Annotated in this window: 53 protein-coding genes and 5 pseudogenes (1 of these 58 running past the window's edge); 17 read left to right on the top strand and 41 right to left on the bottom strand. The window is 63.8% G+C overall.

All coding sequences use genetic code 11. The features are described from left to right. Positions 1-534 precede the first annotated feature (534 nt). Both ACSFB7_RS33195 and ACSFB7_RS33200 read left to right on the top strand, forming a co-directional pair. Positions 535-782: pseudogene (locus tag ACSFB7_RS33195) on the top strand (IS21 family transposase); the annotation flags it as partial. 264 nt (positions 783-1,046) lie between these two features. After that, positions 1,047-1,970: an IclR family transcriptional regulator gene (locus ACSFB7_RS33200; protein ID WP_435476591.1), complete on the top strand. Its 924-nt coding sequence runs from the start codon at positions 1,047-1,049 to the stop codon at positions 1,968-1,970. 8 nt (positions 1,971-1,978) lie between these two features. On the opposite strand, the gene ACSFB7_RS33205 is transcribed toward ACSFB7_RS33200, so the two are convergent. From ACSFB7_RS33205 to ACSFB7_RS33230, 6 genes are read right to left on the bottom strand one after another with little or no spacing between them, the layout of a single operon-like run. After that, positions 1,979-2,968: a Bug family tripartite tricarboxylate transporter substrate binding protein gene (locus ACSFB7_RS33205; RefSeq protein WP_435476592.1), complete on the bottom strand. Its 990-nt coding sequence runs from the start codon at positions 2,966-2,968 to the stop codon at positions 1,979-1,981. A 56-nt stretch (positions 2,969-3,024) separates the two neighbouring features. Continuing rightward, positions 3,025-3,993 carry a Bug family tripartite tricarboxylate transporter substrate binding protein gene (locus tag ACSFB7_RS33210; protein ID WP_435476593.1) on the bottom strand — a complete coding sequence of 323 codons (969 nt, stop codon included), beginning with the start codon at positions 3,991-3,993 and terminating at the stop codon, positions 3,025-3,027. A gap of 44 nt (positions 3,994-4,037) precedes the next feature. Then, entirely contained in the window at positions 4,038-4,691 is a 654-nt protein-coding gene (gene gstA, locus ACSFB7_RS33215) for a glutathione transferase GstA (protein WP_435476594.1), read from the bottom strand. A 53-nt stretch (positions 4,692-4,744) separates the two neighbouring features. Further along, positions 4,745-5,815, bottom strand: a complete 1,071-nt coding sequence (locus ACSFB7_RS33220) for a cyclase family protein (RefSeq protein WP_435476595.1) — start codon at positions 5,813-5,815, stop codon at positions 4,745-4,747. A gap of 12 nt (positions 5,816-5,827) precedes the next feature. After that, entirely contained in the window at positions 5,828-6,454 is a 627-nt protein-coding gene (gstA, locus tag ACSFB7_RS33225) for a glutathione transferase GstA (protein WP_435476596.1), read from the bottom strand. Positions 6,455-6,502: 48 nt separating this feature from the next. Further along, on the bottom strand, positions 6,503-7,549 hold the full coding sequence (locus tag ACSFB7_RS33230; RefSeq protein WP_435476597.1) for a WD40/YVTN/BNR-like repeat-containing protein: 1,047 nt from the start codon (positions 7,547-7,549) through the stop codon (positions 6,503-6,505). A gap of 297 nt (positions 7,550-7,846) precedes the next feature. Between ACSFB7_RS33230 and ACSFB7_RS33235 the strand changes: the two genes are divergently transcribed. From ACSFB7_RS33235 to ACSFB7_RS33245, 3 genes are read left to right on the top strand one after another with little or no spacing between them, the layout of a single operon-like run. Beyond that, positions 7,847-8,449, top strand: coding sequence for an amino acid synthesis family protein (locus ACSFB7_RS33235; RefSeq protein WP_435476598.1), 603 nt, complete (start codon positions 7,847-7,849; stop codon positions 8,447-8,449). Between the two features lie 41 nt (positions 8,450-8,490). Further along, positions 8,491-9,468 carry a Bug family tripartite tricarboxylate transporter substrate binding protein gene (locus tag ACSFB7_RS33240; RefSeq protein ID WP_435476599.1) on the top strand — a complete coding sequence of 326 codons (978 nt, stop codon included), beginning with the start codon at positions 8,491-8,493 and terminating at the stop codon, positions 9,466-9,468. 11 nt (positions 9,469-9,479) lie between these two features. Beyond that, positions 9,480-10,346: an alpha/beta fold hydrolase gene (locus ACSFB7_RS33245; RefSeq protein ID WP_435476718.1), complete on the top strand. Its 867-nt coding sequence runs from the start codon at positions 9,480-9,482 to the stop codon at positions 10,344-10,346. 98 nt (positions 10,347-10,444) lie between these two features. Here the strand turns inward: ACSFB7_RS33245 and ACSFB7_RS33250 are convergent, their stop codons facing one another. Together ACSFB7_RS33250 and ACSFB7_RS33255 are read right to left on the bottom strand one after the other, a co-directional pair. Beyond that, entirely contained in the window at positions 10,445-10,666 is a 222-nt protein-coding gene (locus ACSFB7_RS33250) for a hypothetical protein (protein WP_435476600.1), read from the bottom strand. A 51-nt stretch (positions 10,667-10,717) separates the two neighbouring features. Next, the gene (locus ACSFB7_RS33255; protein WP_435476719.1) at positions 10,718-11,323 is read right to left on the bottom strand and encodes a transposase; all 606 of its coding nucleotides are present in this window, start codon (positions 11,321-11,323) and stop codon (positions 10,718-10,720) included. Between the two features lie 500 nt (positions 11,324-11,823). Here ACSFB7_RS33255 and ACSFB7_RS33260 point away from each other — a divergent pair, with 500 nt between their 5' ends. The 3 genes from ACSFB7_RS33260 to ACSFB7_RS33270 are packed head-to-tail and all read left to right on the top strand — an operon-like array spanning position 11,824 to position 16,022. Then, on the top strand, positions 11,824-13,272 hold the full coding sequence (locus ACSFB7_RS33260) for an APC family permease (protein WP_435476601.1): 1,449 nt from the start codon (positions 11,824-11,826) through the stop codon (positions 13,270-13,272). A 35-nt stretch (positions 13,273-13,307) separates the two neighbouring features. Then, the gene (locus ACSFB7_RS33265) at positions 13,308-14,666 is read left to right on the top strand and encodes an aminotransferase class III-fold pyridoxal phosphate-dependent enzyme (protein WP_435476602.1); all 1,359 of its coding nucleotides are present in this window, start codon (positions 13,308-13,310) and stop codon (positions 14,664-14,666) included. A 42-nt stretch (positions 14,667-14,708) separates the two neighbouring features. Beyond that, complete coding sequence (locus ACSFB7_RS33270) at positions 14,709-16,022, top strand: hypothetical protein (protein ID WP_435476603.1); 1,314 nt, start codon at positions 14,709-14,711, stop codon at positions 16,020-16,022. 18 nt (positions 16,023-16,040) lie between these two features. Here the strand turns inward: ACSFB7_RS33270 and ACSFB7_RS33275 are convergent, their stop codons facing one another. Beyond that, positions 16,041-17,015 (bottom strand): helix-turn-helix domain-containing protein, encoded by a 975-nt coding sequence (locus ACSFB7_RS33275; RefSeq protein WP_435476604.1) that lies wholly within the window; start codon positions 17,013-17,015, stop codon positions 16,041-16,043. Positions 17,016-17,213: 198 nt separating this feature from the next. On the opposite strand from ACSFB7_RS33275, the gene ACSFB7_RS33280 reads away from it, so the two are divergent. Further along, complete coding sequence (locus ACSFB7_RS33280) at positions 17,214-18,674, top strand: aldehyde dehydrogenase family protein (protein WP_435476605.1); 1,461 nt, start codon at positions 17,214-17,216, stop codon at positions 18,672-18,674. Between the two features lie 70 nt (positions 18,675-18,744). Here the strand turns inward: ACSFB7_RS33280 and ACSFB7_RS33285 are convergent, their stop codons facing one another. The 13 genes from ACSFB7_RS33285 to ACSFB7_RS33345 all read right to left on the bottom strand — a co-directional run bounded on the left by ACSFB7_RS33285 (position 18,745) and on the right by ACSFB7_RS33345 (position 33,065). Then, positions 18,745-19,704, bottom strand: coding sequence for a Bug family tripartite tricarboxylate transporter substrate binding protein (locus tag ACSFB7_RS33285; RefSeq protein WP_435476720.1), 960 nt, complete (start codon positions 19,702-19,704; stop codon positions 18,745-18,747). Between the two features lie 79 nt (positions 19,705-19,783). After that, the gene (locus tag ACSFB7_RS33290) at positions 19,784-21,448 is read right to left on the bottom strand and encodes an FAD-dependent oxidoreductase (RefSeq protein WP_435476606.1); all 1,665 of its coding nucleotides are present in this window, start codon (positions 21,446-21,448) and stop codon (positions 19,784-19,786) included. A 156-nt stretch (positions 21,449-21,604) separates the two neighbouring features. Next, positions 21,605-22,582: a Bug family tripartite tricarboxylate transporter substrate binding protein gene (locus ACSFB7_RS33295; protein WP_435476607.1), complete on the bottom strand. Its 978-nt coding sequence runs from the start codon at positions 22,580-22,582 to the stop codon at positions 21,605-21,607. A gap of 109 nt (positions 22,583-22,691) precedes the next feature. Continuing rightward, complete coding sequence (locus ACSFB7_RS33300; protein ID WP_435476608.1) at positions 22,692-24,149, bottom strand: NAD-dependent succinate-semialdehyde dehydrogenase; 1,458 nt, start codon at positions 24,147-24,149, stop codon at positions 22,692-22,694. Positions 24,150-24,175: 26 nt separating this feature from the next. Beyond that, entirely contained in the window at positions 24,176-25,624 is a 1,449-nt protein-coding gene (locus ACSFB7_RS33305) for an NAD-dependent succinate-semialdehyde dehydrogenase (protein WP_435476609.1), read from the bottom strand. A gap of 53 nt (positions 25,625-25,677) precedes the next feature. Next, complete coding sequence (locus ACSFB7_RS33310) at positions 25,678-25,977, bottom strand: NIPSNAP family protein (protein ID WP_435476610.1); 300 nt, start codon at positions 25,975-25,977, stop codon at positions 25,678-25,680. A gap of 16 nt (positions 25,978-25,993) precedes the next feature. Beyond that, positions 25,994-27,634, bottom strand: coding sequence for a bifunctional 3-(3-hydroxy-phenyl)propionate/3-hydroxycinnamic acid hydroxylase (locus ACSFB7_RS33315; protein ID WP_435476611.1), 1,641 nt, complete (start codon positions 27,632-27,634; stop codon positions 25,994-25,996). Then, complete coding sequence (locus ACSFB7_RS33320) at positions 27,631-28,497, bottom strand: alpha/beta fold hydrolase (RefSeq protein WP_435476612.1); 867 nt, start codon at positions 28,495-28,497, stop codon at positions 27,631-27,633. Before ACSFB7_RS33320 ends, ACSFB7_RS33315 begins: the two co-directional genes overlap by 4 nt. Before the next feature lie 22 nt (positions 28,498-28,519). Further along, a complete protein-coding gene (locus ACSFB7_RS33325) occupies positions 28,520-29,125 on the bottom strand; it encodes an amino acid synthesis family protein (protein WP_435476613.1) in 606 nt (201 codons plus the stop codon). Between the two features lie 16 nt (positions 29,126-29,141). Next, positions 29,142-29,612 carry a VOC family protein gene (locus ACSFB7_RS33330; protein WP_435476614.1) on the bottom strand — a complete coding sequence of 157 codons (471 nt, stop codon included), beginning with the start codon at positions 29,610-29,612 and terminating at the stop codon, positions 29,142-29,144. Continuing rightward, entirely contained in the window at positions 29,605-30,654 is a 1,050-nt protein-coding gene (locus tag ACSFB7_RS33335) for a WD40/YVTN/BNR-like repeat-containing protein (RefSeq protein ID WP_435476615.1), read from the bottom strand. Before ACSFB7_RS33335 ends, ACSFB7_RS33330 begins: the two co-directional genes overlap by 8 nt. A gap of 15 nt (positions 30,655-30,669) precedes the next feature. Then, entirely contained in the window at positions 30,670-31,464 is a 795-nt protein-coding gene (locus tag ACSFB7_RS33340; protein WP_435476616.1) for an SDR family NAD(P)-dependent oxidoreductase, read from the bottom strand. Positions 31,465-31,502: 38 nt separating this feature from the next. Further along, complete coding sequence (locus tag ACSFB7_RS33345) at positions 31,503-33,065, bottom strand: acetolactate synthase large subunit (protein WP_435476617.1); 1,563 nt, start codon at positions 33,063-33,065, stop codon at positions 31,503-31,505. A 328-nt stretch (positions 33,066-33,393) separates the two neighbouring features. Here ACSFB7_RS33345 and ACSFB7_RS33350 point away from each other — a divergent pair, with 328 nt between their 5' ends. After that, positions 33,394-34,137 (top strand): IclR family transcriptional regulator, encoded by a 744-nt coding sequence (locus ACSFB7_RS33350; RefSeq protein ID WP_435476618.1) that lies wholly within the window; start codon positions 33,394-33,396, stop codon positions 34,135-34,137. 173 nt (positions 34,138-34,310) lie between these two features. Here ACSFB7_RS33350 and ACSFB7_RS33355 read toward each other — a convergent pair. The 5 genes and pseudogenes from ACSFB7_RS33355 to ACSFB7_RS33375 form a co-directional block, all read right to left on the bottom strand. After that, positions 34,311-35,629: pseudogene (locus ACSFB7_RS33355) on the bottom strand (IS1182 family transposase). 62 nt (positions 35,630-35,691) lie between these two features. Continuing rightward, entirely contained in the window at positions 35,692-36,201 is a 510-nt protein-coding gene (locus ACSFB7_RS33360; RefSeq protein WP_435476619.1) for an H-NS family nucleoid-associated regulatory protein, read from the bottom strand. Positions 36,202-36,617: 416 nt separating this feature from the next. Beyond that, a complete protein-coding gene (locus ACSFB7_RS33365) occupies positions 36,618-38,012 on the bottom strand; it encodes a M20/M25/M40 family metallo-hydrolase (protein WP_435476620.1) in 1,395 nt (464 codons plus the stop codon). Next, the gene (gene ggt / locus ACSFB7_RS33370; protein WP_435476621.1) at positions 38,009-39,670 is read right to left on the bottom strand and encodes a gamma-glutamyltransferase; all 1,662 of its coding nucleotides are present in this window, start codon (positions 39,668-39,670) and stop codon (positions 38,009-38,011) included. The genes ACSFB7_RS33365 and ggt overlap by 4 nt, the downstream gene beginning before the upstream one ends. A gap of 15 nt (positions 39,671-39,685) precedes the next feature. Then, positions 39,686-40,675, bottom strand: coding sequence for a Bug family tripartite tricarboxylate transporter substrate binding protein (locus ACSFB7_RS33375; protein WP_435476622.1), 990 nt, complete (start codon positions 40,673-40,675; stop codon positions 39,686-39,688). A 102-nt stretch (positions 40,676-40,777) separates the two neighbouring features. Between ACSFB7_RS33375 and ACSFB7_RS33380 the strand changes: the two genes are divergently transcribed. After that, complete coding sequence (locus ACSFB7_RS33380; RefSeq protein ID WP_435476623.1) at positions 40,778-41,692, top strand: LysR substrate-binding domain-containing protein; 915 nt, start codon at positions 40,778-40,780, stop codon at positions 41,690-41,692. Positions 41,693-41,828: 136 nt separating this feature from the next. Here the strand turns inward: ACSFB7_RS33380 and ACSFB7_RS33385 are convergent. Both ACSFB7_RS33385 and ACSFB7_RS33390 read right to left on the bottom strand, forming a co-directional pair. Beyond that, positions 41,829-41,930, bottom strand: a pseudogene (locus ACSFB7_RS33385) (alpha-hydroxy-acid oxidizing protein); the annotation flags it as partial. Positions 41,931-42,081: 151 nt separating this feature from the next. Next, a pseudogene (locus ACSFB7_RS33390) lies at positions 42,082-42,478 on the bottom strand (IS21 family transposase); the annotation flags it as partial. A 34-nt stretch (positions 42,479-42,512) separates the two neighbouring features. Between ACSFB7_RS33390 and ACSFB7_RS33395 the strand changes: the two are divergent. After that, a protein-coding gene (locus ACSFB7_RS33395) for an IS3 family transposase (protein WP_435476624.1) occupies positions 42,513-43,711 on the top strand; the annotation gives its coding sequence in 2 pieces (ribosomal slippage) (positions 42,513-42,819 and positions 42,819-43,711; 1,200 coding nt in all). Between the two features lie 205 nt (positions 43,712-43,916). Here ACSFB7_RS33395 and ACSFB7_RS33400 read toward each other — a convergent pair. Beyond that, positions 43,917-44,417 (bottom strand): winged helix-turn-helix transcriptional regulator, encoded by a 501-nt coding sequence (locus ACSFB7_RS33400; RefSeq protein ID WP_435476625.1) that lies wholly within the window; start codon positions 44,415-44,417, stop codon positions 43,917-43,919. Between ACSFB7_RS33400 and ACSFB7_RS33405 the strand changes: the two genes are divergently transcribed. Continuing rightward, positions 44,390-44,779, top strand: coding sequence for a YybH family protein (locus ACSFB7_RS33405; RefSeq protein ID WP_435476626.1), 390 nt, complete (start codon positions 44,390-44,392; stop codon positions 44,777-44,779). The genes ACSFB7_RS33400 and ACSFB7_RS33405 overlap by 28 nt on opposite strands. A gap of 233 nt (positions 44,780-45,012) precedes the next feature. Here ACSFB7_RS33405 and ACSFB7_RS33410 read toward each other — a convergent pair whose 3' ends face one another. After that, positions 45,013-45,339: a hypothetical protein gene (locus tag ACSFB7_RS33410; protein WP_435476627.1), complete on the bottom strand. Its 327-nt coding sequence runs from the start codon at positions 45,337-45,339 to the stop codon at positions 45,013-45,015. Positions 45,340-45,821: 482 nt separating this feature from the next. Here ACSFB7_RS33410 and ACSFB7_RS33415 point away from each other — a divergent pair, with 482 nt between their 5' ends. Further along, a complete protein-coding gene (locus ACSFB7_RS33415; RefSeq protein WP_435476628.1) occupies positions 45,822-46,334 on the top strand; it encodes a TetR/AcrR family transcriptional regulator in 513 nt (170 codons plus the stop codon). Between the two features lie 96 nt (positions 46,335-46,430). Beyond that, positions 46,431-47,642, top strand: coding sequence for a multidrug effflux MFS transporter (locus tag ACSFB7_RS33420; RefSeq protein WP_435476629.1), 1,212 nt, complete (start codon positions 46,431-46,433; stop codon positions 47,640-47,642). A 270-nt stretch (positions 47,643-47,912) separates the two neighbouring features. On the opposite strand, the gene ykgO is transcribed toward ACSFB7_RS33420, so the two are convergent. Further along, complete coding sequence (gene ykgO / locus ACSFB7_RS33425) at positions 47,913-48,062, bottom strand: type B 50S ribosomal protein L36 (protein ID WP_435476630.1); 150 nt, start codon at positions 48,060-48,062, stop codon at positions 47,913-47,915. A 284-nt stretch (positions 48,063-48,346) separates the two neighbouring features. Here ykgO and ACSFB7_RS33430 point away from each other — a divergent pair, with 284 nt between their 5' ends. Further along, complete coding sequence (locus tag ACSFB7_RS33430; RefSeq protein WP_435476632.1) at positions 48,347-48,640, top strand: ArsR/SmtB family transcription factor; 294 nt, start codon at positions 48,347-48,349, stop codon at positions 48,638-48,640. Positions 48,641-48,787: 147 nt separating this feature from the next. Further along, complete coding sequence (locus ACSFB7_RS33435; protein ID WP_435476633.1) at positions 48,788-49,243, top strand: Fur family transcriptional regulator; 456 nt, start codon at positions 48,788-48,790, stop codon at positions 49,241-49,243. Positions 49,244-49,534: 291 nt separating this feature from the next. Here the strand turns inward: ACSFB7_RS33435 and ACSFB7_RS33440 are convergent, their stop codons facing one another. The 9 genes and pseudogenes from ACSFB7_RS33440 to ACSFB7_RS33480 all read right to left on the bottom strand — a co-directional run. Beyond that, on the bottom strand, positions 49,535-50,707 hold the full coding sequence (locus ACSFB7_RS33440) for a hypothetical protein (RefSeq protein WP_435476634.1): 1,173 nt from the start codon (positions 50,705-50,707) through the stop codon (positions 49,535-49,537). Further along, positions 50,704-51,699 (bottom strand): CobW family GTP-binding protein, encoded by a 996-nt coding sequence (locus tag ACSFB7_RS33445; protein ID WP_435476635.1) that lies wholly within the window; start codon positions 51,697-51,699, stop codon positions 50,704-50,706. The genes ACSFB7_RS33440 and ACSFB7_RS33445 overlap by 4 nt, the downstream gene beginning before the upstream one ends. Positions 51,700-52,133: 434 nt before the next feature. Next, the gene (hisI, locus tag ACSFB7_RS33450; RefSeq protein ID WP_435476636.1) at positions 52,134-52,613 is read right to left on the bottom strand and encodes a phosphoribosyl-AMP cyclohydrolase; all 480 of its coding nucleotides are present in this window, start codon (positions 52,611-52,613) and stop codon (positions 52,134-52,136) included. Between the two features lie 29 nt (positions 52,614-52,642). Then, positions 52,643-53,107 carry a ferric iron uptake transcriptional regulator gene (gene fur / locus ACSFB7_RS33455; RefSeq protein ID WP_435476637.1) on the bottom strand — a complete coding sequence of 155 codons (465 nt, stop codon included), beginning with the start codon at positions 53,105-53,107 and terminating at the stop codon, positions 52,643-52,645. Beyond that, a pseudogene (locus ACSFB7_RS33460) lies at positions 53,104-54,511 on the bottom strand (dihydroorotase). The gene fur and the pseudogene ACSFB7_RS33460 overlap by 4 nt, the downstream one beginning before the upstream one ends. Beyond that, positions 54,508-54,888 carry a His/Gly/Thr/Pro-type tRNA ligase C-terminal domain-containing protein gene (locus ACSFB7_RS33465; RefSeq protein ID WP_435476638.1) on the bottom strand — a complete coding sequence of 127 codons (381 nt, stop codon included), beginning with the start codon at positions 54,886-54,888 and terminating at the stop codon, positions 54,508-54,510. Before ACSFB7_RS33465 ends, ACSFB7_RS33460 begins: the two are co-directional and overlap by 4 nt. 28 nt (positions 54,889-54,916) lie before the next feature. Beyond that, positions 54,917-55,477: a gamma carbonic anhydrase family protein gene (locus tag ACSFB7_RS33470; protein ID WP_435476639.1), complete on the bottom strand. Its 561-nt coding sequence runs from the start codon at positions 55,475-55,477 to the stop codon at positions 54,917-54,919. Continuing rightward, positions 55,474-55,788: a membrane protein insertion efficiency factor YidD gene (gene yidD / locus ACSFB7_RS33475; protein ID WP_435476640.1), complete on the bottom strand. Its 315-nt coding sequence runs from the start codon at positions 55,786-55,788 to the stop codon at positions 55,474-55,476. Before yidD ends, ACSFB7_RS33470 begins: the two co-directional genes overlap by 4 nt. Further along, a protein-coding gene (locus ACSFB7_RS33480; protein WP_435476641.1) for a CysS/YqeB C-terminal domain-containing protein crosses the window boundary here: on the bottom strand, positions 55,758-55,859 show its end. It continues 114 nt past the right edge of the window; only the last 102 of its 216 coding nucleotides appear in the window; its start codon lies beyond the right edge, outside the window — the gene reads right to left on this strand; its stop codon occupies positions 55,758-55,760. The genes yidD and ACSFB7_RS33480 overlap by 31 nt, the downstream gene beginning before the upstream one ends.

Here is a 55,859-nt window from a genome sequence, read left to right on the forward strand (position 1 = left end):
TGACGCACGCGCCGTTGGCGGCCATGACCTCGGCATAGCCCAGGCCAATCCCGCTCGCGGCTCCGGTGATCGCGACGACGCTGCCGCTCACATCGAAAAGTCTCTCTGTTTTCATGCTGTGACAAAGCCTTTGTTTCTTGACACTTTATTTGATTTCATATTTATTGTGATGTCTATATATGATTAACCCTAACTTCCTTTCACTGGCTTCGCTCGGCCTCGTGGCGCACACAGATGAGGCAGGTGAATGACCGCGGAGCAACTGGAGCAGTAGTCCGACGGCCAACGTTCCAACACCGATGTTGATCAAGGTGTCTAAGCATCCAGGCATCTAGATACTTGTGCTCACCCTATGATTGCCGATGTGGAGGCAGTAGCGCGTTGACATGGCCTGCTTCGCAGGCGTCGCGAAGGCAGATGACCTCGCGCCCCGAGTCCTTCACTCGCTGTGACTCGCTGGTCGTCACGCCTTCGCGCACGCCCGTATCACCTCCACGTGTTTGACCCACTCATGCACGTCTGCGGCACGCATCCAACCGCGACAGCGTGCCCGCGTCCTATGCGGACCGATCGGTGAGTTTGCGGATCTACGCTAATCGCCTGGTCGTTGCGGCTGAGGGGCAGCCCCCGTGCGAAGACATACGGATCATCGACCGCCGTCACGACACGGCCGGCCAGACCGTCTACGACTGGCGTCACTATCTGGCGGTGCTGAAACGCAAGCCGGGGCTTTGAGAAATGGAGCACTCTTCAGTGAACTGCCGCAGGGATTCCGACGGTTGAATCGCCCCGGGCGGTTCACCCGGTAGCTCTGTTCACCGCCGACGCGCGGGGTGACCCGCCGCTCGCGGCACCCTGCAATAACTCACGGGTATCGTAAGCCTTGTCCGCTGCGATCGTTCTTGGGTGCCCGCTAAGCAAGGTCTCCAGCTTCGCCAACGCCGCAGCCCGCACGCGATAGCCATCGGCGTGTGTGACACCGTTCCCACGACCCGAGCTGAGCGTGTTCCATCAACATATGCCCTTGGTAGGCCAGGATGCCCGCTGTGCTCTTGCTCCCTGTTTCGGAAGACAATAAGGAAATGAAAAATTCTGAAGCGCCGGCCGGCCTGTTGTCAAGTGGGCGCCAGGGCATCTCTAAAGCAGCTAAGGCGACGGGCCCCCAGTCCCCACAAACGGCGCTTCACGGCAATACGCAGGACTCCGACCTGATCTCCCAGACTGTGTCGGAATCCAGCCTTTCACGCATGCTTGGCGTCCTGTCCTTGTTCTCCACGGATGTCCCCTCACTGACAGTCGAACAGATAGCATTGCAGCTGAATGTTCCCAAGAGCACGGCCTACCGCTACATACAGGAACTGTGCAAGGTCGGCTTGCTGGTTCGGCTGGACCGCAGCATCACCTTAGGGCCCCGTATCATCGAACTCGACCGCTGCATTCGCGAGTCCGACCCGGTGATCCGCGCCGCAGCGCCGCCCATGCGCGCCCTGGCCGAGCAGACCGGTCTAGACGTGTTCATATCCAAACTCTATGGACACTCCATCATCACAGTGCATACGGAGTTCAACGATCCGCAGCAACCTTTGCGGTACGGGCGAGGGAGACCCGTGCCAATCCCCCGTGGCGCAAGCTCTAAGGCACTGGTAGCCTTCCTGCCCGCCGCGCGCCTGCGACGGCTGCATCAGGAGTTAGCCGAGGAATCTCACCACACACCACCTTGGGAGGCGTTCTACGATGAAGCGCAGCGCATCCGCAAGCAGGGCTACTGCCGCACTTCCGGCGAACTGAACGACAGCAAGACGGGTATCTCGGCACCAATTCTCGGCCGCGGGCGAATCGTAGTGGCCAGCGTGACGGCCCTGGGCAACGACGCGCGCCTGGCGCTGTTCAACGAAGAGGCGCTCGCAGAGCTAGTGATTCGGACCGCACAGTCCATCGGCGCGCGACTGTCCGCCGATGGCCACTTGTGAGCCTCCCTTCAGTCCACACGGATCTGGCGCTCCTTGACGATGCCGGCGTACCTAGCCTTGCCTTGTGCGATGCGCTGCGCCATCTGCTCTGGGGTGCTGTAGGCGATCCCGAATCCGAGGTTCGAGAAAACCGCCTTCACTGACGGCGCCTCAAGCGACGCGCGCATAGCCTCATTCAGGTGCGCCACGATTTGCGGCGGCGTGCCCGACGGGGCTAGCAGGCCAAAGAAGCCCTGAATGGCGAGGTCGGGAAGACCCACCTCGGCCGCAGTGGGAATCTCGGGGAACATCGCATCGCGGGCCGTCCCTGTCATAAACAGCGGCACCAACTGGCCCGCGCGCAACGCGCCGATCAGCGGTGAGGTGACCTCGTCCATCAACTGCGCCTCACCCTTGATGACAGCGTCCTTTGCCATGGCGGCCCCTTTATAGGCCACGTGCATTAGCTGTGTCCCGGTGATGGCCATGAAGATCTCGCCCATCAGGTGGTTGCTGGACCCGGCGCCCGCCGAGGCGAAATTCAGGGTGCCCGGGTTGCGCTTCGCCAATGCGATGAATTCGGCCGTCGTTTTCACGCCCGCCGAAGGGCTCGTCGCGAACACGAATGGCTGCGTCGCTCCGAGGCTCACCGGCACCAGCGTCGCGACATGCTCCTGGTCCGCGTACAGCACGGGCGCCGCTGTCAGGCTGCTGCCGCTACCCCACAGCAAGGTGTAGCCGTCGGGCTTGGCAAACGCGGCCAGCTTGGTACCGATGCGCCCGCCGGCCCCGCCTTTGTTTTCCACGACCACGGCCTGCTTGAGCTTGAGGCTCAGCTGCTGGGCGACGGCTCGCGCCGAGATGTCGGTGGAACCTCCAGGCTCGAACGAAACGATAAGCGTGATTGGGCGCGAGGGGTAGGGCTCGGCCATTGCCATGGGGGCAGCAATGGCCGCGACACTGGCGATCAGCGCCGTCATGGCGGCATGGCATGTGAATGCGAAAGTGAGGTTATTCATCGAAAGCTCCACGGTAGGTCAACCGGTTCGACAGGGATTCCGCATGCGGCAGTCTCTCAATCGAGCGACAGGCTGGCCTCCTTCGCAACGCGCCTCCACTTTTCGCTCTCTCGCGCGAGCTTGCGGCGAAACAGTTCCGCGCCGCCGGCAGTGACGAGCACGCCGCGCGTGCTCAGGCGGTTCTCGACGTCGGGCGTGCGGATCACCTTGCCCAGAGCCGCCTCCAGCTTCTTCACCACCTCTGCCGGCGTGCCCGCCGGCGCGAACACGCCCATCCAACCCTCTGCCTCCAGGCCCCTGTAGCCGGCTTCCTGCAGCGTTGGCACGTCGAGCAGATCCTTGAGACGGTGTGGCGACGGTGTGGCGAGCGCCTTGAGCTTGCCGGCCCTGATCTGCGGCAGCACGACGGCCGTGGTCTCAAACGCGAAGTCGACCTCGCCCGCCAATAGCGCGGTCATGGCCTGCTGGCTGCCCTGGTAGGGTACGTGGGCCGCTCGGGCGCCCGTGGCTGACAGGAAAAGCTCGCCCATCAGGTGATTGGTGGACCCCATACCGAAAGACGAGAAGTTCAGCTTGCCGGGTTGCGCCTTCGCCCGCGCCACCAGTTCCTGCACCGTGCTCTCTTCGGCTTTTGCGGGCGCCACCAGCACAAAGGTTACGCCGCCGACCTCAGCGATCGGCTCGAAGTCTTTCAACAACTCGTAGGGCGCCGTCTTGCGGGTGATGGGGTTGATCAGCAACTCCGCTCCCGTGCCGAAGAACAGGGTGTAACCATCGGGCTTGGCACGCGCTACCGACAGCGCGCCGATTGTCCCGCCTGCGCCTGCACGGTTGTCCACCACGATAGGCTGGGCCAATTCAAGCGCCAGCCTTTCGGCCACTATGCGTGCTGCCCCATCAGTGCCGCCTCCGGGCGGAAAGCCCACCACCAATCGCACGGCGGTGGCTGGGTAGCCATCGGCCGCGGCCAGCGCCGGCAGGCAGCCGGCTGCGCAAAGCAGGATGAGATATTTCAGGAGCTGCATGGACATTCCTCTGTCGGACATGGGTGGGACGAACGGAAGCGAAATCAGTGCGAGGCGGCCGGGGCTAGCCCGCGTCTTGCGCGCTCTAACTCTCCCTGTGCGGCGGCGGCTTCCTCGGCCGCGCGAACACTGGAGCGCCCACCGACGCGGGCGAGGTAGGCCTCCAAGTGCCGCCAGCCCGAGGTGTCGATGGCATGGGCGCGCGTCCACATCGCGATCGTGTAGCAGTGGGCATCCGCGATAGTGAACGTCGCCCCGGTCAGGAAATCGTGCCCAGCCAGTTGCGCGTCCAGCCATTGCAGGCGCAGCTGCAAGTACTGGCGCGCCAGCAGCCGGTACTCGGGGGGCGTGGTAGCCTTGAACAAGGGCATGAAGCCGCCCTTGTGCAGGTCCGCCGCGACGAAACTCATCCACTCCAGCACGCGGTAGCGTGCCAGCCCCTGGGACGGGAGCAGCGTAGTGCCGGGGCACTGGTCGGCCAGGTACTGCATGATGATGCAGCCTTCGCTCAGGTGTTGTCCGTCGGCCATCTCCAGCGTCGGCACCGTTCCCTTGGTGTTAACGAGGTGGTAGTCGGTGCCGTCCTCCAGCAGCTTGGTCTTCATGTCGACCCACGCCAGGGTCAATGGCAGCTGCAGTTCACGTGCAACGATATCAACCGCGAGCGAGCAGCCGCGAACTTCATGGTAAAGCTTCATGGGGGTGTTCCTTCGGGACGTCATTCAAAGAGGCAAAGGGATTGGCAGGAATCTCAAACGGTAGCGATCGGCGACACAGGCGAACCCGCCGCACCGGGCAGGTTCAAGGGCGGCGCTGTCAGCAGGAAGCGGCTGCGTCCGTGCGCGCCAAGCCAGCGGGCGAGGTCGCCCAAGCGCCAAAGCTCGCCCAGATGAATGCCGTTTTTGAATAGGCAGTGCTCGTGAAGCGGCAGCATCGCGTGGCGACCCTCCAGGCGCATGCCTGCGGGCATGAGCTCCACCGCAAAGTTGTCCGAGATCAGCGCAGGAACGCCGATATCGGTGATCCAGTTCAGCAGCCGCTGGTCGCCGCCGTTCAGGCCGGGGCAAGCGCAGAGCAGTTGCCGTGCATCGGGCTGCTTGCCCATTGCGAGGATCATGTCGCCCAGGCCGCTGTGTAGGCACAGAAAGTCGCCCCGCTCCACTGTCACCCGGTCGCGATCACAAATGCGCATCAGATCGTCGTAGCCGACTGCGTGGTGCTGCGTCCCGTAGTGCCGATGCAGGTCGACCATGACAGCGCGTCCCTGCACGCCATGTTCGGCCAAGTGCTCAATGCCCAGTGCTTCGGCGCGGGGGCCTTCCCAGGTGTCCCAGCGAGCAGGGCCGTCGGCGCGCGCTCGAGTGCCGGGCCGCACGTCGGTGCCCGCGCGGTAACCGTTGTAGAACACCATTTCCTCGACACCGTCGCCGTCCGCATCGAACTCTGCGCCAGCATGCGCCAGCCCGTCCCACTGCGTGGAATACTGCGTGTGCAGCACCACCACGTCATCGTTGAAGACGTCGGTGTAGAACGGGTTGACGCGCGACATGGCAAAGCAGAAGCACTGCTCGCCCTCGTGCGGCGCGCCGCGCAAAGTCGCGAAGTGTTGTGGTGGATGCCGACGCGGGTGCAGTGCGTTGCCGCCCGGATAGTCGAGAGGCAGCGAGAGGTTGAAGGTGCGGCCTTCATTGACCTCCGCCAGGCCCCTGCGAACTTGTGCAGGGCCGACCAGGTTCATAGAGCCGCACTGGTCATTGGGGCCAAAGTCGCCCCAGTTCGAACCATCAGGCCGGCGGGTCCATCGTTGCTGGGTCATGCGCATTACCCCGTTCGCTCAGGCCGAGGCCGCGCTATCGATCTCGATCTTCTCGGCCGCGAGTGCGGCTCGAACGCTCGGACGTTCGGCGATGCGCTGCAGGTACGCCGTCAGATGCGTCCACTGCGACAAGTCGATTTGGTGCAGGGCGCTCCACATCACGATCGTGTAGAGATAGGCATCAGCCGCAGTGAAGCGTTCGGCATGGAGGAACTGGCGGTCGCTCAAGAGCGTGTCGAGCCAGGCCAGGCGCTTGTTCAAGTTCTCGATCGCGATTGCGCGGTAGGCGGCCGGCGTGGTGGGACGAAACAGCGGCGTGAAACCCTTGTGCAGCTCCGAACTGGTAAAGCTCAGCCACTCAAGCACCCGATAGCGCGCCATGCCGAGTTTGGTCGGCAAAAGGTCCTCGGCTGCGTGGCCGTCGCACAGGTACTGGATGATCACGCTGCCCTCAGTCAGGAACTGGCCATCGTCGGTCTGCAGTGCAGGCACTTGGCCCTTGGGGTTGATCAGGAAGTAGTCGCCGCCGTCCTTGAGCTTCTTGGTGCGAACGTCGACCCAGACGCGTTCAAGCGGGATGGCGGCTTCGCGCGCGACGATGTCGACGGCCAGGGAACAGGCATGCGGCGTTAGATAAAGCTTCATGGAGAACTCCGGTTTGCGGAAATGTCAGAGGTGCAACGCAAGCAGCCGCTACTGCACTGACTGGGGGTGGGCCACCAGTGCGGCCTTCACCGGGGTCCACGCGATTGCCGTGATCTCACTGAACACGCGCCACTCCTTGTGCCAGCGTCGGCCACCGTCGTCGGAACGGTAGAGGTCGCCGTATTTGGTGCCGGCGAACACCAGTTCCGGCCTGGCGGCATGCACGCCGAAGGCCCAGACTGTGGAGTTTGGCGCCACGTCGATGCGTGATTCGGTCCAGCTCTGCGCGCGGTCCGTAGAACGGTAAATGCGGGTGCGGCGCCCCGGAGTGCCGTCGCCCATGGCGAGCAATAGCGTTTCCGATCCCGGCAGTACCTGCACAGTACGGGTGTAGTAGAGGCCGTCAAAACAGTCGCGGGAAAGCTCGCCCCGCCAACTCTTGCCGTCGTCGATGCTGCGGTGTACGCAATTCACCGTCAGCACCAGTGCCGTCTTGGGCGCGTCGGCCGTGGCCGGCAGCACGGTGATTGCATGGATGTCCTGGTTGCGAATGCTGCCGGGCACGCCTTCGGCCAGCCGCTCCCAGCTTTCGCCGCCATCGCGGCTACGCCAGGTGCCGCCCTCCTCCACTCCGAACCAAACGGTGGCGCTGTCTTCGGGATCGATACAGATGGTCAGCAACCGCGGCCGGTGCACGCCCGCACAGAACTCGGGGATCTCCGGTGCGAGCCGGGTCCAGGTCTCGCCGGCATCGAGCGAGCGATGGATGGCGGCGCGCGAAGGTGAGCCGGTACCCGCGAACAGCACACGCGGGTCGCGGGAGTCGACTGCGATTGACCAGACGGTCTGGCCGGTCAGCAAGCCTTCGGCGCGGCGCCAGTGCACGCCACCATCGGTGCTAATGCTCAGCCCGCTGTCGGCGCCTGCATAAATTCGCTGTGGCTGCGTTGGGTCCACGGCCAGAGCGCGCACTGTGCCGTCGAACTCGATGGACTCCTTCAAGCCCAGCCTGTGCCAAGTAGCTCCCTCGTCGTTACTGCGCAGGATGCCCTGGCCGGCCGTGGCCACCAAGACGGTGCATGTGAATGGCGTCATTTCTTTCTTTCGAATGGTTCGTGGTGCAGGTCGCCGCGCGTCACGCCTCGTTTCGAGGCATTTCCTCTTGGCACACATTCCGTTTTTACCTAAATGCGAGAAATATGCCATCTATCGAAACTACCTATGCGGCTGTTTTCGATGCAGGACAGTGAGTCGGCAGTCAGTGACAGTGAAACCTCTCCTATGGACAGGATGATAAAAATGCAAGTACGATTAGAACTTCTTTCCTGTATTTTGATAATTTCTTCAATCACACACAGGAAAAGCGTTGCATTTTTTCCCTGATAGGACCCCATGAAGACCCCTAACCTGAACGTGTTCCACATCCGCAAGTGGTATCTGCAGGTCGACGACACCCTGGCCGGCGAGAGCGGTATGCCGGCCGACGGCGAGCCTCTGCGCAAGATCGTGATTGCCGCTTGTATCCACAATCCTTTTGCGGGCCGCTACGAAGCCGATCTTTCCTCTTGGATCGAGCCTTCCCCGGTGCTGGGGCGCGAGTTCGGCCGGCGCATCTGCGAAGCCGCCCAGGGCCGCTCCATCCAGAGCTATGGCAAGGCCTGCCTGGTCGGCATCGACGGTGAATACGAGCACGGCAATGCACTGCTAACCAACCCTGCGGCCAATCCGGTTCGCGATGGCGTGGGCGGCGGCAAGTCTTGGGTGCCATCAACGGGCAAGCGCGGCGGCCCGGGAACGACGATCGACATCCCACTGGCCCACAAGGACGCGCTCTATGTGCGCTCGCACTACGACACCATCAGCGCCATGTTTGGCGACGGGCCCAACGCCGACGAGGTGCTGGTGATCTGGGCCTTTGCCACGCGCGGGCGACTCAACGCACGCCTGGGCGGCTTGCAGGCCTCCGAGATCCAAGGCCAGGACGGCCTGGTGTGAACGTGCCTCCCCTCCCACACATCGGCAGAAAGCAACTCCCCATGAAGCGATCACTCGTCACATGCATCGCCACCCTGGCCACTTGGTGCGTGGCCAACGTGGCGCAGGCGCAGACAACCTGGCCTAGTGAACGGCCCATCGGGCTCGTAGTGCCCTTTGCCCCTGGCGGCGGCACCGACATCCTGGCGCGGCTGGTGGCCCAGAAGCTAGGCGAACAAATGGGTCAGACCATCGTGGTCGACAACAAGCCCGGAGCCAACGGCGCCCTTGCACTGCAGGCCGTCGAGCGTGCCAAGTCGGACGGCTACACGCTGATGTTCGGCAGCAGTTCAACGCACGTGCTAGCGCCGCTGATGTCGGACGACAAGAAAGCGATGGAAGGGGTGCGCAAAAAATCCGTGATGGTCAGCATAGTCGCGGAGACGCCGCTGGTATTAGCCGTGAGTGCACGTTCGGAGATAAGCACCCTCAGCCAGCTGCGGCAGGTAGCGCGCACCAAGTCCCTAACCTATGGCACTTTCGGCACGGGCTCGTCGCCGCATGTGCTCGGCGAATTGCTCGCCGCACGCACCGGCACCCAGCTGCTGCACGTGGCCTACAAAGGCTCGTCCCCAGCGATCACTGATCTGCGCGGCGGCCATATCGACAGCGTTTTCCTGACCGTCGCGGCCCTCAGCGCGCAGGTGGAATCCAAAGAGATCAGGCCGCTGGCAGTAACCGGCGCGCGCCGCGTTCAATCTCTGCCCGACGTGCCGACGTTCACCGAGGCTGGCATCACCGGTTTAGGGGATTCGGGCTGGTTCGCCGTCTTCGCGCCAGCGGGCACGCCGGTCGCGGTGCTGGAGCGGCTGCATGCCGGAGTGACGAAGGTGATGACGCTGCCGCAGGTGCAAGCCAAGCTGGTGGAGCTGGGCCTGCAGCGCGCGCCCGGCAATCGCGAGGAAGATGCCGCGGCGTGGGACCGCTCCATCATACAGACCCACAAGATCCTGCGGCAGATAAAGATTACCAGCAAATGACAACCATCTCCATGAACCCAGGGGACGCAGCGCCGCACGTCGCCAGTTCGCACTTCGTCCAGCTGGGGGAGCTGCGTTTCCACTATGTTGCATGGGGACCTCAAGGCGCGCCCGTCGTGCTGTGCCTGCACGGCCTGCGTAGTTACGCTAGGACCTTTGCGCCACTGGCATCGGTCCTGGCCGACGAATTCCGTGTCGTCGCGCTAGACCAGCGTGGCCGCGGCCGGACCGACTGGGACCCGGCGCGCAACTACCATGCGGCCCGCTACGCGGGCGACATCGCAGAGTTCATCGACGCACTCGGTCTTGACACCGTACATCTGCTGGGGCATTCGATGGGCGGCATCAATAGCTTGGTCTACGCGCTGACCCATGGACAGCGGCTGCGCAGCCTTGTCCTCGAAGACAGCGGCCCCGGCGCCTCTCGCTGCAGCGATGGCGCCCATCGCATCAATACCGAACTCGCCCGGACGCCCGCTTCGTTTCCAGATTGGGAGACGGCGCGGCGGTTCTGGCGCTCCATCCGACCCACCATCACGGAGGCGGCGATCGATTCGCGGGTTGCGAATTCCATGCGCGAGGCCGACGGTGTCGTCACATGGGCGCACGATCAAGCTGGCATCACGCACTGCCGCATGCACCCCACGCAGCCGGATCCCGACCTCTGGCCCTGTGTGGCTGCGATCGCCTGCCCGACGTTGCTGCTGCGCGGTGCCGAATCGGACTATCTTTCACGTGACACCTTCGCGCAAATGCTTGCAGCAAACGACCTGATTACGGGCCTCGAAGTCGCCGGCGCCGGACACTACGTGCACGACGACCAGCCCGCGGCGTTCGCCAAAGCCGTTCATGCCTTTCTGAGCTCGCAGCGCAGCTGAGGCGCGTCGCGCGCGGGGCACTGCGAGCACCACAAAGAAAAGGACCGCTCTGCAGGAGTTGAGCCTCGCGGTTCTGGCCTACAGCTTCAAGCGAGTGATCAACATGAATGGCTCAGCATGGATTGCTTGCGCTGCAGCAGCTGCCCCGCAGGACACACGAAGTGGTCATGCGCGGCGTCGTAAGTGAAGGCTGCACGGTCATAGAGCGCGCCAGCCGCCTGGTTGTTCACCGCACCACGGGCCGCCACATAGCAGTCCATGCCATGGGTTTGCAGTGCCGCGACCTGAGTGCCGTTGGCATAACCCGCATTGGCCACCACTGTGCATGGCGCCTGCAGCACATCTCAGGCGGCCTCGGCCATGGGCTGGAGTTACCTCTGATCGTTGGCCTCGGCGCAGACCTCGTGGGCCACGATCAGGTGGCTGCCTGCTTCTACCGCCGTCTGCAGGTTGTAGCCCGGGGCACCGTTCAGGCTGCGCATGACTTGGGCTTCGGGCTCGGTCGTGATCTGCAGGGTCTTGCCACTGGCAGCCAGGGCCCTGGCCTGCTCGGCGATGGAGTCGCGCTCGGCTTGGAGCCGAGCCAGAGCCTTGCGCACACGAACGGCCTGCCCGGATGTTGATGCGTGCTGGCGGTCGGCCTCCTTGAGCAAGGAGAGGTAGCGCTCGATCTCTTGGGCATTGCGCAGGGCTTGCTCGCCCAGACTGCGCGGGCCGACGATGGCCTTGCGTGATGCCACCGCCTGCACCTTGGTGCTGTCGATGGCCACGGTGCTGGAGACGATAAGGCGTTGGCTGCGGGCGAATTGCATGAAGGCCGCGCAGATCGCGACCAACGCGTACAGGTTGGTGCGGCGGAACTCGGCGATGGGTTTGTGGTGGGGCGCCACGCATGCGAGCAGCCACATGCACTCGACGTTGCGATGGCATTCGCGCTCGAGTGCGCGAGATGAACGCACAGCATTGAGGTACCCCAGAGGTACAACCGCAACAGCTCAGCAGGGTCGTAAGGCGGTGCCCCCAAGCGCTGAGGCATGGGCATGGACTTGGCCAAGCCCAGTTCGGCCAACGGCAATGCCGCGATCCACGCGTCGATCACTCAGGCCAAGGCGTCGGGCCCAACGAGCTCATCGAGCATCACAGGAAACAACGCCGCCTGCTCGCGGCTCTCCCCACTGCGGTGGACCATCGGGATGCTCCACAAACAACGATGCCCTCCAGACTAGCGCCTACAGGGCATCGTGGCTAGAACCGCATCGGACTATTTACACAGCCTGTTTGCGGGCCTTTTCTTTGCCCCTCTCGCGTTTCTCAAGTCGTCCGCGTGATGCACAAGTTGCCGATTCGGGCTACCGACTTCCCGAGCGCCGCTCCTAGCATGCGATGCACCGGGCAAGCCCCTTCGGCAGCGCGGTCAGAAGCCGGCGTCCCTCTCCTCAGGGCCCGTTGTTGCCCCCATCGTCAACCTAGGAAAGCCATGAGCGCCATCCTGCCTCCGCACGCCGCCAACACGCTCAGACGTGACGCGCTCGGCGTCTACTTCATCGTCTTCTTCGTCGTCTCGGCCGCCAGCCCACTCAGCGTGATCGCTGGCGGCTTTCCCATCGGCATCATGCTCGGCAACGGCGCCGGCACGCCGGCACTGCTGCTGGCCGCCCTGGCGGTGCTGCTGGCGTTTTCGGCAGGCTATACCACTATGGCCCGGCATGTCACCAACGCCGGGGGCTTCTATGCGTTCTCGTCGACCGGTCTGGGTGGGCTGGCCGGCGGCGCCGCCGGCGTGCTCGCACTGTTCGCGTACAACGTCCTGCAGATCGGCCTGTATGGCATGTTCGGCGGGGTCGTCGCGGCCACGATGGCGACAACGTTCGGTTTCGTGGTGCCCTGGTGGGTCTGGTCGCTGCTCGCCCTGACAAGCATCGCCATCCTGGGCTACCGCAATGTCGACTTGTCGGCGCGCGTTCTGGCGCTGGTGGTGATAGCGGAGTACGCGGCCATCCTAACGCTGGACATCGCCATCCTGCATGCGGGCGGCGACAGCGGCATCCACCTCGACTCGTTCAAGCCATCCCATGTGTTCAGCGGCACGCCCTCCATCGGATTGCTGTTCTGCTTCGCGGCCTTCATTGGCTTCGAAGCCACGACGATCTATGGAGAGGAGGCCAAGGACCCGCAGCGCACCATCCCACGCGCCACCTATGCGTCGGTGCTGCTGATCGGGGCCTTCTACGGGGTGTCGATCTGGGCCCTGATCGTGGGCGTGGGCACCGACAAGATCGTGCCGCTGCTCCAGTCGTTGCAGGATCCCACGACCTTCCTTTACGGGGTATCCGACCACTATGCCGGCCCGGGCCTCACGGCCGTGATCCGGGGGCTCTTCATGGTCAGCATCTACGCGGGCCTGCTGGCATTCCACAACGCGGCTGCGCGCTACTTCTATGCCATTGGAAGAGACGGCCTGCTGCCGGCCTGGCTGGGTACGACCCATCGCATCCATCAGAGCCCGCACTTGGGTTCTGCGCTGCAAAGTGCCGTAGCCGCAGCGGTGGTGCTGGCCTTTGCAGCCTTCGGCGCCGACCCTATCCTCCAGCTCTTTGCCTGGCTGTCCAGCTTAGCCACACTGTGCGTCATTGGCCTGATGGCGCTGACCTCCGCGGCCGTGCTGGCTTACTTCCGCCGCCGACCCGAGCTGCAACTGGGCATATGGCGCGCGCGCCTGCTGCCTGCACTGGCATGCGCGGCGCTGCTGTGCGTTTTGGTCGTCGCTGTGCTGCATTTCGATGTGCTCACAGGCGCCAGCAAGCCCCTCTCGTACGCCCTGTGCTCGTCGATCCTCATCGCCCTCGCCGTTGGCATAGCGCTGGCTGCGCGGCTGCGCCGCCGAGCACCTGAACGCTTCTGTCGCCTGGGCAGCCACAAACTGTGATGCCCTCTTCCCTCCTGTCCATTCCAACTCCCGCCATGACTCCCGACTACACCCACTACAAAACAGCCCAGAAAAAGTTTTGGCACCCCATGCGCTCGGCCACCCCTGACAGCCTGCAGCACACGGTGATCATCGCCAGCGGCGACGGTAACTACGTCACGGATGTGGACGGACACCGCATGCTCGACGGCGTCGGTGGCCTGTGGAACGTCAACGTGGGCCACAAGCGCCCCGAGGTGGCCGAGGCCATCACGCGCCAGCTGGGCGAAATCGCTTATTACCAGACCTTCGACGGAATCGCGCACCCACGCGTCTACGACCTGTCGGAGCGACTGACCGCGATGTTCGCCGCGGAGGACATGCAGCGTGTGCTGTTCAGCAGCGGCGGCTCGGACGCGGTGGAGACCGCGCTAAAGATGGCACGCCAGTACTGGATCACCGAAGGCCACCCGGGTCGCACCCGCTTCCTGTCACTGCGCAATGGCTATCACGGCGTGCACATGGGGGGCACCTCGGTCGGCGGAAATCACGTCTACCACCACAACCACGGTCCGCTACTGGACGGCTGCCATCTGCTGGACACGCCCTGGCTCTACCGCAACCCCTGGAACTGCCGCGACCCCGAGCAGCTCGTCAACCTGTGCATCGGTCAGATGGAAGAACAGATCGCGCAGCTGGGTGCGCACACCATCGCTGCCATGATCGCCGAGCCGGTGCAGGGCGCCGGCGGTGTAATCGTGCCGCCGGCCAGCTACTGGAAGCGGCTGCGTGAAGTGTGCGACCGGCACGGCATCCTGCTGATCGCCGACGAGGTCGTCACCGGCTTCGGCCGCACGGGCGCCATGCTCGGCAGCCGTGGCTGGGGCGTGGCGCCTGACATGCTGTGCCTGGCCAAGGGCATCTCGGCCGGCTACATCCCGCTGGGCGCAACGATGTTCAACGGGCGCATTGCACGGGCCATCGAGGGCGCGCCGGGCTTCGCAAGCGTGATCATGCACGGTTACACCTACAGCGGCCATCCACTGGCCTGTGCGGCGTCGCTCGCGGTGCTGGACATCGTGGAGAAGGAAGACCTGCCCGCCAACGCGGCGCGCGTCGGTGCCGCGCTGATCGAACAGCTGCAGCCGCTCGCCGAACGATTCGATGTGGTCGGCGACGTGCGCGGCAAGGGCCTGATGATCGCGCTCGACCTGGTCGCTGACAAGCAGACGCGCGAGCCGATCGATCCCATGCAGGGCCACGCCGCACGGGTGGCCGAGGTTGCGCGTCGCGCGGGCGTACTCGTACGTCCCGTGGGAACCAAGATCATCCTCTCGCCGCCGCTGACTCTGACGTTGCCCGAAGCGGGCGTGATTGGGACCACGCTGCACGACGCATTCGCCCGCTGCGCCTGACGGCATTGACGGCGCCTTCCGACCACCCAACGAGAACACCCCATGTCGCACTCCCTCCGCCAGCGTGCCCGTCAAACCATGGCCGGGGCCATGCTGATCGCTGCCAGTTTGTCGCCATCTGCGCATGAACTATTCAATGCAGACGGCTCGACATTGAACGCCGACCTGAGCGCCGTCTACGCGCTGATCAATAGCCAACGTAACTACGACGGCCGCGAAGGCGGATCGCACTGGCGAGAGGGCTTTCTCAAGTACGGCCTGAGCGGCAGCACTGCGCGCATCCGTGCCGGCACACTCTATGGCGGCTTCAACCTGGTGAGCTCGGCCACCTGGGGTGACGGCGATGCCGGCGGCCTGTCGGACGGCACGGAGCGCCGCACGAGCATCGAGGATGCCTTCGTCGGCTGGCGGTCCAGCGATCTCTTCCCCACGCTGGGCACGAACGGCTTTGACCTCTCGGTGGGCCGCCAGGCAGTCAAGATCGGCAACGGCTTCCTGGTGATGGACGACGGCCTGAACCCCGGTCGGCGCGTGGCCGGCAGCACGTTCGACCGGGGCGGTGCCTACTACCTGGCGGCACGCCACGCGTTCTCCGGCACCACGGTCCTGCGGCTGGGTGGGGACCAGGGCCTTCATGGCAGTGCCATGTGGCTCAAGTCAAGCAACCGGGCGCAGGCCAACACCGAACTCGCGGCCGGAACGCTGGAGCACACCAGCGCGGCCGGGACCCTGGGCTTGACCTACATCCGCGGCCTGGACGTGGACCCGCGCTACGCCAGCGATGCGCAAAGACTGCGCAAGGGCATGGACGTCTACAGCCTGCGTGGCGAAGGCAGCGCCGGCTTGCCCAACACCAGCCTGGCGTTCGAAGTCGCGCGCCAAGACACGCGCCAAGGCAGCGCCACCGCATGGTATGGGCAGGCCGGCTACACCTTTGCTGACTGGCCCTGGAGCCCCACACTGACCTACCGTTACGCCCGATATGGCCAGACCTGGGATTCGCTGTTCACCGGCGGCTTCCGCGGGTGGCTGCAGGGCGAAGTCGCCGGAAACTATGCAGGTCCGTTCAACACCAATGCCGGCGTGCACCACGTGTCGCTGGGCGCCAAGCCCACCGAGATCCTGACGCTGGGTGTGCTGTTCTTCGACTTTCGCACCTTGCGCGAGCGGCAGACGCTGGCACTGGACGCGCGCGAGCTGAACCTGTTCGCCGAATGGGCCGTGCACGAGCACCTGATCGTGATGCCGATGGTCGGCCTGTACAAGCCACGGCGCTACGCAGGCCATGGCGGCAACCAGAGCGGCAACGCTGCCACCAACGTCTACGCGCAACTACTGCTGATCGCGCCGTTCTGACGACGCTCGCGCCGCAGCTCAATACGCCAGTAGCGCACCGGCCGGCCGGGCGCTGCGTGAGCGCCGCGTGCGTGACGGCAACTCGCCGAACAGTTCTTCGTACTCCGCAGCGAAATGACTCAGATGCGTGAACCCCCAATCGGAAGCCACCTGCGCGATGGTCGCCGCCTCCGGGGCCGTCGCCATCAGCTGGCGGCGCACGCCGTTCAGGCGGATACAGCGAATGTAGTGCACCGGCGTGGTCTGCGCGACGCTGCGAAAGCTGTTCTGCAACGTACGGCGGCTAATGCGCAGGCGTTGGCACAGTTCCACCACTTCGGGCCGACGGCCGGTGTCGGTCAGCGTGATGCCGTGGCACTTCTCCACGATGAAGCTGGCGGGCGAACTGCCCAGGCGGTGGCCGGCATCGCAGGCCGGGTCTGCTGCCAGGCCCAGCAACGCATCGAGCAAGCTGCGTTCGAGCTCCTCCTGCATGGCCTGAGGCACGAGCAGATGAGGATCGGTGATGGCCTGGCAGAACACCTGCAGCAGTGTGGCGCGGATCTGCGCCAGGCGCTGCGGCTGCACTCGCAGCACGGGCTGGCGCGACAGCGCCGCCAGCGTCTGCCGCCCGTCCCGCGCAAGGGCCTGCTCGACGCTGCCAGCCTCAAAGGTCAATGCCAGCAGGTCCGCGCCCTGCGGCATGTGGAACACAAATTCCTCGCCGCCGCGCAGCACGAACAGACTGTGCAGGTCAGCCTCGCGGCCCTGCATGCGCACCGCGCCGGGAAGGGCGAGCGGCACTGCGAAGCAAACCTTGCCCATCGGGGCCTGGCCGTGCTGCACCACGCGCTGGTTGATGCACTCGCGGAACACATGAAATGCGCCCTTGGACAGCTGCATCAGCGAACTGCGCAAGGGCCCGGGCGTGAGCTGGCTGTAAGTCTGGCGCCAGTCGCGCACCGAGGCAGCGTGCTGATGGATATCGCGAAACCGGTCGATGGAGGCCACCATGCCGCCGCATGAAGGCGGTTGGAACACCCTGTTCAAATCGTTATTCTCCAATGAAGGGATTTTCACTTTGTATATCTAATTATTTTCCCGTCATAGTTAATCATTTCCCACATAAAAAGAATTCACGCAATCCCTATGCCAGGCATTCGCGCCTTTCGCTGCCGGCCCGGGCACGACCGATCCCCAGGAGTACCTCTTTTGTCTCACTCAACTTTCACCCCGCAGCGGATTCAGAACTTCATCGACGGCAGCCTGCAGAACGCAGCCGGCGATGCCCGCTTCGACAAACTCGCGCCCGCCACCGGCACGCTGCTCGCGCAGGTGGCGGATGCGTCCGCCGAAGACGTGGACCTCGCCGTGCAGGCGGCGGCTCGCGCTTTTGAGCAGCGCTGGAAGAGCGTGGCCGGGGCCCAGCGCGCGCGGATGCTGAACCGCCTTGCCGACGTGCTTGAGCGCGACGCTTCGCTATTCGTGCAGACCCTGGCCGCCGAGCAGGGCCGACCGCCCATGGAAATGACGCTCATGGATCTGCCCATGTGCGTCGACACGCTGCGCTACTTCGCAGGCTGGGCCGACAAGCTAGAAGGCCGCACCATCCCGACCGCCGGCTTCATGGGCGGCACCACCTTCAACTACACACGCCGCGTGCCGCTGGGCGTCGCCGCCCTGGTGATCCCCTGGAACGCGCCACTCATGATTTGCATTTGGAAGCTCGCGCCCGCCCTGGCGGCGGGCTGCACCGTGGTCATCAAGGCCCCCGAGGACGCGCCGCTGGCCATCGCGCAATTGGCAGACGCACTGGTCGAAGCAGGGTTCCCGCCGGGCGTGGTCAACATAGTGCACGGGCGGGCAGCGACCGGTGCTGCGCTGGTTGGCCATGCGCTGGTGCGCAAGATCAGCTTTACGGGCAGCACCAACGTGGGGCGCCTCATCGCACGCGATGCCGCAGCCTCGTTCAAGCACCTCACGCTGGAACTCGGAGGCAAGGCAGCGCAGATTGTGTTTCCCGATGCCGACATAGCGCAGGCGGTGCAAGGCGTCGCGATGGGGCTATTTGCGAACCAGGGCCAGACATGCGCGGCCGGTTCGCGGGTGCTCGTGCATCGCTCGCTGATAGGCGCTTTCGAGCAGGCCCTGGGCGCGGCCGCCCGCTCTATGCGGGTGGGACGCCCCGACGAGGCGGGCGTGCAGATGGGGGCACTGATCAATGCGCGCCACCAGCAGCGTGTGCGCGACTGCATCGCGGCAGGCCTGGACGAAGGTGCGCGCATGGTCGCAGGCGAAGAAGCCGTACCAGCCGAGGGCTTCTTCGTGCGCCCCACCCTCTTTGCCGACGTGCGCAACGACATGCGCATCGCGCAGCAGGAGATCTTCGGCCCGGTCGGCATGCTGATCCCCTTCGATAGCGAGGACGAGGCCGTGCAGATGGCCAATCACAGCGAATTCGGATTGTCCGCATCGCTGTGGACGCGCGATCTCGCCACCGCGCACCGCGTGGCGGCATGGCTCGAGGTCGGCGCGGTGGCCGTCAACTGTTGGAGCCCGCTTGATGCGCGGCTGCCATGGGGTGGGGGCAAGGACAGCGGCCTGGGCCGCGACCTGTCGGCCAAGGCGCTGGACACATACCTGGAAGAGCGGATCGTCACCGTGATGCTCTAGCAGCCATTCTTCCCGGATGCCGGGCTGGGCAGCTGGGCACCCCCGGCCGCAACTGCCGGGGCCGGGTGTTTCACTCCACCTTGATGCCGGCTTGGCGAATGATTCTCTCGAACTTGGCGGAGTCCCGCCTCATGGCCGCCAGGGTGTTAGCAGGACTGCTCGGCGCGGCCTCCATGCCCCGGTTGGAGTACGACTCCCTCAGTTCCGGCCGAGCGAGCGAGATCGCGACGGCCGCACTGATCTTCGAGACCACGGCGTCGGGCACCTTAGCGGGGGCCAGCAGCGCAAACGCAGTCGAAGGAATGCTGTCGGCTTTGCCTCCGGCCTCGATGACCGTCGGTACCTCGGGATGGGCCGGCGAGCGCTGGAGGCCACCATAGGCGAGCGCCCGGATCTTCTTCGTCTGCACGTAGGGCCCCATCGTGACCGATCCGGCCATCATGGCGTCGACCTCGCCCGCGGCCAGGCCCAGCATGGCCGGCGCACCGCCCTTGTAGGGCACGTAGGTGAAGGCGAGATCATGGGCCTGGGCCACCATGGCCATGCCGATGTGCATGACATGTCCGTTGCCGCCCGTTCCCACGTTCACCTTGCCCGGGTTCGCCTTGGCGTAGGTGATGAACTCCGCATAGGTCTTCGCGGGGAATGCCGAATTCACGGCGACGAAGAGATCGACCTTGGCGAGATCGGACACCGGCTTGAGCGTGTCCTCCCATCGGTAAGGCACAGTCGCGAACAGAAACGGGTTGGTGACCACGGCCAGTCGGTCCACCATGAGAAGCACGCCGCCCTCGGCGTCCCCCTTGACCACCTCCTGCGTGCCCACCATCGAATTCGCCCCAGGACGGTTGTCGACCACGAAGGTCTTTCCGGTCTGCCTGGAAAGGCTGTTGCCAAGATCGCGTGCAAGGATGTCCGGCTCGGTGCCGGGCGGGTACGGAACGACGATGCGCACCGTAGCGGGTGGCCAGGCCTGAGCGAGGCCGCTGCCGGCCCACCCGACCAGCGCCAGGATGGCCAGCACTCTCATTTTCCGAAGCGACATACGGGACCTCTTTCTTGAAAAACCGGTTGAACAGAACAAACGAAAAAAAAGTCGCTGGACGGGCTCAGCGGGTCTCGTGCAGGTGCATGGCCGCCACATAGCCGAAGGTCATGGCGGGGCCGAGGCTCGAACCGCCCCCTGGGTAGTGGCCGCGCATAACGGAGTTCATGTCGGCGCCCACGGCATAGAGCCCCGCGATCGGGTGTCTATCGCGTCGCAACACCTGGGCGTTCCCGTCGACTTCGAGACCACCCATGGTGCTAAGGCTCCCCGGATGCAGCGCGACGGCAAAATAGGGCCCGGGCCCCAGGGGGCCCACGCCAGGGTTCGGCAGATGGTCCCGGTCACCTCGGAAATTCGAATGCGCATCGACGCCCTTGCCAAACGCCGGATCTCGTCCATGGGCGGCGTCCGCATCGAACCGGCGCACGGTATCGGCCAGCGCCGCTGCATCGACGCCGATCTTCGGTGCCAGACCCTCCAGGGTCGGCGAGCTGATGAGATAGCCAGCCGCGATCAGCCTCGCCGGACTGAACGGGAAGGGATGCGCCAGCCCCAGGCCATAGCGGCGAAGGAAGCGCTGAGTGCAGACGAGGTGCACCTTCGACAGCTTGAGTTGATGCATTGCCTCCACGAAGGTCTGGTACGAAGTTCCCTCATTCACGAAACGCTTCCCATCGGGGGCGACCGCGATGCAGCCCGGCATGGAGCGGTCGAGGAAGGTATGCGGGTAGGCCAGTACGTCGCCATTGGCCGCGCGCAACGCGGACATGGGCGTCCAGAGGCAGTCGCCGGCGTGTGCGCGGTCTCGCCAGCCGCCTGCCGCGATTCCCAGGCGGATGCCGTCGCCCACGTTGCCTTCTGGCTGGAGCGAGAGATGGTGGTCCGCAAGCGGCAGGCACTCGGCACGCATGGCGGCGTTAGCGCCGAATCCGCCCGTAGCCAGCACCACGCCGCGCCGCGCAAGGACGTGCGTCCGCACGCCGTCCTTCAGCACCAGCACCGTGCGGATGCGGCCATGGCCATCGCCGGCCAACTCAAGCGCCACGGCATTCCGCCAGAGCGAGACGCCCGATTCGATCGCGCAATGCAGAAGCCGTGCCGCCAGTGCATTCCCGTTGGTCAGACGCAGACCGCGCCCGTATCGGGCCCGCTCGATCAGGAAGCGCGAAATGATCTTCGCGCTGTGCCGGAAACCATCCCAGGTGCGCAGCGCATTGCGAAGCGGCCTGACGTCGGCGCCATCTACCTGCATGCTCCCAAAGAGCATCATCTGGGCCAGTGGCAGACGGAGCGCCGACAACCACTCACCCAGCAGGCGCCCGTCGAATGCCGGCGTGAGCAAAGAGCGGTAGCGTTTGGCGCCCGGAAGCTCCGACTCGTAATCGGGCAAGGCATAAGGCGTGAATGCCAGGCGCATTCGATCCTCCATGAAGCGCAGCATGTGCGGCGCCTGGGCGATGAAGGTTTCCGCCAGGGCATCCGGATAAGTCGCTCCCAGTACGGCCTTCAAGTAGGTTCTTGCATCGTCGGCCGAGTCCTGCACGCCGAAGGCCGTCGTGGAGGGATTGCACGGCACCCACAGTGCGCCACCCGACAAGGCAGTAGTGCCACCGAAAACCGGGGTCTTTTCCAGCACGGTCACATGCATGCCGAGCGCGCGTGCCTTGATCGCGGCGGTCAGGCCGGCGGCCCCGCTGCCAACGACGACAACATCTGTCTCGATCATTCTTTGCTTTCGATGAAGGTGGTGAACGGTGCTTCGCGGTCTTGTATCCGCCGGCTGTTCGAAACCATCTTGCGGGCAAGCGCGCGCCGACCCGCGCCGTGAACGGCGCGATCTCGCTCGCCTGACGGCACGTACGAGGACTGGCGCGTGCCGCGCTCAGTCCAGATGGATGTTGTTCTCGCGAATGGTGGCCCTAAGCTTCGGTCGAAGCTCGCCCAAGGCCGCCGAGATCTCCGGGGGCGTCGACCCCTTGGGCACCAGGCCGGTAGGTGCCAGCCGGGCCGACGTGTCCGGATCCGCTGCGACCTCCCTGACGGCTTTTCCGAACGCGGCGGTCGCGGCCTCCGGCGTGTTGGGAGGCGCAAAGAGAGTGAAGGTCGTGGGCAGCAGGACGATGGACGTCACACCGAGTTCTTCGAGCGTCGGAACCTGGGGCAGCAGCGGCAGGCGCTGCCTGGCCCCGGTAGCCAGCACCCGGAGCCGGCCACCGGCCATGTGCGGCTGGATCACCTCGGGGCCGGAGATCACTGCGAAGAGCTGGCTCGAAAGCACATCTTGAACGGCCGGCGCGATGCCCTTGTACGGCACGTGCGTGAAACTCGCGCCGAGGCTCTTGGCGAGCAGTTGCTGGCTGAGGTGGTGCACGCTGCCCGCACCGCCGCTGCCCATAGTGACCTCGCCGGGATGCGCCTTCGCGTAGGCGACGAACGACTTCCAGTCCGTCACGGGCGCATCCCCCTTGACGCTGAGCAGCAGGTCGACCGAGCCAACGTCGCTGACGCCCTTCAGGCCGGCGGGGTCGTAGGGAAGCTTAGTGTACAGAAGAGGGTTCGTCACGATTGTCATGCGATCGACGAGCAGCAGCACGGAGCCATCGTTCTTCGACTTGGCCACGTACTCCGTGCCGATGATCGCGTTGGCGCCCGGCCGGTTGTCCACAATCACGCTGCGGCCCAACTTCTGCCCCACCTTCTGCGCCACGATGCGCGCCAGCACGTCGGGTGCACTGCCAGGGGGATAGGGCACCACGATGGTGGTGCGGTCGGACTGGGCCACCGCGGGAAGCGAGGCAGCAGCCGCGAGAAGGGAGAGGGCCAGCGCCCGGCGAGCAAGCTTGAACAAGGTGAGATCCATGCAATCAGTTTGATATTTAGGGATTTACTTTATTTTGGCGCCACTAATGCACTAAAACAACCAACGAAATCCCTTAGTATGACATTAAGCAATTTTCATGCCAAAAAACTCAGCCGAGGCCACCCATACAGACGTACTTCAGTTCGAGGTAATCGTCCATGCCGTGGCGGGAACCTTCACGCCCCAGGCCCGATTGCTTGATGCCACCAAACGGCGCTTCCGCCGTTGAGATCAAGCCTGTGTTCACGCCCACGATGCCGGCCTCCAGGCCTTCCGCGACGCGCCAAACCCGACCGATATCGCGCGAGTAGAAATACGCCGCCAATCCGAACTCGGTGTCGTTGGCGAGCGCGATCGCCTCGGCCTCGGTGTCGAAAGCAAAGAGCGGCGCCAGGGGACCGAAGGTTTCTTCCCTGGCCACCAGCATGTCTGGCGTGGCGCCTGCGATCACGGTCGGTTCGAAGAAGAGGCCGCCCAGCGCATGGCGCTTGCCGCCGGTGAGCAACCGAGCGCCCTTGCCCACGGCATCGGCGACGTGTTCTTCGATCTTTGCCACCGCCCTGGCATCGATCAGCGGTCCCTGGGTCACGCCCTCCTCCACGCCGGAGCCGACCTTCAGGGCGCGGACTTTCGCGATCAGCTTCTGAGTGAACGCTTCCAGCACGCCCCGCTGCACATAAATGCGGTTGGCGCAGACGCAGGTCTGTCCCGTGTTGCGGTATTTTGAGACCATCGCACCTTCGACCGCCGCGTCGATGTCGGCGTCGTCGAACACGATGAACGGTGCATTCCCGCCCAGTTCCAGCGAGAGCTTCTTGAGAGTCTGCGCTGACTGGCGCATCAGCGTCCGGCCGACTTCGGTCGAACCCGTGAAGCTGAGCTTTCGCACCACGGGGCTCGCGGTCAGCGTGCCGCCGATCTGGCTGGAAGACCCCGTCAACACCGACATGAGTCCGGCGGGCAGGCCGGCGCGCTCGGCCAGCACGCCGAACGCCAGGGCCGAGAACGGCGTCTGGCTCGCGGGCTTCACCACCATCGCGCAACCGGAGGCCAACGCCGGGCCGGCCTTCCGCGTGAGCATGGCGGCCGGAAAGTTCCAGGGCGTGATGGCGGCCGTGACGCCGATGGGCTGCTTCAACGCGATCAGGCGGCGGTCGTTGCCGGTCGATGGAATGGTCTCGCCATAGACGCGTCGCGCTTCCTCGGCGAACCATTCGATGAACGATGCCGCGTAGGCGATTTCTCCACGCGCCTCGGCCAACGGCTTTCCTTGCTCGCTGGTCAGGATCAGGGCCAGGTCCTCGGTATTGGCAAGCATCAGATCGTTCAGGCGGCGAAGGACCGCGCTTCGCTCCTTGGCGCTGCGGCCCGCCCATGCCTGCTGCGCCGATGCGGCCGCGGCGATGGCGCGCTCGGTTTCTGCGCTGCCGCACAGCGGCACCGAACCCAGCAACTCGCCGTTTGCAGGGTTGAGCACCTGCAGGGTCTTGCCGTCGTCGGCGTCGATCCATTGGCCGGCCACCCAGGCCTGGTAGCGCAGCAGAGAAGGGTCTTTGAGTTGCAGCATTTTTTAAGAGTTCAGGATTGAGAGAGTCAGACGAGACCTGGCAGGACGCGATGCGTCACCATCTTGGTGTTGAGATAGCCGTCGAAGGTCTCGGTGCCGCCTTCACTTCCGTAGCCGCTGTCCTTGATACCGCCGAACGGGACTTCGGGCGGGCCCATGCCGAAATGGTTGATGTTGACCATACCGGCCTGCAAACCGCGGGCCAGCACATGGGCGCTGTGGCTCGAGCGCGTGAACACGTACGACGCCAGGCCGAACGGCAGGCGATTCGCCTCGCTCAGCACTTCATCGAGTTCGGTGAAAGGCAGCACGCCAACCACGGGACCAAACGGCTCCTCGTTCATCAGCCGCGACCTCACGCCGGGATGGAGCACCACGGTCGGCGCATAGAAACTTCCTTCGTTGCCGATCCGATGGCCGCCGAAGGCGATCTCGGCTCCCTGCTCGCGCGCGTCTTCGACGAAAGCGGAGACTTCCGTCATCCGTCGTCCGTGTGCCAGAGGTCCCATGCGGCTTTGCGGCAGCAGCCCCGGCGCGACGACGATCTCCGCCGTGCGGCGCACGAAGCGTTCGACGAAGCGGTGATGGACCTTCTCGTGCACGAAGAAGCGCGTGGGCGACACGCATACCTGGCCGGCGTTGCGAAACTTGTAGGGCACCAGCAGGTCAACGGCGGCATCGACGTCGGCGTCCTCGCACACCACGACCGGTGCGTGGCCACCGAGCTCCATGGTGGCGCGCTTCATGTGGCGTCCGGCCAGCGCCGCCAGGTGCTTGCCGACCGGTATTGAGCCGGTGAACGAGATCTTGCGCACCAACGGCGAAGCGAGCAGCGCCTCCGACACCTCAGACGGCACGCCCCAGACAATGTTGAGGCAGCCCGCCGGCAGACCCGAGTCATGGAATACACGCGCCAGGGCCACGATGGCGCTCGGCGAATCCTCGGGCCCCTTGAGCACCAGAGTGCAGCCGGCAGCCAGCGCCGCGGCCACCTTCTTCACCGCCTGGTTGAATGGGAAGTTCCATGGCGTGAAAGCCACGCAAACGCCGATGGGTTCACGCACGACAGTCTGCGATACATCAGGGGAACGCGCGGGCACGACGCGACCGTAGATGCGCCGACCTTCTTCAGCGTGCCAATCGGCCACCTCCGCGCTGGCTGCGACTTCCCCGACGGCTTCGGCCAACGGCTTGCCCTGGTCTTGCGTGATGCCGCAGCCTATGTCTTGGGCGCGCTCGCGCATCAGGGTTCCGGCGCGCCGCAAGATCTCGGCACGTCTCACCGGAGATTCATCGCGCCAGGACGCAAAGGCACGGTGTGCAGCGTCGACGGCGCGATCGATGTCCCCCGGCAGCGCATGCGGCAGTTCGCCGATGACCCGGTCATCCGCGGGATCGACGACGGGTTGGCTGGGACGCGATCCGCAGCCGATGAATTCGCCGTCAATGTACAGATAGAGTTTCTTGTATTCCATGGGGGCTTGCACGATGGGCCGTAGAGCGGCCGGAAAAAGACCTGAGGCGCGGTCTAGAGCGCCTTGACCAAAACGGTGTTCTCCTGGCGCACGACCAGGTGGCGGATGCGTTTTCTAAAGGCCGAGAAGTCGGCGTCCTCCATGAGCGCCTTGCGGCGCCGGATGCGTTCATCCATGGACTCGAACGGCCACAGATAGACCAACTGGTTGAGCTCGCCTACCTCGCGAGTGAAGCATCCGAGCATCGGCCCGAGGTGACCTTCCTGGACGGATTGACCCATCTCCTTGTAGGCTTGCAGGTACTCGGCCGCTCCGCCGGGTACGAGTGTGTAGGTGCGTTGTTCGATGTACATGCCGGTCCAGTGAGAATCAGGCTGCCTGTTTCAAGGCCGCGGGTTTGTGCGAGAAAAGTGCAAGGAACTCGCGGCTGACGGCTTCGATGTCGGCTGCGTCGGCCACTGCGCCGACATAGCGGTCGGGACGTACCATGACGATGGTCCTGGCTTGTGTCTGAAACCAGTCGGCGAGTGCGTTGTCGATGTCTTCGACGCACACCGTTCCGTTGTCGTGCACGATACGGTGGTGTCTGGAACTACCGCTGCGGGAGCGCTCCACGCGTACGAACCTCACCCCTAATGCGCGCCATGCGGTGATCGTCCGGCCATCCAGCGTCTGCTGGGGATCCACGCCCCATCCGAGCAGCGCGAAGCCGGGGCCCAGCACCGTGTCGAGCTTCTCGCGCCGTGCGGGTGAGACCTCCACGTCGGGCTGGATCAGCATGCGACCCACGGCGCAATTGGCAGCCATGCGAGCGGGCAAGACGACCAGGCCGCGCGAGTAACGGGGCATCGGTTTGAAGCGCATCTGGAGCACATAGTTGCGCACGCTGGGCAGGCGCGCCACCGAACCAAAGAAGGCATCGCGCGCGACAGCCAGCCAGCGCTTGGTAGGCATCAGGAGCCGGCCGAAGGTGTCGGCCAGATCGATCATCTCCTTGGCATGGTCTCTGCGCTCCGACTCGTAGCTCGCCAGGACCCGGTGGATCTCGCCGCCGTGGCGCACCAGCATGGCAAGCTTCCAGGCGAGGTTGCCCGCATCGCGCAAGCCGATGTTGAGGCCTTGTCCGATCCACGGCGGCGACAGGTGCGCGGCGTCGCCTGCCAGCATGGCCCGGCCCACGACGAAACGGTCGGCGACACGGGAGTGATGCGTGTAGATGCGCGCCCTGACGATGTCCAACACCGACGGGTCTTCCACGTAGGGCGCGAGCAGCTGCCTCACCGACGCATCCGAGGACAGCTCGTTCTCGTCTTCGTGGGCGAACACCATGAACTCCCAGCGCCGGTAGTTGAACGGCAGGTGGATGCAGACATGCGGACGGCGCGGATCGCAGTGAAGCGATGTGTAGGGCGCGTCCACGCCGGCGTTCAACACATCGACCACCAACCATTTGATAGCGTGCGTCTTGCCCTGCAGCGTCACGCCTAGCAGTTCACGCATGGTGCTGCGTCCGCCGTCGCATCCAATGCAGAAGGCCGCGCGCAAGGTGCCGGCCACGCCCGTTGCGTCACGGACATCGAGCTCCACTCCATGGTCGTCCTGTCGCAGTGCGGTGACCTCCTGACCGAGGCGCATCTGCACGTGCTCGAATCGATCCAGACCTTCGCGCAGCACTTCCTCGGCAAGCTGCTGCATGAAGATGTTCCTGCGCCACCAACCGAACTCGCGTGTCGCGGGCCGCATGTTGGCGAACATCCGACCTTTGCGATCGAACATGCACATGGCCACGTTCTGCACGACGTCGTCTAGCAACTTCTCGGCCAGGCCGGCAGTCTGGAACACACGCAGCGCTTCGTCGTCCATGCCCACGGCGCGTGGATAGGGAAGGATGTCTGGGCTGCGCTCCACCACGATCGTGCAGATCCCGTAAGTGCCAAGCAGGTTCGCAATGGTGACGCCCACCGGCCCGGCGCCAACGATCAGCACATCGCAATCGTGGCCCGGTTTCATGGCCGCACTCCTTCGGCAGCCTCGACGCGCATGAGGAAGGCCTCGAGCTGCGACAGGAAGTCGGCAGGATTGTCATCATGCACATAGTGACTCGCACCCGCAATGTCGAACCACTCGATGCAGGGGGCTGCCTCGACCATGCGCCGCGCGGTGTCGGCCGGCAGAAAATCGGATTCGGCGCCGCGAAGCAGCAAGGTCGGGCATCGCAGGCTCTTCACACTGGGCCAGAGATCGACTATACGGGCCGGATCGGGATCTAGCCGGGCCTGTGCAATGCCGACCGCGTCGTATTTCCAACCGATGCGGCCGTCCGGCAATTCACGCATCGAATGGTGCACACGGGAGTCGAGCGCGCCTTCGGTCACCAGCGGGCGGCGGGCACGCCAGAAGGCGCGGCCGTCCTCCCACGAGGCAAAGGTCGAGGGCGTACTGGCCACCTCGCGCCGGATACGTTCGGCCCCCTCCCCCGAAGCCGATGAGCCGGGCCCGATGTCCTCGATGACAAGAGCGCGCACTGTCCGGGGATGCCGCTGTGTGTAGACGAGGGCGTTCGTTCCGCCCATCGAATGGCCGACCAGGATGAAGCGCTCCAATCCGAGGTGCTGCACGAGAGCCTCCACGTCCGCGACGTAGGTCGGGGTGAAGTACCCGTGCGACGGATCCCATTCGCTGTCGCCACGCCCTCGCTGATCCAGCGCGATCAGGCGGTAGCGGCTATCCAGCCGTTCGGCCACCAGTTCCCAGGTGGCACCGTAGCTTCGCAGGCCGTGCAGCAGCACGATGGCCGGCGCTTTCACTGCGCCCCATTCGAGCGCATGGAGATGCAGGCCTTGCGACTCAAAATACACGTGATGGGCACTCATCGGTTTCACTCTGGCTCCGGAATCAGTACAGGCCGTCCTGGCCCTTGACTTCCTCAGCCTTCAATCCGCCGAGGCGCGCATTGAGGCGGCCCCGCGTCGCAAAGGCCCAGCACACGATCACCTCGTCACGGTTCGGTCCGTCGTTGAAGGTGGCGGTCACTGTGTCGTAGTGCGAGCGCACGTAGAGCGCGTCCTTGTGGGCCAGCGGAATGTCCAGCGTGGTGCCCGGGACGCCTCGCTTGCCGGTGGAGGGAACCCAGGACTTGCCGCCGCCCAGCGCGATGCGGATCGGGTCCGCGGCCGGGTTGGTCAGCAGCGCGTTGCCGTGCTCATACTCGCCATCCGTCCCCACCAGGCACGCCTTGCCGTAGCTAACGATGTTCAGACCGGCGGCAGCTTCGTTGATGCGCCGGCCGAACTCACGCCCCAGATCAGGCGACGCATTGATCCAGGCCGAGAGATCGGCCTCGAAGCGGCCCGAGAACGGGTTATGAAGGCAGGCCGCGATGACGATCTTGCGCAATGGCTCGCCGTCGGCGAGTTGGCCGGTCTCGCCCGCCAGGCTGTCCTCGACCTGCAGATACCACTTGCGGATGTGGAAGGCGCTGAAGTTGTGTTGCTTGCTCATGGGAATCTAGCGAGGATTAGTCGTACAGGGGCTGGAGGTCGATCGGGTCGCTGGGCGCGTTGTGAAGATGAAGCACTTGCTTTCCTTCCTCGTCGTCCGTGATCAGTTCGTGGAAGAACTCGAAGCGATGCCCGTCGGGATCGGTGAAATAGATGCCGTAGCCGATCTTGTGATCCGTTGTCTTGAGCACCTCGATGCCGGCCCGCAGCAGTTGGCCGTAGAGGCGGCGGAACTCGTCGAGATCGCCTGCAACCTCCAGGCCGTAGTGTTGAAGCGCGAAGCCGCCAACCTTCTGGCCTGGGGGCACACGGATGAGCGCAATGTCATGGTGCTTCTTTCCGAAGGTCAGGAACACCCATTGCGCTCCGCGCGCCGTTTCCGTCATGCCGAGCACACGCTCGTACCAGGCAGCCGACGCGAAGGGATCATTCACGAAGAGCGACAGATGGGTCCGACGGACCTGCGGGCCGACCCGTTTGTCAGACATGCACGGCTCCCAGCGTTGATTTGGGATGGGCCTTGACCTCGGCGACCACCGGGGTCCAGGCGACGGAGGTGATCTCGCTGAAGTCGCGCCAGTCCTTGGACCACGACCGGCCGCCGTCGACCGACCGGAAGAGGTGGCCGTACTTGGTGCCGGCAAACACCAGTTGCGGATCCGCCGGGTGGGTGCCGAGCGCCCAGAAGGTCGAGTTCGGACGGGCATGCAGCAGGGTGTCAGCCCAAGAGATGCCGCGGTCTTCCGAGCGCCAGATGTGGGTCTGCGTGCCGGGCGTGCCATCGCCGACCGCGACGAGCAGGACATCCTGATCGCCTTCCAGCCGGACCACGGTGCGCGTGTAGTACATGCCGAATCGCTCGGCCGAACTCGCGCCTTCCCAGCGCCCATAACCACCGTCCAGATTGGTGTAGACCGAGTTCACCGTGGTCGCCAGATGCATCTTCGGCCGGCCTTCCAGCACGGGCAGAATGGTGATGGCATGGATGTCTCCGTTCACGATGGAGCTGGCCTCGTCGTCTGCGCGGCGCCAGCTCTCGCCCTGGTCGAGGCTGTGCCAGGCACCGCCCTCCTCGACACCGAACCAGACGGAGCTGTCGTCCGGGTCGACCACCACCGTTAGGATGCGCGGGCGGTTCACGCCGGCGCAGAACTCCGGCAACTCGATCGGCAGCCGGACCCAGCTCGCGCCCGCGTCCAGTGACCGGAACATGCAGGCACGCGAGGGTGCGCCGGTTCCCGCGTAGATCACGGCGGGATTGCGTGGGTCGATCGCCATGGCCCACACATGCATGCCGTTGGCGGGCGACTCGAGGCGCCGGAAATGCGCGCCGGCATCGTCGGATAGGCAAATCCCAGCATCGGCACCCGCGAAGATGCGACGCGGATCACTTGGATCGACGAGCAGACAACGCACCACACCGTCGAATTCGATGGCCTCTTTCAGCCCAAGCCGGTGCCACGACGCGCCGTCGTCGGCGCTGCGCAGGATGCCCTGGCCGGCCGTGCCCACAAGAATGGTTCCCTTCATGTTTTGGTCCTCGAATCAAAGAAAGATGCCGCGAGAGATACCGCCATCGATGCCGATCGACTCACCCGTGATGGCGCTGGCGCGCGGCGAGGCCAGGAAAGCCACCAGATCAGCAACCTCCGCAACCTGCAGGACCCGGCGGATCGGCGTGACCTTGGCGTAGTTGGCTTCCACCTCCGCCGCGGTCAGGCCCTGTTTCCTAGCCTCTTTTTCGTAGAGCTCGTGGATGTGCGGGGTCTCGACGACACCCGGGTGGATCACGTTGACGGTGATGCCGTCGGGGCCCAGTTGGTCAGACAAGGTCTTGCTCATGTGGGCGATGGCCACATTGCGCATGCCGGAGAGCTGCTTGCTCCCGCGCCCCGTGAGGCCGCCGATGTTGATGATGCGACCGAAGCGGTTCTTCTTCATATGCGGTGCAGCGGCCTTTGCACAGCGGAAGTAGCCCACGACCTTGATGTCGATGTCCTGGAGCAGCCCCATGTCGTCGGCGCTTTCCAGCTCGGCGCGCACCAGGCCACCGGGCGCAGCCGCCCCGTTGACCAAGATGTCGAGCCGGCCGAACTGCTGCGCTGCGGAATCGATGGCGCTCTGCACCGCTTCCATGCTGGTGGTGTCGGTGCGGATGGCGACCACGTTGCCACCGGTCTCCGCTCGCAGTTCGGCGGCCGCCCGCTCCAGCGCCTCGATGCCGCGCGCGGCGATGGCTACCGAGACGCCTTCGAGAGCTAGCACGCGCGCCACTTCGCGGCCGATGCCCATGCTGCCGCCGGTAATGAAGGCGGCCTTGCCCTTAAGTTGCAGATCCATGTTGAGTCCTGTGTGATGGGAAGAAATAGCAAACGGGTTCAGAGCACCATTTCGATCAAGCGAGGGCCCGGCGCCTGCAATGCGGCCGCCAAGTGCTCGGCCAGCGACTCGGCCGTAGTGGCCTGGACGGCAGGCACGCCGTAGGCCGTCGCCAGGGCCAACCAGTCGATGGCAGGACGCTCCAACTCAGTCAGCGCCAACGCCTGCGGGCCGTACTGGGAGACGCCCGCGCGCGTGAGTTCGTTCTGCAGGATGGCGTAGCGCCGGTTCGAGGTGATCAGAATCGTCACAGGCGTCTGTTCGCGCGCCATGGTCCACAGCGCCTGGATGGTGTACTGCGCGCTGCCGTCAGACTGCAGCGCGATCACGCGGCGGTCCGGGCAGGCGATGGACGCGCCCAGTGCGACAGGCAGGCCCTGGCCGATGGCACCGCCGGTGTTGGTCAGGATCGTGTGGCGCGCCGCCTGAGCCGAAGCCGTCACGAAGGGGTAGCCACAAGTCCCCCCCTCGACCGACACGATAGCCCGATCCGGCAGCAGGTTGGCCACCACGCGTCCCACGGCGGTCGGCGTCAGCGCTCCCTGCGGCATGTCATGCGCACGGGCCGGCAGTGGCGCGACGGCCGGCGCGGCCAACGCGTCCGCAAGGGCCTCCAGCGCAGCGGCACCGTCTTCGCCCGGCTCACTCAGCACCTGCGTCTGCTCTGGCGGCGCCAGCATGCTGGGCAGTCCGGGGTAGCCGAAATAGGCCACTGGTGCGATGGCGCCTGCCAGCACCACGCGGCGCCCCTCGATGACCTTGACCGCGGCCTCTGGGAAATACGGCAGGCGATCGATGTCGGGCAGGCCACCTCCGCGTTCGGTGCGAGCTGGGAAGGTTTCGCTGAACAGCCCGGCGCCGGTGGCTGCCGCGATACGTGCGGCCGCGCGCTGGCCGCGCTCAGCGAGCGCTTCGCCGCCGATCAGGAACATGCAGCGTTCGCCCTCGCGCAGCGCGCGCACCAACGCATCGATGCGCTCGGCCGGAACCTGCTTCAGCGGCGGCACGCTGGCAGGCGCGACGGACTCCATCGGCGGACAGGCGGCCTGCTGGAAATCCACGGGCACCACCAGCGTCGCCACGCCGCCTGGGCCGGCCTGCGCTGCCGCGATAGCCGCGCGCACATCCGTTGCCATGGCGTTGGGGCCCGCGACGGTGCGCAGCCAGACTGACACGGGCCGCGCCAGCGAATCGATGTCGGAGGTCAGCGGTGCATCGAAGGCGAGGTGCCAGCTCGCGTGGTCGCCGATCAGGTTGACGATGGGGGTACGAGCGCGTCGCGCGTTGTGCAGGTTGGCGATGCCGTTGGCGAAACCGGGACCCAGGTGCAGCAATGTCATGGCCGGCGTGCGCAGCATGCGGCCGTAGCCGTCCGCCGCGCCGGTGCACACGCCCTCGAACAGGCCGAGGACTGCGCGCACGCCCGTCACTTGGTCGAAGGCCTCGACGAAGGGCATCTCGGTGGTGCCAGGGTTGGCGAAACACACGGTGCTGCCAGCGTCGCGGGCCGCTTCGAGCATCCACGCGGCACCGGAACAACCTGCGACATCAACTTGATTCATAAATTCCCACAATAAAGGATTTGATGATTTCAAGTCTAATTCATGAATCACAAAAAGTGAAGCCCATCCGACGGCAACAGATGCGATCCACACGAATGCTCCTCCTAGGACTTCCCTTGCTTTCCTCCCCACCCTCAGGCACAGAGAACGTCCGCTGTTGTTTTTATGTATACCGAATAGTGAGATTTCACCAAAAGAATCGGGATGTGCGCGATCTCGAATACCTCACGCCGTCGGGATCGACCCGCCGCACGTCGTAGACAATGGCGCGGCCCCGCTGCCGTCCGGGTGCCACGCGTCGTGGCGCCATAGATCCTGTTGAAGAACCATGTCCAGCCTGACCCGCATGCTTTCCATCCTCGACCTGTTCTCTAGGGAACACGAAGCCATGAGCGCAGATGAGATCGCGGATGCAATGACACTGACCCGCACGACCTGTTATCGCTACGCGCGAGAGCTGACGAGCGCAGGCTTGCTGGTCAGCAACGGCGGCAAGTTCACACTGGGGCCTCGCATCATCCAGTTAGACCACCGAATCCGCGAGTCCGATCCGCTGCTCAATGCGGGCAAGAACGTGCTGTCAGAACTGGCGGGCGGCCTCGGTGCTACCGGCCTGCTGGCAACGATCTACAACGGGGAGATCATCAACATCTTTCAGTGCGGGGGGCAAGAAGCCATGGACCAGGTCACATATGGGCGCGGTACCTCCGTGCCCACGTTCCGCAGCTCCAGCTCCAAGGTCATCCTTGCCTCTCTAAGCCGCGCGCGCCTACGACGGATTTGGAGCGACCACGAGAACGAACCGGACTGCCTGGCCATCGGAGCCGACTGGCTTGCGTTCTGGCAGGCGCTGCAGGCCATCAAGAGAAATGGTTTTTGGATCAGTCGAAGCGAACTGGACAGCAGCTTGGTCGGTATTGCTGCACCGGTGTTTCACAAAGATGGAGACGTCGCTGGAAGCATGACACTCATCTTCCAGGCCGAAGCATTTGGACTGTTCGATACGGAAGCACTGGGCGCACGCTTGCTGCGCGCAGCCGAACATGTATCAACGTCTTTGTCTACAAGATAGTCCTGCCCTTGGTCGCGCGAACGGCTAGGAGTCTTGGCGGCAGAAGCTCTGATGCCAGGTTGATGGAGGCAACGTGGACGCTTGGTGCGTTTGCGCGCTATCGGCGCCCCCTGGGTCGCGATCACCGCGCAGGGCGAGGTCTGCGAAGTCCCCGTTCTTGCTTGGTGTGACCGTCATGCTGCCTGCATCGTCGCCATGCGCCGCAGATTCAACACCGTGCAGACGAGTTTCCACTCGGCTTGCACTCGGCAGGCCCCGCATGCTGAACTGACGCAATCCAAGACATTCTTGATCCAGCCGTTCGGTGGCTCGGCCAGCCATTCGCGTCGGCGGTAAGCTCGCGTGCCTCGCGCGTCTTCCTCTTGGTCACCATCGCCGCAGTCAGCGGCAGCGACGCCTCGTCGATCTCCCGGTGCTCCTTGCCTTCGCGCCCTATGGCCACCACCAGGTCTGTGCAACCGGTGAGCGCCGCGAACACTGCCTCGCTGCGGTAGCCCGCATCGGCCAGCGTCTGTTCGGGATACGCGCCCAGCGTGTCCTTGACTGCCGCCAGCATCGTCGGCAATTCGCGGTACGTCCGAGGCGTTGTTGATCAACTCTGCCGCCACGATGATATGGGCCGTGTCATCGATGGCCGTCTGAGCGTTGTAGGCCGCATCGAACCCGCCGCCGGGGCGCTGCATGATGCGGCTGTCAGGATCGGTAAAGTTGTCCTGATCCTTGTCCTGCGGCACGCCGAAGGGCCGTTTGTAGCGTCCTCCCCTGGGCTTGCCGCCCTTGCCGCGCGGCATCTGGTCATCGTCGTGGCTGCGCACGCGTTCGAGTCGGCTTCGCGTTGGCGTTGCTCCAGCCGGGCGCGCGCTGCGGCGATTGCGTCGAGCCGGTCTTGGCGCCGCGCGATCTCGGCCGGGATGTCCAATTCGGGTTCGTTCTTCTCGGCTTCGTCGGCCGCACGCGCCTTGTTGAGCAAGGCGCCGATTTGGGCCTTCAACTCGGCTTCGGACTTGAGCATGTGGCCGTAGCTCATCGCCTTGTGGCGGCTCGCGTTGGCCTTGACCTTGGTGCCGTCCACCGCGATCGTGCCGAGCTTGACCAGGCCCATCTGGCGCGCCAGGCGCACCACCTGCACGAACAGTTCACTGAGCTCCTTCAAGTGCAACGCCCGGAAGTCGCGGATCGTGCGGTGCGCGGGGAAGTTGTGCGCCGCCAGCATCCGAAACGCCACGTCCTCGTGCAGCTTGCGAGCAATCTTGCGCGAGCTGAACACACCCGTGGCGTAGCCGTAGACCAGCACCTTGACCATCATGGCCGGGTGGAACGGCTGGTTGCGCGGGCCGTCCTTGTCGTAGCGCCCATGGAAGGCACCAAGGTCGAATCCGTCAATGGCGTCGCTTATGAAGTGCGCCAAGTGCCCTTCGGGCAGCCACTCCTGCAACGTCTCGGGCAACAGCATCATCTGCTGCGGGTCGTAGGGAAAGTAGTTCGCGGCCATGCCCGCTCAACGAACTACCTCTCTCTCGTCGACACAAATCTGCCCTTCTGCCGCCCAGACTCCTAAGCTACGAACTGATCCACGGTGGCGCCGGCGGCCAGTGCATTCTTGAGCCAACGTGGCTTGGGGCCCATACCGCTCCAAGTGTTCCCGTTCTGGTCCTTGTAAGAAGCCTTGGCTTTCCGTTTCGCCACGGGCTTTGCTGCGCCTGGTGAAGCCTTAGGTGGCGGGAGTTCGGTGGCAAATTCCTCAAGCGTCTTGCCTGCTGCAAGTCGATCTCGTAGCCAGTGCGGTCGAGGACCGCGACCAAGCCACTCGTTGCCTTGACCATCGGCGTACTTGGCTGACGTCCACGACTTCTTAGCCTTCGACACGCCACCAGTGCGGGACACCGCCGACTTGCCCTTGACCGAGCTGGTGCCGAATCCGAGTTGCTCAGCCGTCAGGCCATAGTGTGTGATCGCCACCTTGATACGCTCGACCACACCTTCAACCTCCTGGTTGCGGAGCTTCTCGGCCTGGCGCTGGAGCGTTTCGATTTGCTTTTGGATTTGCTTGTAGCTTTGAGGCATTCGTACCACTCTGAAGAATCGGAAGCAATACTTTAATGCCTATGCAATGGATCGGCGCCACTTCGCTCATTCGCGCTAGTGGGTTATGTTTGGCAGGCAGGATGCCTCTGGCAGAGAGGATGCCGAGACGAGGAGACAGCGCAGCGCAGCCGACAGGGTGAAAACGGCCGTCACGTCGCCGACGCACACCAAACGGACCTGGTGTCGAGAACGCCCTATGATTGGAAGAGAACGGCAAGTCTCCCTCCCCATTCCTACCGTCCTCGCAAACCTAGCACGGGGCTTCGGATGCGCCCGTGTGATAGACAGGAGCCGTTCCCGCCCCCACGATCTGGTGGGGCAGAACCGTGCCGATCTTGATTCAGCAAGACTGCGGTTGCAGAGGCTGCCGAAGGCAGCCTAGGGCCTGCCACGCCTCAAATCTCGTGGAAACGCGTAGGCTCGAAGGTCGCGAGTTCTCGCAGCATTCGCGGCCATGCCATGAGGCCCTTCTCGATGGAAGCGATCCGGAAGAACTCGTTGGGCGCATGCACCGGTTCGTCCGGCAGGTTGTAGCCGAACATCAGTGTTTCGACGCCCATGGCCTCCTTGAGCACGGCGGTGATCGGCACGGTGGCGCCGAGGCGCACGTGCAGCGGCCTGCGCCCGTGCTCGGCCAGCAGCACTCGCTCGGCCGCCACGACAAGCGGGCTGTGTGGGCTGAGGCTCGAGGCGGGCGACCCGCCACCCTCGAAATTCACCTGCAACCGGACACCGGGCGGGCAGCGTTCGACGAGATGGCGCTTGACTGCATCGAGCACCCGCTCGGGTGACTGTCCGGGAACGATGCGCATCGACATCTTTGCGTGCGCCTCTCTAGCGATCACGGTCTTTGAGCCCGGACCGGTGTAGCCGCCCCAGATGCCATTGAGATCCAGTGCGGGGCGAAGCGTGATGCGCTCGCGCAGCGAATAGGCGCGGTCGCCCGCCTCGGCGGCGCCAACGTCGGCGAGGAAGACCTCGGGGTCGAACGGAAACTCCTGGGTATCCGCGCGCTGCCCAGGTGTCAGCGCGAAAGCATCGGCATCGAACCCATCGACGCTCACGCTTCCGTGCGCGTCGTGCAGGGTAGCCAGCAACGCGCACAGCTCATGCAGCGCGTTACGCACGGCGCCGCCGTAACGCCCCGAGTGCAGGTCCACGTCTGCAGTGTGAAGGCTGATCTCGAGCTTCACGTTTCCGCGTGCGCCGGTATTGACCGTCGGCACTTCGGGATGGGCCCGGCCGCCGTCCGCCGAAAGGACCGCATCCGAGCGCATCAGGTCGCCGTACTTTGAGATGATGCTTCGCAGCGAAGGGCTGCCTGTTTCCTCCTCTCCCTCGAGGAAGATCTTCACGTTAACGGGGCAGGCGCCCTCGACGCCGAGAAAGCTGGCGACAGTCTCGAGTGCGATCGTGGTAGACCCCTTCACGTCCGACGAACCACGGGCGAACAGCTTGCCATCGCGCTCCGTCGGCTCGAATGGCGGCGACACCCAAAGCTCTAGCGGTTCGGCGGGCTGGACGTCGTAGTGGCCGTAGATCAGGATCGTAGGCTTACCGGGCGCCCCTTTCCACTCACCGTAGACTGCCGGCTGTCCGCCGCCATCGAGCAGTTGCACCTCTTGAAGCCCGATCTCGCGCAGCCGGTGCACCAAGAACGCGCGGGTGGCATCCATCGCCTCGGCGCAACCCGGGTCCGCGCCGACGCTCGGAAATCGCAGGAAGTCCTTGAGCCAATCCATGATCGCCGGCTGGCGCGCGAGCAGATCGGCAACCACCTTGTCCGTCATGACTGCACCCCCTGCACTGCGACTTCGAGTGCGACGCCATCACGCTGCGGATCGGCCCCGCCCCGCAGCCGCAGGTCTGGATCGATCGAGATCACGTGGGGCGCTGCGAATGCGAAGCCCAGGTGCGTCCGGCTCACAGGATGACCCTGGCGTGCCAATTCGTCGGTGATGTAGCGGGGAATCCGGTTGGACACTTCGATGGTATCGCTGGTGGATGAGATGCGCGGTGCGCTGACCGCTTCCGTGGGCGACATGCCGAAGTCGACCATGTTGACGATCGTCTGGACGAGCGCCGAACAGATGGCCGTGCCGCCCGGTGCGCCAAGAACAAAGGCGAGCTGGCCGTCCCTGAACAGAATGACGGGACACTGCGAACTGGTGCGGCTCCTGCCCGGGCCGAGGGAAGCAGCGTGGCCTGGGCGCGGGTCGAAGCCGCTCATCAGGCCGTTGTACATGAAGCCCAGGCCGTCGGTGATGACGCCCGAGCAGGTACCGAGCGTGTGCGTAAGCGACACGGCGTTGCCTTGGGCATCCACAACGCACAGCTGCGTCGTGTCCTTGGACTCGGGCGGAGAAGCCTCTGTGCTCGGCCGCACTGACGCCAGCGCGCCAGACCTGATCCTGTCAGCAATGGCCTGCGCGTGTTCGGCAGACAACAACTCGTCAAGCGGCACTTGCACGAAGCGCGGATCGCCGACGAAGGCATCCTTGTCGATGGTCGTCCACTTGAGCGCTTCGGCCAATGTGTGCAGGTAGGCGGGCGAGTTGTGTCCCATGGCTTTCAAATCGAAGTGCCCCAGGACCTGCAGGGTCTGGATGAGGGAGATGCCGCCGCCCGGCGGCGGCAGCGCCGCAACGTCGAAACCGCGGTACCTGCCTCTGATCGCCGGCGCCTCCGAGACCTCGAAGCCGGTCAGGTCGGCCATCGACAGAAAGCCGCCATGGGCCTGCATGTCCTGCACGACGCACGAGCCGATCTCGCCACGGTAGAAGAGGTCGGTGCCCTCCTCCGCGATGCGGCGCAGCGTCCTGCCCAGATCTGGATTGACGATGCGGTCGCCAGGCCTCTTGAGATCGCCGTGTGCGTCGAAGAAAATGGCCCGACCCGTCGCACTGAGCTTGAGCCGTTCCCGGGTTTCCTTCATCCCGTCTCGCGCGCGCTCCATCGCGCAGTAGTGGTACATGTGCGGACGCATGGCAAAGCCCTCTTCGGCCAGTGCGATCGCGGGAGTGAGTGCCTCCGCAAGAGACAGCGTGCCATAGCGCCTGAGCGCATGCGCCAGCCCCGCGAGCGTGCCTGGCGTGCCGACGGCCTGATGGCCCACTTCGTTGACGTTGCCCTGGACCACGAAAGCGTAGCCGTCCCGCGTCTGCGCCACCAGCTTGTCGGCCCACATGTCGGGCGTGACTGCGCCCGGCGCGCGCGCATAGAACTCGATGCAGGTGGTGGCATTCGCCGCCGGCAGGTGCACCACCATCGTCCCGTAGCCGGCAATGCCCGCCATCAGGGGATCGACCACGCATTGTGTGAAAGCCGCACTCACGGCCGCGTCGATCGCATTGCCGCCGCGCATCAGTACCAGGGCGCCGACTTCGGCGGCCTCGGGTTGGGCCGCGACCATCATCGCGCGGCCTGCGCCGGGGACTTGATTGAACATGTGTGCCATCTGAGTTCAATCGTTCTGGATCTGGAGCTTGGTGATCAGCGGCCCCCATACTCGCGTGGCCTCGGCCATCGCCGCCTTCAAGGCGCCGGGACCGGCGGGCATCGGCTCCACCATCATGGTGTCCAGCTTGGACTTGACGGTAGGATCGGCCCAGAATTTGCGCGTCTCGGCGTCGAGGCGCTCGACGATCGCCTTGGGCGTGCCCGCCGGCACGACCAAGCCGTACCAGCCGGACACGGGGAAGTCCTTGAAGCCGGCTTCGGCGATCGTGGGAACATCGGGGAAGGCCGCCGCTCTTTTCGCACCGAAGAGCACCACGGGATCGACCTTCTTCATCTGGACGTTGCCGACCGTGGAGGAAGCGACGTCGGCGACGAAATCGAGCTGCCCGCCAAGTAGGTCGATCGTGGCCGGTGCCATGCCCTTGTAAGGCACGTGCAGCAGGTCCAATCCAAAATGCTCGGCCGTCAGGGCCACGAACAGATGGGTCGAATTGCCCTTGCCTGCGGAGCCGTACCTGACTTCGCCGGGCTTGGCCTTGGCCTTGGCGACCAGGTCCGGCAGCGTCTTGATGCCCGAGGCCGGAGCTGCCTGGATCAGCAACGGAACGTTGGCGAGCAACGTCACCGGTTCAAAATCCTTGTCAGGGTCGTAGCTGAGCCTCTTGTAAGAGAACTTGTTGAACGTCAGCGTCGAGATGCCGCCGTAGAACACCGTGTAGCCATCGGCCGGTTGGCGAGAGGCAATAACGGCACCAATCGAGCCGTTGGCTCCCGCCCGATTGTCGATCACGACAGTCGTCCCCATCGACTTACCGACGAACTCGCCCCACATGCGGCCCAACGCATCGGCCGCACCGCCGGCGGCGAAAGGCACGATCAACTGGATCGGCTTGCTCGGGTAAGTCTGGGCCGTGGCGTTCAGGCCGAGCAGCGCGGCGCCGCCCAGCGTCGCGATAGAGAGGCCTGCGCGGAAAAGCGAGTGGTTCAAGAACATGTGGATCTAGCAGCTAGGTGGGAGACGGGCCGATTGTTGTGCGCCCCTTTCCGCTCGGAAAGTGACAGAATCAGCATAAGGTATTAGCTCGTTGCATATCACGTGAGGATCCACTCCCCTTCCCTGCCGGAACTCCATGCCTTCGTGGCGGTGGCGCGCACGGGCAGCCTCACTGTCGCGGCCCAGCACCTGAGCGTGACCCAGGGCGCGGTCAGCCATGCCATCCAGCGGCTCGAGGCTCACCTCGGGCTGCAGCTGTTTGATCGGCACCGGCGAGGGAGCTCGTTGAATCCTGCGGGACAAGCCTACTTCGACGCGGTCGCGCCGGCGCTCGATGCCCTGGAGGCTGCGAGCGTGCGTGCGCAAGGCGAGGAAGACCCGGACCTGCTGCGCATCGCGGTGATCCCGACATTCGCGAGCCACTGGCTCATCCGCCGATTGCCCCGCTTCCATGAACTGCACCCGAAGGTGCGCCTCGATTTCGTGCCGTATCAGCGGGAACGCCTCTTCACCTTCCCGAACATGCACGCCACCATCCGCGGCGGGGACGGCGTGTTTCCCGAGGGCGTCGAGGGCGCCTACGTGGCAGGACGCCTGATCGTGCCGGTGCTCCGGCCGGACGAGGGGTGCATCGCGCATCCCTCGGACTTCCTGCACCGGTCGCTTCTCTTTCATACGAGTCAGCCCGATGCATGGAAGATCTGGTTCGCCGCCCTGGGCTGCCCCGTCGGGAAGCTGCAGCTCGCGCAAGGATTCGATCAGGTGAGCCAACTTCTCGAGGCGGCGGCTGCAGGGCTGGGCGCGGCGATCGTCCAGCGCTGCCTCGTCAGCGACTACATCGATGACGGAAGGTTGCGCATTGCGTGGGACGCCGACGTCCTCAACTCACGCGGGTACTACCTCGCCCATCCGTTCCACCGGCGTCTGCATCCGCCGCTGGCGAAGTTTCGAGAGTGGCTCTTCCACGAAGCACAGGCCGGCGAGCCAGTGGGGCGAGTGCGCAACCCCCTCCAATAGCTGCGGATATGAGAGCATCATCACTCGCCAAGGACGCCATTGCAGCAGATCGCTTTTCCGCAGGAACAAGGCAGCGCTATGAAAGTGTCGTCGGATGGGCAAGAAGTGGCTCAGCAGGCAATGTTGAACTATTTCTGGCGGGCAGTTGCTCGATCGTCGATGGCGCGCCGTCGAGTTGGCGCCTGCTATGGTTGGAAACGACAAAGTCGTCGATGCCGGCAGCGTCCAAAAGCCAAGCGGCCGACCGCAGGTGCACGTCCTGCCCAATAAACGTCGTGCAGCACCTGCTGATCGGTGATTCGGGAACCTAACAAAGGGCCGACCTCTTTTTGAGACCTGAAGCCTTCATCGTGAACCCCGCCAACCCGACGCCGCCGGTGGTTCGACCGGACATTGACGACGTGCTCGACGCTGACACGCCCGGATGGAGGGCTGCCCTCCATTGACAATTCGACCGCCACGATCACCGCATCCAAGCCCGCGGTCGGAACGCTGGCCAGCACCTGGGCCATGACACGGTCTCCTCCGGCCCTGGCGCAACAGACCGCGGCGCAGACGCTGCAGCGCCTCGGGCATATCTGCGAAGGGTGCGCCATTGCGCAGTGCACCGGGCTTGCGCTGCACCAGCGGGATGTAGTGCTGCCAGTCGTAGCGGGTGCCGTCCGAGTCACTCAGGCGCTCGTGGCGCGCGACCACCGCATCATCGGCGACGACCACGACACCGCCCGGATAGAGCCTTGTGCTGGCCATCTGCCCCACCAGCTCGCAAGTGATCCTGCTCCGATTTCACGTACAGCAAGAAGTAGGAAACTTGATCTGTATGGAGAATCGAGATGCGAGATGGCAAGCGCCGAAGCGGCAGTACACGGAAGAATTCAAGGTTGAGGCAATCAGGTTGGCGAAGTCGGTCGGCGCTCACGAGGCGGCGCGTCGACTCGGCGTGCCGGTGGCCACGCTGGGCAATTGGAAGCGGCGACGTGCAGCTACAAGCCTGACTGAGCTCGAAGGCGCTCAGAGCCCGGTGACCGTGCCGACACGTCGCCCGGTCAGCGAACTGGAGGCGGAGAACAGCCGGCTGCGCCGGGAACTTGCTGACGCGAAGCTGGACGTGGAAATCCTTCGAAAAGCGACGGCGTACTTTGCCAAGGGGTCGCGATGAAGTACGCCTGGATCGACAATCATCGCGACGAGTACACGGTCAGTAGGCTCTGCAGAGCGTTATCGGTGTCCCGCGCGGGGTACCGCCAGTGGCGCGTGCGAGCGCCCAGCGCTCGAGCTCTCGCAAACAAGGCTCTAGATGCCAAAGTGCAGCGTGTGCATCCCGACAGCCGAGGGAGTTATGGTCGGCCTCGCATCACGCAGCAGCTTCGCCAACAGGGCGAGCGCGTGAGCGCCGAGCGGGTGAGACGAAGTCTCAAGCGTCAGGGGCTGCGTCCGGTCTACCGGCGAGCGTACGTGGTCATCATCGACTCGAGGCATCGCTTGCCGGTGGCACCCAACCTCCTGGATCGTCGCTTCGATGGCTGGCAGCCGAACCGGGCCTGGGTGGCCGACAACACGTATGTTGCAACCGAAGAGTGCTGGCTGTACCTGGCCGCCGTGATGGACCTGGCGAGCCGCCGGATTGTGGGCTGGTCGATGTCCGAGACGATCGATGCGAAGCTGGTATGCGGGGCCCTGAGATCAGCTTACTGGCAGCGCAAGCCCAGCGCAGGACTGCTGGTACACACCGATCGTGGAAGTCAATACGCAAGCCACGACTCCCGGCGCCTGGCGGCGGACTTCGCCATCACGATGTCGATGAGTAGAAAGGCAGATTGCTGTGACAACGCGGCGATGGAGAGCTTCTTCAAGACGCTGAAGGTCGAGCGGATCTACCAGGTAGGCTACAACACTCGGGCCCAGGCCCGCCTGGACATCGTCGACTGGATCGAAGACTTCTACAACCGCGTGCGCATGCACACGGCCATTGGATACCTTGCCCCAGTCGACAGGGAGCGCAGCCTCTTGGCTGCATGACTTGGTGTACGTGGAAACAAGGCAGGGTCACGACGGGGCTGCATCGCTGTCCAGCACAACGTCCACAAAAGCGCCAGCGACCGCCAAGAGATTTTTTCCACTAGCAGATGCGCAGAATCCGGCTCGGTGGCGGCTACCGATTCGCAAAGCGAAACTGTATCCGCGTCTCTTGAAGGTCTCTCGCTTCGTGCCCATAGAGATGTCTTCACCACGCCGTGAGTGCGTTGTCGTGGCTGGGGTGAGAATGCCTGGTCCGCTTGGCTTCCGCCCAGTCCGCCAACCGGTCGAGGATGCGAAGCAAGCTGCACCCGACAGTTGTAACTTCATAGCGTACGCGCGGCGGAAATCCAGCAACCCGCGTCCTGGAGATCAAGCCCGCGGTTGTCAACGCAGCCAAGCGCTCGGTGAGCGCCTTAGGCCGGATCCCCGGAAGCAACAGCTTGAGTTCCGACGGATGCAGCGGCCCGTCCTCCAGATGCCAGAGGATCACTGCGTTCCAACGATGCCCGAGGAATTCGAGCCAATGCTCCACCGGACAGGCCGTCGCATGCACGATGGGCCGAAGTCGCTCGCCCCGACTCGGCTCGGACGACGTTTTTCGCTGGGGTGCGACTCTCCGGTTGGAAACCTTCGACGAAATCGGCTGCAATGTGAACTCTCCAAACCTATGAGGATGCCATGCCCCGAATCTCTGATCCCCGAACACTGAACGAAACCTTCGGCGCCCTGTTCAACGCGCGCGACTTGCAGGGCTTGCTCAGCCTCTACGAACCGAACGCGCTGCATCAAAATGTCGCCACCGGCAACGCCGACACTGGCACCGTTGCAATCGAACAGTCACTGCGCGAGTTGCTCGCCGTCCCGGGCACGATGGAATCGGTCAACAACTTTGCGTTGATCGCTTCGGGCCTGGCCTTGCTGCGGGCAGACTGGCGGATTTGCAGTGACAACGGTGCCATTCTGGCCGAGGGAGCCTCAGCCGAAATTGTCCGACAGCAGCCCGATGGCAGTTGGCTGTACTTGATCGACCATGCCGTCGGATCGAGCAAGCCCAGGGTGGACAAGTGACGCAAAAGCCGCGCGGCCGCCGGCACTGGCCCGCGCGCAAATTGTTTCGACCGCACCTGAACAGCGGCGATGGTCCTGGTTGATGGCGTTGCCTGCCTCCGGGCGATTCAGGGTACGCCTCATCAAGGTGTTGATTGGGGTCTCGATTGTCGGTTTGCCGCAGGCCGGCATCGGATCCCGTGCGTTGACGTTCAAATTCAGCAGCGCACTTTCCAACTCGTCGGGATCGACTTTCACCATCTAAGGCCCTCCTCGGCAACCGCCGCCAAGAGGATCGTCTCACTAACTGCGCGCCGCAGCAGCTCCGATAGCCCTCGAACAAACGATATTGCGTTCTGCGGCTTGGCAGCCAGCGGGTGACGGCGTGCAAAGGCCAGTGAACGCTGGGTAAGCGCCCCCCGCGCGCAGGGCTCAGACTGCGCCTGCGCTGTCGCTCGGCGCAGGCGAAGCATCTCCTCGGGCAAGCCGCGAGACAGGAACTCCGAGTTACCAACGATCAACTGAAGCAGGTTGTTGAAGTCGTGTGCGATGCCGCCTGTCAGCTGCGCCATTTCGTCCATCTTCTGCGCCTGGCGCAGAGCCTCGACGTCTTTTTACGAGGTCCTCGGTGCGTCGCCGCACTTGGTCCCCCAGGCCCGCGTTTCGAGCAATGTAACTTCGGCTCGATCCGACCTGGCAACTCACTGATGAGCGTCAGAGGCCGCGCTTCGCCGTCACCGCCGGAAAGCACGAGCACGAGCACGAGCACGAGCACGAGCACGAGCACGGGCAGCCGCGCCTCCAACGTAGCTGTTTTCCTCATCGCTGGAATCTTCTAACTTCCTAGGACCCCAAATGGATCTTATGATGTCATAATGCATCCTATGAATCTTCTTTGATTCATAGGATCGTTTAAGGTTTCAAGCGTCACAGTTTGGTCTTGATGCGGCTAGGAAAGATCACATCAACTGTAAGAAAAATGAGTCTTTAAAGATTCATTTGCACATTGAATTCAGCTTCTAGAGCGGAAATGACACTACACGGCCAAGATAAGACAGCTCTCATGGCACCGTTGGCGTTGGCCCTCGTGGATCACCCACGAGCCAGTCTGAACGAACTCGCTCGCGCCGTCGGCATCAGCAAGGCGACCCTGTACCGCGTTTGCCGCACGCGCGAGCAAGTAGTGCAGCAATTGATGGCGCACTGCGTCCAGGCACTGCGCGACGAAATCAGGCTTGCGGACTTGGGCAATGGCACGCCTGTCGAGGCATTGCGCCGATTGCTTGCGCAGAGTCTGGAGCACCGCGAACTGCATGCCTTCCTGATCTATTACTGGAAGGACGCGGCCGCCGATCCCGGCAAGGAGGCCGGCTTGGAAGCGGCACTGGACGCCTTCTTCCTTCGCGGCCAGCGCGAAGGCGCCTTTCGCATCGACGTCAGTGCCCCCGCTCTCACTGAGATCTGGATCACGATCGTCATTGGCCTGATAGACGCCGAACGCCGGGGCCGGGTGGCCCGCATGGGCCTGACTTCCCTCATCGAAAGCATTTTCCTGAATGGGGCACTAGCCCGCTGAAGCGCGGCGCACGCACGCTGGCTATCCGTCCAGAAATGCGCGCCGCGCTGCCCCGAAATGGAATGAAGCGCACGACTCCCTTGTGGAACAAGATTCATGACAACAACACAGCAAAGTGGCGGCCTGAAAACCGCAGCATCCCTGGCCCTTATCACCATGCTGGGGCCGGTGGCTATCGACATGTACTTGGCCTCAATGCCAGTCATGGCAAGCGATCTCAAGACGAGTTACGCGAGCCTGCAATTGACGCTGACGGTATTCCTCCTCGCGATGGGCGCCGGGCAACTGGTATTCGGGCCGGTAGTGGATGCGTATGGCCGTAGGCGGCCTTTGCTGGCCGGGCTGGCACTCTACGTGCTGGCTTCGCTGTGGACGGCCACCGCTCAGTCGGCCGAGACCATGCTGTATGGCCGCTTCCTGCAGGGCTTGAGCGCCGCGCTGATCTTGGTCGTCGCGATGAGCACCGTGCGCGATCTTGCCAGCGGCGTACGTGCCACCAAGCTCTTTGCTCTCCTGGTCACCATCCAGGGTGTGGCGCCCATCCTTGCACCGGCGATGGGTGGCGTCATCAATCAATGGCTGGGCTGGCGTGCGGTCATGGCGACCATGGCCGTACTCGGCCTCTTCGCTGGAGTCAATGCACTGGTGAATCTGCCTGAGACCCTGCCCGCACAAGAACGCATCCCGCTTCATTTGGGGCGCGTTTTCCATACCTATTGGCGCATCCTGTGCGACCGAAATTTCCTGGCACCGGCCCTGGCGTTATCAGCGGTGTTTTTTTTCCTTTTTGCCTACCTCGGCGGGGCCGCCTATGTTTACCAGGTGGGGTATGGATTGCGCCCGGATGCCTTCGGCTTCGTGTTCGGCGGAACCGGCATCGCCATGTTGCTGGGAGCGGTGAGCAGCAGCCGACTGGCCCACACGCGCGGCGTGACCTCGCTCGCTTTGTTTGCAGTCGGTGTCATGAGCGCAGGCGCGTTATTGACGCTACTCGCGGCGGCTGCCGGTCTCGGCTTATACGGCATCGTGCCAGGCTTGGTTGTGGCGGTCTTCGGCCTGGGTATGGCGGAGCCTCCCATCATGTCGATGGCGATGGGATCACAGGACCGGGCTCTGGGCTCGACCTCGGCCCTGCTGGGAGCGGGAACTAATGTCATCGGTGCAGCGGCCACCCCGGTGGCAGGTTTGGCATCCGAGGCCGGGGTACTGCCCTGGCTTGCGTTCCTGCTGGCCAGCAGCGTGGTTGCGCTGGCTTTGACATGGTTAAGTGCGAGGCGCGCGGTTGGCATCTCCATTGCAGCACATTGAGCACGCCACTTCCGGCCCTCCGTGGATGACAGCAGGCGATTCGATGATCGCCTTGACGCTTACCCGTTCGTGTTTTCTGGTTGAGGAAGAATGCAGTGGCGGCAGCCCACATAGATCACGTAGCACACGCTGCGTGGATTTCGTTCAGAGACGCATCGGTTGTCATGCATGACCTCATCGCCGGTTTGGTAGAGCCGGCGGCTGACACGAGGAGAAGGATTGGCTACTCCCCCAGAAAGGAAACACCGTTCTGGATCAAACAACCAGACCTCAGCGCTTGTTTTTGTTCTTCGCCCCGCCCTGTCGCGCCTTCAACCGAGGGTTTGACTTGCAGATGACGTAGACCCGTCCGCGGCGCGTTACTACCTGGCAATCGCGGTGACGCTTCTTGGCTTCCTTGAGCGACGCAAGAACTTGCATGACAACTCCAACATGAACAGTGGCGCATATGCTACCCCATCATGCATTCAAATGATAATGATTCTTTAATACCAATAGTGTTTCTGCACCTTATCAGCTTTCGGCGACTGCGAAGTGAGGCACATCCGCGTTGGTGCATCCCTTCTCGCCCTATCACATCAGGGCCAGTTGCTTGACGTTATTTGGCCATCAATCTATCATTCCAAGCATTGTCGGATTGATACGGTCCCTTCTTGCTCGACCCAACTCTGCGAGCATCCTCAACGCAAGTCGCCGCTTCTCCCATGTACTCCCCCAAGCATCTGGAGATTGCCGCGCAAATGTGTCACGCCCTAAGCGATCCGCCCCGGCTTCGGCTCCTGCTATTGCTTGCGCAAGGCGAAATGTGTGTATCCAAATTGGTCGAGCATGAGCAGGCCAAACTCAGCAGCATTTCCGCACGGCTGCAGGCCCTCCATGCAGCGCGGCTGGTCACGCGGCGGCGTGAGGCCAAGCACGTTTTCTACGCTCTGGCAGATGAGCACGTCCACGATCTGTTGAGCAACATTTTGGGCCACGCAGCGGAGTTTGCCGCGTGATGCACAACCCCCCTTACTCGCAGGACGTTACGACGATCATGGAACCATCGCCGTTGTCTGAGCGTCGCTTCGACTGCACGCTGCAGCTAGGTTTCTCGGCCGTCCTAGATCACCTCCTGCATGGCGCCTCAGTTTTACCGTACATCAATGAAACCGCATAGAAACCATTCCTCCGACGAACCTGATTGGGCCGGTCTGTTGCATGAGCACGGGCTGCGCGCCACCAGGGCCGTTGTTCAGGTTCTGGAGATACTGCACTCGGCGGATGCGCCGCTGACCCATGAAAAAATCCATGAGGCTTATCTGCGCCTCGCGGGAGAAGCTCCAGACAAGGTGACGTTGTACCGGATCCTTGAGCGGTTGAATGAGGCAAAGCTCTGCGACAGATCCATGGGTGCGGATCGACTGACGCGGTTCGCTCAGCACAGCACCACTTCGGGCAACGTGTTCGAATGCTCTTCCTGCCACAAGGTCCAGGCGCTGCCAGAAGACCCCGACTTGCCCGCAGTCTTGGCCCGCTTGGGCAAAGCGCTCAAGCGGCGCGGCATTCAGACCCATGACACCGCCGTGACGCTGCGGGGGACTTGTTCGGACTGCCGCTGACACAGAGCAACAGGCGGCGAGCACCAGTTTATTCGGAACGTCTGCCCTGCACGATTCGACGCCTTGCCGAGACCCATCGATACGAGCGACTACCCTCTGGTTGCGCCCTTCTGGTCTCGCGCCACTACCTTCTTCTTGCAGGAGCGACTCGGGTAGACCGGTACGATCGAATGCAGGCTGAGACGGTGCCGCAGCCGCGTTGTCACGTGCTGAAGGCGGCCTCGCTCTTTCGCATCGCCCTCCTGCCCTGCGAGCCTGTCCAACACCTCCAGCACAAACTGTGCGTCTTCCTTACTCAGCCGCGGCATGTTCTTGACTTCCAAACTTCTTGGCAGTGGGTCCCGCATGCAGGGCATCCAGGAATTGTGCGTCCGCCTGAACCCACGACTCAGTCGCGTAGCGGCGGTAGAGCGCTAGAACAGGTTCGATGACGTCGCGGCGCGGAATGCCGGCTTCATAGGGCTTGTTCAGCGTGATGGAGAAGTAGCCATCGCGGCGATAAGGATTGCCGCAAGCGCCGGGAACGAGAAACCAGATGGTGTAGTTCAGCCGATTGCCCTGACAAGGCACCGGCTCTGCAGAAAAATGCACGCGGGTGACGGCACTGAGCGCGAGATGGCAGTGATGGTCATCGAAGGCGCCGATTTGCCAGGAGACATGCCCCTGCTCCACATATCGGTGCAGCCCACCCAGCCTCTCCGTCTTGAATTCCACCAGGGTCCGGTCTCGGAAGATCACGAGGGAAGCATCGCGCAGCGCCAGCGCGTCCCTGAGCAGCGGAACAATGATGGGCTCGGAAGGCTCGAGCGCTGGAGCGCCGAGCATCGTGACGCCGAGTGCCGCCAGTCCCTTTGTCCAGTCGAGCCCGTCCTGCTGCGCCCCGGTAACCGTCGCAAGGCATTCGAATAGCGCGCCGGCATGCACGCTGCCTCGCACTTCGGCTGCGACTTCCACCGTCACGAGATCCGGCCGAACAGCAAGATGTCTCTGGGCGCTCCGAAAGAAGCGGCATGCTGCGTCCTGGTCGATGGTGCCATCGCGTCTGTAGGGGTTGGAGAACATCAGAGACACCACCCAGCGGTCCGATGGCATGCCACCGGCTCCGAGTACCAGCAGTCGTACCTCCAACGAGGGATTGAAGTCCAGGCAGACGCTGGGCGCCACCGTGTAGCACAGAGAATGGACTCGACCGAAATCAACATGCAGGTGATGGGGTGCTTGCGCCAAGCGCAGTTCTCGCACGCCGGTGAAGCATCCGCCGTAGATAGCCGGCAGCAAGCTCGCCCTGCCCATCGGCACGATCTCCGAGATCGCGCCATCCGCCCAGCGGCCACAGGCGATCGTTATGGCGGGGTCGGCGAGCCACTCGGTGAACGCCTCATGAAAGAAAGCCACCTGCCGCTCCAGTGCGGCCTGGACGGCATCCTGCTCCATGGCCGCCTTCGAGCATTTCGCCTGTGTCATGCCCCCGCCCCCTCGGCACCTTCGACAAGGCATTGCGTCAACCCGCTGGCAAAGGTCTCCTTGGGCAGGTTCTTGCCGATGAAGACGATCCGGCTCTCCCGCGACTCGCCCGGTTTCCACGGTGTCCCCATATCCGAGCCCATCAGCATGTGCACGCCCTGCAGTACGACACGTCGATCGACTCCCGCCACCTCCAATACGCCTTTGTACCGCAGCATCTGCGCCCCGTAGACCTGCAGGATGGCCCCGAAAAAGTCCTCCAGCTTTTCGGCGTCGAAGGGCCGAATCGCCTTGAACACGAAGCTCGAGACGTCGTCGTCGTGCTCGTGGGCTACGTCAGTCAGGAAATCCGGCTCGATTTGCAGCACGGCGTTCAAGTTGAAACCGCGGATGTCCAACAACTCCTCGATCGGCGCTTGGCCGAAGTTCGCCTGCCGGATGGGAGCACGTGGGTTCATCTTCCGCAGACGCTTGATCAGCGCCTGGGCTTCTGCGTCTTCAACCAGATCGGACTTCGACACCAGGATACGGTCGGCAAATCCCACTTGCTCCTGCGCTTCGTGGTGCTCGTCAAGTTGCTGGCTCGCATGCTTGGCGTCGACCAGGGTCACGATGGCATCGAGCAAATAGGCCTGCGCGATGTCGTCGTCCACAAAGAAGGTCTGGGCCACCGGCGCAGGGTCGGCCAGCCCCGTGGTCTCGATGATGACGTGATCGAAAGTGGCCTTTCCGCTGCGCCGCCTATCCGCGAGTTCGCCCAGGATTCGCACCAGATCACTGCGTACCGTACAGCAGATGCAGCCGTTGTTCATCTCGACGATCTGCTCACCCCGATCCTGGATCAGGATGTCGTTGTCGATCCCTTCTTCTCCGAATTCGTTCTCGATCACCGCGATCCGTCGGCCATGTGGCTCTTGAAGAATACGGTTGAGCAGCGTCGTCTTGCCGCTTCCCAAAAACCCCGTGAGAATGGTGACAGGGATCAGTGACATGAGGCATCCTTAATGCAGTTGAGTTGCAATAATACGCTATCAGCATCTCTCCTCTCTCAACGCGATGGCAGAACTCACGGTCGGGCTCTCACCCCCACTCGGCGCGTGCTGCGCTGTGCGAAGTAGAACCATTCGAAACCACGGAGCGCACCCGGCTTTAGAAGCACAACGACGCCATCGGTTGGGACGATCACTGTGCGTCCGTCCGCAGGGATGCCTAGGCCAGCCAGGGGTTTCTTGACCGGCACCAACTTCACCCGATGGCGATCAAGCCCTTTTCCACCACGTGCAAGAGCCGGTCGATGGCCCGCGTGCCACAGGTTTCATGGTCATGCACCGTACTTGAAACGATCACCCATGGTCCCGGCTCCAGGCCTGCGAAGGGATGCGTGCGCAGGCACGTGGGAAGTCACCTGGAGTCATGCCATGAACTTTCAAAGAATCGTGGGATTGGGCGCGTCGCCGTAGACGGCCTTGGGATCAAAGGTCTTGGCTGATTCGGTGAACTCCAGCTTGTCCTTCTCAGGTCGTGCGCTCCCGACCGACACACGGCGGTAGAAGCAAGAGCGGTAGCCAACGTGGCAGCTCGCAGCGCAGCCAGTGACAGAAACTCTCAGCCAGACTGCATCTTGATCGTCGTCGATCCGCAGTTCGTCAACCTTTTGGACCAAGCCACTGGTCGCACCCTTGTGCCATAGCACCCGGCGCGAGCGGCTCCAGTAGTGCGCCTCACCGGTCTCGATGGTGCGCCTCAACGCCTCGGCGTTCATGTAGCCCACCATAAGGACATCGCCGGTACCAGCGTCCGTCGTCACGCAGACGATCAGTCCGTTGGAATCGAATTTCGGGGCCAGTGCATGGCCCTCCTCCACCTGCTCGATGGACTCACGTATTGCAAAGGATGGGGCTGTCATGGTGCGAGGGGTTTTCATGAGCTTTCGGATCAACTAATCAGAACCCCGGCCGTACCGACGTGCCGGTGTTCAGGTCGGTTCGGACAGGCCGCTTTGGTACACACGCCATAGAGCGCCAAAGCATGCTCCTGAAGCCGAAAACCGAGCTCATGCGCGACAAGGGCCTGCCGTTTTTCAATAGCCTCGTCGTGAAACTCGTCCACCTTGCCGCAGTCGAGGCACACGAGGTGGTCATGGTGGCGTCCATCGTCCAGTTCGTACACAGCCTTTTCGGACTGGAAGCTGCTGCGCTTGAGCAGCCTGGCCTGCTCCAACTGCGCGACCACGCGGTACACCGTGGCCAGGCCGATTTCCATGCGTTCCTGCAGCAACAAGCGATAGATGTCATCGGCCGTGAAATGACGCTGCGGGCCCTTCTGGAACAGATCCAGAATCTTCAGGCGCGGCAATGTGGCCTTCAGGCCGGCATGCTTGAGTTCATCGGGTTGGCTCATACTTCCCTTTCAATCTCATTGCACTCCATCGGAGCAGGTTGTCCCTCGTCCACTTCTAGGAACCGGACTGGCGCGCCCTGCGGGCTTCCCATAAGGATTTCGTCGCGCACGACAACTTGGCCACGAACGATCGTCGCCACCGGCCATCCCAGCACGCGCATACCGTCATAGGGCGTCCAAGCCGCTTTGCTGGCGATCCACTGGTTGGTTATCTCGCGATTGGCTTTCATATCGACCAGCGTCAGGTCGGCGTCGTAGCCCAACGCGATCCGGCCCTTGCCCTCAATCCCGAAAACCCGCGCGGGCCCCGCGCTGGTCAGGTCCACCAGCCGTTGCAGGCTCAGCCGACCGGCATTCACATGGTCCAGCATCACCGGCAGCAGCGTCTGCACACCCGGCATGCCGCTGGGCGACTGGGGGTAGGGCTTGGACTTCTCATCCAACGTGTGCGGCGCGTGGTCACTGCCCAACACGTCGATTACCCCCTCGCGCAAGGCCTGCCACAAGGCTTCACGGTGACGGGTACGGCTGATCGGCGGGTTCATCTGGGCCAAAGTGCCCAGCCGCTCATAGCACTCGGGCGCCACCAGGGTCAGATGATGCGGCAACACCTCGACCGATACGCGCGCCTTGTGCCGGGCCAGAAAACCTATTTCTTCAGCGGTGGAGATGTGCAGCACATGCAGCCTGCGCTGAGATTCATCAGCAAGTGCCACGATACGGCGCGTGGCCATCATGGCGCTTTCGATGTCGCGCCAGACCGAATGGTCACGCACATGGCCCAGCGTCTGGACCATAGGTCGACGTTCGCGCAGGCGGGCCTCGTCCTCGGCATGCACCGCCAGGCGCCGCCGCCCGTTCCTTAGGATTAGCCGCAGCACGTCGTCCTCATCCGCAAGCAGATCGCCGAAGGAGCTGCCCATGAACACCTTGACGCCGGCGCAGCCGGGCAGGCTTTCCAGTCTGCCCAACTGTTCGGCATTGACCGCCGAGCCGCCGATGTAGAAAGCGTGGTTGCACCATGCGCGCCAGCGTCAGCTTGGCGTCGAGGTCCTCGGCCCACAGGGTGAGTGGCTGCGTGTTCGGCATCTCGAACACCGTCGTCACGCCGCCAAGCACTGCACCCCTTGTCCCGGCCTCCAGGTCTTCCTTGTGGGTCAACCCCGGCTCGCGGAAATGCACCTGGCTGTCGATGACCCCGGGCAGCACGTGCAAACCGGTTGCCATGATGGTGGTCTGGGCCGTCCAGGTGGCAGCCAAATCTCCCAGCGCCACGATGCGACCGCTCAGGCAGGCGATGTCAATGAGCTCCGCGCCTCCGGGCGTGAGAACAGTCCCGGCGCGCACCAACACGTCGGCACGTCGGCCGGCCAGGCGCAACGCCGGATCGTCGGTCGCGTTCATGCCACTGCGCCCTGCCGTGGCTCGGGAACGCCGCCGGCAAGCGAAGTCAGTGAGGCCCACAGCGCGGCCTGCGCAGAGCGGCTGGCCGCCAGATCCGGTGCTTCTGCTTGCGCCTGCAGGAGCGCAACCGCTTCGGGAATGGAACACACCCCCAGGTCTTTCCCGTCCTGGCTGTGGATGACGACAGTGCCGGAAGCCGCCTCCTGCGCACCTAGAACCAGCAGGAAGGGAATGCGCTGCATGGTCTGCTCGCGGAGCTTGTAGTTGGTCTTCTCGTTGCGCACATCCGCCTCGGCGCGCAGTGCGGTGCCGCGCAGCAGTTGCGCCATATCCCGCGCGTAGGCACTGATAACCATGCCGGCTTGAAGAGTGCTCATGGGTTCCATTCTTGGAAATCGGGGATGCCTAAAACTCGTTCTGAATGCGCTTGTAGCCTTGCACCAGAACGTTGTTGGTGCGCGCCACGTCTTCCGAGAACTCGGACGCCTGAACCGTCACCTTAGGGATGGTGGAAAGATCGGTGCTGGGCCCTATGCGCTCGGTGGACGGCACGTAGAAGTCCGGCGGCAGGGCGCAGCCATCGACCACCGCGTTGTGGCGCACCACGCAGCCTGCACCGACGGTGCAGTTGAAGAGCACGCTGTTGAAACCGATGAACACACCGTCACCTACGGTGCAAGGCCCGTGGACGATGGCCCGGTGCGCAATGGAGGTCCGCTCGCCGATGGTGACAGCTGCGCCCGACTTGGAATGGATGACCACGCCATCCTGAATGTTGGAGTGCGCGCCAATGACGATGGGCTCCATATGGCCCTCGTCGTCCACCTCGTCGGCGCGGATCACCGCGTAGGGGCCGATGAAGACGTTCGCATGCACGATCACACGGCCACACAGGATGGCGGTGGGGTCGACGAAGGATTCGGGGTGAACCTGCGGCAGGTCGCCTCGGGGGTTGTGTCTCATCAACGTTTTCTCCAGAAACTGAATCGCGCATCCAGGGGAGACACAGGGTCCATGCCGCCCGAATGCCAGGGTTGGCCGCACACCGGGCGGCGCACGACCCACGCCACACCTACGCACGCGCCATGCGCGCGCATGGCCGCCAGCGCGTACTGCGAGCAGTTGGGTTGAAAGCGACAGCTTGGGCCTAGCAAGGGGCTCAACAACAACTGGTAGCCACAAATGAAAAACAGCAGCACCCAGGCGGGCCAGGAAGCCATGTGCTCGGCAATGCGCCGCGCAGCCGTCACCGCACGGTCTCCGGCTGCCAGCGCCATGCCGTGCCCTGCGGGCCATCCTCCAGCACCACACCCAGGCGCACGAGTTCTTCCCGAACCTGATCGGCTGC

Origin of the sequence: Variovorax raffinosi, assembly GCF_051216615.1 — a bacterium.
Lineage (GTDB): Bacteria > Pseudomonadota > Gammaproteobacteria > Burkholderiales > Burkholderiaceae_C > Variovorax.

Coding starts and splice junctions, on each gene's coding strand:
- ACSFB7_RS33205 (WP_435476592.1), bottom strand. CDS start 2,968: ATGAATAACCTCACTTTCGCATTCACATGCCATGCCGCCATGACGGCG.
- ACSFB7_RS33210 (WP_435476593.1), bottom strand. CDS start 3,993: ATGCAGCTCCTGAAATATCTCATCCTGCTTTGCGCAGCCGGCTGCCTG.
- gstA (WP_435476594.1), bottom strand. CDS start 4,691: ATGAAGCTTTACCATGAAGTTCGCGGCTGCTCGCTCGCGGTTGATATC.
- ACSFB7_RS33220 (WP_435476595.1), bottom strand. CDS start 5,815: ATGCGCATGACCCAGCAACGATGGACCCGCCGGCCTGATGGTTCGAAC.
- gstA (WP_435476596.1), bottom strand. CDS start 6,454: ATGAAGCTTTATCTAACGCCGCATGCCTGTTCCCTGGCCGTCGACATC.
- ACSFB7_RS33230 (WP_435476597.1), bottom strand. CDS start 7,549: ATGACGCCATTCACATGCACCGTCTTGGTGGCCACGGCCGGCCAGGGC.
- ACSFB7_RS33235 (WP_435476598.1), top strand. CDS start 7,847: ATGAAGACCCCTAACCTGAACGTGTTCCACATCCGCAAGTGGTATCTG.
- ACSFB7_RS33240 (WP_435476599.1), top strand. CDS start 8,491: ATGAAGCGATCACTCGTCACATGCATCGCCACCCTGGCCACTTGGTGC.
- ACSFB7_RS33245 (WP_435476718.1), top strand. CDS start 9,480: ATGAACCCAGGGGACGCAGCGCCGCACGTCGCCAGTTCGCACTTCGTC.
- ACSFB7_RS33260 (WP_435476601.1), top strand. CDS start 11,824: ATGAGCGCCATCCTGCCTCCGCACGCCGCCAACACGCTCAGACGTGAC.
- ACSFB7_RS33265 (WP_435476602.1), top strand. CDS start 13,308: ATGACTCCCGACTACACCCACTACAAAACAGCCCAGAAAAAGTTTTGG.
- ACSFB7_RS33270 (WP_435476603.1), top strand. CDS start 14,709: ATGTCGCACTCCCTCCGCCAGCGTGCCCGTCAAACCATGGCCGGGGCC.
- ACSFB7_RS33275 (WP_435476604.1), bottom strand. CDS start 17,015: ATGGTGGCCTCCATCGACCGGTTTCGCGATATCCATCAGCACGCTGCC.
- ACSFB7_RS33285 (WP_435476720.1), bottom strand. CDS start 19,704: ATGAGAGTGCTGGCCATCCTGGCGCTGGTCGGGTGGGCCGGCAGCGGC.
- ACSFB7_RS33290 (WP_435476606.1), bottom strand. CDS start 21,448: ATGATCGAGACAGATGTTGTCGTCGTTGGCAGCGGGGCCGCCGGCCTG.
- ACSFB7_RS33295 (WP_435476607.1), bottom strand. CDS start 22,582: ATGGATCTCACCTTGTTCAAGCTTGCTCGCCGGGCGCTGGCCCTCTCC.
- ACSFB7_RS33300 (WP_435476608.1), bottom strand. CDS start 24,149: ATGCTGCAACTCAAAGACCCTTCTCTGCTGCGCTACCAGGCCTGGGTG.
- ACSFB7_RS33305 (WP_435476609.1), bottom strand. CDS start 25,624: ATGGAATACAAGAAACTCTATCTGTACATTGACGGCGAATTCATCGGC.
- ACSFB7_RS33310 (WP_435476610.1), bottom strand. CDS start 25,977: ATGTACATCGAACAACGCACCTACACACTCGTACCCGGCGGAGCGGCC.
- ACSFB7_RS33315 (WP_435476611.1), bottom strand. CDS start 27,634: ATGAAACCGGGCCACGATTGCGATGTGCTGATCGTTGGCGCCGGGCCG.
- ACSFB7_RS33320 (WP_435476612.1), bottom strand. CDS start 28,497: ATGAGTGCCCATCACGTGTATTTTGAGTCGCAAGGCCTGCATCTCCAT.
- ACSFB7_RS33325 (WP_435476613.1), bottom strand. CDS start 29,125: ATGAGCAAGCAACACAACTTCAGCGCCTTCCACATCCGCAAGTGGTAT.
- ACSFB7_RS33330 (WP_435476614.1), bottom strand. CDS start 29,612: ATGTCTGACAAACGGGTCGGCCCGCAGGTCCGTCGGACCCATCTGTCG.
- ACSFB7_RS33335 (WP_435476615.1), bottom strand. CDS start 30,654: ATGAAGGGAACCATTCTTGTGGGCACGGCCGGCCAGGGCATCCTGCGC.
- ACSFB7_RS33340 (WP_435476616.1), bottom strand. CDS start 31,464: ATGGATCTGCAACTTAAGGGCAAGGCCGCCTTCATTACCGGCGGCAGC.
- ACSFB7_RS33345 (WP_435476617.1), bottom strand. CDS start 33,065: ATGAATCAAGTTGATGTCGCAGGTTGTTCCGGTGCCGCGTGGATGCTC.
- ACSFB7_RS33350 (WP_435476618.1), top strand. CDS start 33,394: ATGTCCAGCCTGACCCGCATGCTTTCCATCCTCGACCTGTTCTCTAGG.
- ACSFB7_RS33360 (WP_435476619.1), bottom strand. CDS start 36,201: ATGCCTCAAAGCTACAAGCAAATCCAAAAGCAAATCGAAACGCTCCAG.
- ACSFB7_RS33365 (WP_435476620.1), bottom strand. CDS start 38,012: ATGACGGACAAGGTGGTTGCCGATCTGCTCGCGCGCCAGCCGGCGATC.
- ggt (WP_435476621.1), bottom strand. CDS start 39,670: ATGTTCAATCAAGTCCCCGGCGCAGGCCGCGCGATGATGGTCGCGGCC.
- ACSFB7_RS33375 (WP_435476622.1), bottom strand. CDS start 40,675: ATGTTCTTGAACCACTCGCTTTTCCGCGCAGGCCTCTCTATCGCGACG.
- ACSFB7_RS33405 (WP_435476626.1), top strand. CDS start 44,390: ATGCCCCGAATCTCTGATCCCCGAACACTGAACGAAACCTTCGGCGCC.
- ACSFB7_RS33410 (WP_435476627.1), bottom strand. CDS start 45,339: ATGGACGAAATGGCGCAGCTGACAGGCGGCATCGCACACGACTTCAAC.
- ACSFB7_RS33415 (WP_435476628.1), top strand. CDS start 45,822: ATGGCACCGTTGGCGTTGGCCCTCGTGGATCACCCACGAGCCAGTCTG.
- ACSFB7_RS33420 (WP_435476629.1), top strand. CDS start 46,431: ATGACAACAACACAGCAAAGTGGCGGCCTGAAAACCGCAGCATCCCTG.
- ykgO (WP_435476630.1), bottom strand. CDS start 48,062: ATGCAAGTTCTTGCGTCGCTCAAGGAAGCCAAGAAGCGTCACCGCGAT.
- ACSFB7_RS33430 (WP_435476632.1), top strand. CDS start 48,347: ATGTACTCCCCCAAGCATCTGGAGATTGCCGCGCAAATGTGTCACGCC.
- ACSFB7_RS33435 (WP_435476633.1), top strand. CDS start 48,788: ATGAAACCGCATAGAAACCATTCCTCCGACGAACCTGATTGGGCCGGT.
- ACSFB7_RS33440 (WP_435476634.1), bottom strand. CDS start 50,707: ATGACACAGGCGAAATGCTCGAAGGCGGCCATGGAGCAGGATGCCGTC.
- ACSFB7_RS33445 (WP_435476635.1), bottom strand. CDS start 51,699: ATGTCACTGATCCCTGTCACCATTCTCACGGGGTTTTTGGGAAGCGGC.
- hisI (WP_435476636.1), bottom strand. CDS start 52,613: ATGACAGCCCCATCCTTTGCAATACGTGAGTCCATCGAGCAGGTGGAG.
- fur (WP_435476637.1), bottom strand. CDS start 53,107: ATGAGCCAACCCGATGAACTCAAGCATGCCGGCCTGAAGGCCACATTG.
- ACSFB7_RS33465 (WP_435476638.1), bottom strand. CDS start 54,888: ATGAGCACTCTTCAAGCCGGCATGGTTATCAGTGCCTACGCGCGGGAT.
- yidD (WP_435476640.1), bottom strand. CDS start 55,788: ATGGCGCTGGCAGCCGGAGACCGTGCGGTGACGGCTGCGCGGCGCATT.